Origin of the sequence: Paenibacillus sp. YN15 (assembly GCF_003285005.1) — a bacterium.
Taxonomy (GTDB): domain Bacteria; phylum Bacillota; class Bacilli; order Paenibacillales; family NBRC-103111; genus Paenibacillus_AR.
This window is the reverse complement of the sequence record NZ_QMFA01000054.1, coordinates 1-46,123: the sequence shown is the minus strand read 5'-3', so window position 1 is coordinate 46,123 and position 46,123 is coordinate 1. Positions and strand designations below refer to the sequence as shown.

The 46,123-nt window shown below is 55.6% G+C and carries 40 protein-coding genes; 13 read left to right on the top strand and 27 right to left on the bottom strand.

All coding sequences use genetic code 11. The annotated features are described in order from the left end of the window. Window positions 1–107 precede the first annotated feature (107 nt). Window positions 108–347 (top strand): RNA polymerase sigma factor, encoded by a 240-nt coding sequence (locus DQG13_RS27775; protein ID WP_181593036.1) that lies wholly within the window; start codon window positions 108–110, stop codon window positions 345–347. Beyond that, a complete protein-coding gene (locus DQG13_RS27770; RefSeq protein ID WP_113023450.1) occupies window positions 322–1,701 on the top strand; it encodes a DUF4179 domain-containing protein in 1,380 nt (459 codons plus the stop codon). The genes DQG13_RS27775 and DQG13_RS27770 overlap by 26 nt, the downstream gene beginning before the upstream one ends. A 151-nt stretch (window positions 1,702–1,852) precedes the next feature. On the opposite strand, the gene DQG13_RS27765 is transcribed toward DQG13_RS27770, so the two are convergent. Together DQG13_RS27765 and DQG13_RS27760 are read right to left on the bottom strand one after the other, a co-directional pair. Beyond that, window positions 1,853–2,599 (bottom strand): MerR family transcriptional regulator, encoded by a 747-nt coding sequence (locus DQG13_RS27765; protein WP_113023449.1) that lies wholly within the window; start codon window positions 2,597–2,599, stop codon window positions 1,853–1,855. Window positions 2,600–2,689: 90 nt separating this feature from the next. Then, a complete protein-coding gene (locus DQG13_RS27760) occupies window positions 2,690–3,784 on the bottom strand; it encodes a Fic family protein (RefSeq protein ID WP_113023448.1) in 1,095 nt (364 codons plus the stop codon). Between the two features lie 253 nt (window positions 3,785–4,037). Between DQG13_RS27760 and DQG13_RS27755 the strand changes: the two genes are divergently transcribed. Then, window positions 4,038–4,736, top strand: a complete 699-nt coding sequence (locus tag DQG13_RS27755) for a DsbA family oxidoreductase (RefSeq protein ID WP_113023447.1) — start codon at window positions 4,038–4,040, stop codon at window positions 4,734–4,736. 118 nt (window positions 4,737–4,854) lie between these two features. Here DQG13_RS27755 and DQG13_RS27750 read toward each other — a convergent pair whose 3' ends face one another. Beyond that, window positions 4,855–5,091 carry a helix-turn-helix domain-containing protein gene (locus DQG13_RS27750; protein ID WP_113023446.1) on the bottom strand — a complete coding sequence of 79 codons (237 nt, stop codon included), beginning with the start codon at window positions 5,089–5,091 and terminating at the stop codon, window positions 4,855–4,857. Between the two features lie 142 nt (window positions 5,092–5,233). Here DQG13_RS27750 and DQG13_RS27745 point away from each other — a divergent pair, with 142 nt between their 5' ends. Beyond that, window positions 5,234–5,548 (top strand): DUF6809 family protein, encoded by a 315-nt coding sequence (locus DQG13_RS27745; RefSeq protein ID WP_146767221.1) that lies wholly within the window; start codon window positions 5,234–5,236, stop codon window positions 5,546–5,548. Between the two features lie 20 nt (window positions 5,549–5,568). Here DQG13_RS27745 and DQG13_RS27740 read toward each other — a convergent pair whose 3' ends face one another. The 9 genes from DQG13_RS27740 to DQG13_RS27700 form a co-directional block, all read right to left on the bottom strand. Beyond that, window positions 5,569–6,747 (bottom strand): MFS transporter, encoded by a 1,179-nt coding sequence (locus tag DQG13_RS27740; protein ID WP_113023444.1) that lies wholly within the window; start codon window positions 6,745–6,747, stop codon window positions 5,569–5,571. A 668-nt stretch (window positions 6,748–7,415) separates the two neighbouring features. Next, window positions 7,416–7,889, bottom strand: coding sequence for a MarR family transcriptional regulator (locus DQG13_RS27735; RefSeq protein WP_113023443.1), 474 nt, complete (start codon window positions 7,887–7,889; stop codon window positions 7,416–7,418). A gap of 129 nt (window positions 7,890–8,018) precedes the next feature. Then, window positions 8,019–8,435 (bottom strand): GNAT family N-acetyltransferase, encoded by a 417-nt coding sequence (locus DQG13_RS27730; protein ID WP_113023442.1) that lies wholly within the window; start codon window positions 8,433–8,435, stop codon window positions 8,019–8,021. A 14-nt stretch (window positions 8,436–8,449) separates the two neighbouring features. Beyond that, complete coding sequence (pyrE, locus tag DQG13_RS27725) at window positions 8,450–9,010, bottom strand: orotate phosphoribosyltransferase (protein WP_113023441.1); 561 nt, start codon at window positions 9,008–9,010, stop codon at window positions 8,450–8,452. 221 nt (window positions 9,011–9,231) lie between these two features. After that, window positions 9,232–10,095 (bottom strand): transglutaminase family protein, encoded by an 864-nt coding sequence (locus DQG13_RS27720; protein WP_113023440.1) that lies wholly within the window; start codon window positions 10,093–10,095, stop codon window positions 9,232–9,234. After that, a complete protein-coding gene (locus DQG13_RS27715; protein WP_113023439.1) occupies window positions 10,092–11,048 on the bottom strand; it encodes an alpha-E domain-containing protein in 957 nt (318 codons plus the stop codon). The genes DQG13_RS27720 and DQG13_RS27715 overlap by 4 nt, the downstream gene beginning before the upstream one ends. An 84-nt stretch (window positions 11,049–11,132) precedes the next feature. Then, the gene (locus DQG13_RS27710; RefSeq protein WP_113023438.1) at window positions 11,133–12,599 is read right to left on the bottom strand and encodes a circularly permuted type 2 ATP-grasp protein; all 1,467 of its coding nucleotides are present in this window, start codon (window positions 12,597–12,599) and stop codon (window positions 11,133–11,135) included. A 545-nt stretch (window positions 12,600–13,144) separates the two neighbouring features. After that, window positions 13,145–13,381: a PepSY domain-containing protein gene (locus DQG13_RS27705; protein WP_113023437.1), complete on the bottom strand. Its 237-nt coding sequence runs from the start codon at window positions 13,379–13,381 to the stop codon at window positions 13,145–13,147. Window positions 13,382–13,979: 598 nt separating this feature from the next. After that, on the bottom strand, window positions 13,980–14,897 hold the full coding sequence (locus tag DQG13_RS27700) for a LysR family transcriptional regulator (RefSeq protein ID WP_113023436.1): 918 nt from the start codon (window positions 14,895–14,897) through the stop codon (window positions 13,980–13,982). A gap of 139 nt (window positions 14,898–15,036) precedes the next feature. On the opposite strand from DQG13_RS27700, the gene pyk reads away from it, so the two are divergent. Together pyk and DQG13_RS27690 are read left to right on the top strand one after the other, a co-directional pair. After that, entirely contained in the window at window positions 15,037–16,467 is a 1,431-nt protein-coding gene (gene pyk / locus DQG13_RS27695; RefSeq protein ID WP_113023435.1) for a pyruvate kinase, read from the top strand. 89 nt (window positions 16,468–16,556) lie between these two features. After that, entirely contained in the window at window positions 16,557–16,940 is a 384-nt protein-coding gene (locus DQG13_RS27690) for a hypothetical protein (protein ID WP_146767220.1), read from the top strand. 344 nt (window positions 16,941–17,284) lie between these two features. Here the strand turns inward: DQG13_RS27690 and DQG13_RS27685 are convergent, their stop codons facing one another. The 5 genes from DQG13_RS27685 to mutY form a co-directional block, all read right to left on the bottom strand. Continuing rightward, window positions 17,285–18,235, bottom strand: a complete 951-nt coding sequence (locus tag DQG13_RS27685; protein ID WP_113023433.1) for an ATP-binding cassette domain-containing protein — start codon at window positions 18,233–18,235, stop codon at window positions 17,285–17,287. Between the two features lie 120 nt (window positions 18,236–18,355). After that, window positions 18,356–19,054, bottom strand: a complete 699-nt coding sequence (locus DQG13_RS27680) for a GTP-binding protein (protein ID WP_113023432.1) — start codon at window positions 19,052–19,054, stop codon at window positions 18,356–18,358. Then, complete coding sequence (locus DQG13_RS27675; RefSeq protein WP_113023431.1) at window positions 19,051–20,067, bottom strand: ABC transporter substrate-binding protein; 1,017 nt, start codon at window positions 20,065–20,067, stop codon at window positions 19,051–19,053. Before DQG13_RS27675 ends, DQG13_RS27680 begins: the two co-directional genes overlap by 4 nt. A gap of 245 nt (window positions 20,068–20,312) precedes the next feature. Beyond that, a complete protein-coding gene (locus DQG13_RS27670) occupies window positions 20,313–21,065 on the bottom strand; it encodes a metallophosphoesterase family protein (protein WP_113023430.1) in 753 nt (250 codons plus the stop codon). Next, entirely contained in the window at window positions 21,062–22,597 is a 1,536-nt protein-coding gene (gene mutY, locus DQG13_RS27665) for an A/G-specific adenine glycosylase (RefSeq protein WP_397334025.1), read from the bottom strand. Before mutY ends, DQG13_RS27670 begins: the two co-directional genes overlap by 4 nt. Before the next feature lie 182 nt (window positions 22,598–22,779). On the opposite strand from mutY, the gene DQG13_RS27660 reads away from it, so the two are divergent. Beyond that, window positions 22,780–23,646, top strand: a complete 867-nt coding sequence (locus DQG13_RS27660; protein ID WP_113023428.1) for an AraC family transcriptional regulator — start codon at window positions 22,780–22,782, stop codon at window positions 23,644–23,646. 175 nt (window positions 23,647–23,821) lie between these two features. Here the strand turns inward: DQG13_RS27660 and DQG13_RS31040 are convergent, their stop codons facing one another. From DQG13_RS31040 to DQG13_RS31655, 6 genes are all read right to left on the bottom strand, one after another. Further along, window positions 23,822–26,878, bottom strand: coding sequence for an FAD-dependent oxidoreductase (locus DQG13_RS31040; protein ID WP_181593035.1), 3,057 nt, complete (start codon window positions 26,876–26,878; stop codon window positions 23,822–23,824). A 97-nt stretch (window positions 26,879–26,975) separates the two neighbouring features. Further along, the gene (acpS, locus tag DQG13_RS27650) at window positions 26,976–27,374 is read right to left on the bottom strand and encodes a holo-ACP synthase (RefSeq protein WP_113023427.1); all 399 of its coding nucleotides are present in this window, start codon (window positions 27,372–27,374) and stop codon (window positions 26,976–26,978) included. 258 nt (window positions 27,375–27,632) lie between these two features. Beyond that, the gene (locus DQG13_RS27645) at window positions 27,633–27,833 is read right to left on the bottom strand and encodes a hypothetical protein (protein WP_113023426.1); all 201 of its coding nucleotides are present in this window, start codon (window positions 27,831–27,833) and stop codon (window positions 27,633–27,635) included. 169 nt (window positions 27,834–28,002) lie between these two features. Continuing rightward, window positions 28,003–28,791, bottom strand: coding sequence for an adenine nucleotide alpha hydrolase family protein (locus DQG13_RS27640; protein WP_113023425.1), 789 nt, complete (start codon window positions 28,789–28,791; stop codon window positions 28,003–28,005). A 444-nt stretch (window positions 28,792–29,235) separates the two neighbouring features. Next, window positions 29,236–29,670: a BrxA/BrxB family bacilliredoxin gene (locus DQG13_RS27635; protein WP_113023424.1), complete on the bottom strand. Its 435-nt coding sequence runs from the start codon at window positions 29,668–29,670 to the stop codon at window positions 29,236–29,238. A gap of 123 nt (window positions 29,671–29,793) precedes the next feature. Next, window positions 29,794–29,919, bottom strand: coding sequence for a hypothetical protein (locus DQG13_RS31655; RefSeq protein WP_258525899.1), 126 nt, complete (start codon window positions 29,917–29,919; stop codon window positions 29,794–29,796). Window positions 29,920–30,120: 201 nt separating this feature from the next. Between DQG13_RS31655 and DQG13_RS27630 the strand changes: the two genes are divergently transcribed. Continuing rightward, window positions 30,121–31,392 carry a BaiN/RdsA family NAD(P)/FAD-dependent oxidoreductase gene (locus DQG13_RS27630; protein WP_113023423.1) on the top strand — a complete coding sequence of 424 codons (1,272 nt, stop codon included), beginning with the start codon at window positions 30,121–30,123 and terminating at the stop codon, window positions 31,390–31,392. Window positions 31,393–32,368: 976 nt separating this feature from the next. Here DQG13_RS27630 and DQG13_RS27625 read toward each other — a convergent pair. Continuing rightward, window positions 32,369–33,991: a response regulator transcription factor gene (locus DQG13_RS27625; protein WP_113023422.1), complete on the bottom strand. Its 1,623-nt coding sequence runs from the start codon at window positions 33,989–33,991 to the stop codon at window positions 32,369–32,371. Next, window positions 33,963–35,816: a cache domain-containing sensor histidine kinase gene (locus DQG13_RS27620; protein WP_113023421.1), complete on the bottom strand. Its 1,854-nt coding sequence runs from the start codon at window positions 35,814–35,816 to the stop codon at window positions 33,963–33,965. Before DQG13_RS27620 ends, DQG13_RS27625 begins: the two co-directional genes overlap by 29 nt. A 91-nt stretch (window positions 35,817–35,907) precedes the next feature. Between DQG13_RS27620 and DQG13_RS27615 the strand changes: the two genes are divergently transcribed. From DQG13_RS27615 to DQG13_RS27595, 5 genes are all read left to right on the top strand, one after another. Next, a complete protein-coding gene (locus DQG13_RS27615) occupies window positions 35,908–37,341 on the top strand; it encodes an ABC transporter substrate-binding protein (RefSeq protein ID WP_181593034.1) in 1,434 nt (477 codons plus the stop codon). Window positions 37,342–37,417: 76 nt separating this feature from the next. Beyond that, window positions 37,418–38,944, top strand: coding sequence for an ABC transporter substrate-binding protein (locus DQG13_RS27610; RefSeq protein ID WP_113023419.1), 1,527 nt, complete (start codon window positions 37,418–37,420; stop codon window positions 38,942–38,944). A gap of 94 nt (window positions 38,945–39,038) precedes the next feature. Beyond that, window positions 39,039–39,962, top strand: a complete 924-nt coding sequence (locus DQG13_RS27605; protein ID WP_258525898.1) for an ABC transporter permease — start codon at window positions 39,039–39,041, stop codon at window positions 39,960–39,962. 13 nt (window positions 39,963–39,975) lie between these two features. Then, window positions 39,976–40,932, top strand: coding sequence for a carbohydrate ABC transporter permease (locus DQG13_RS27600; RefSeq protein ID WP_258525897.1), 957 nt, complete (start codon window positions 39,976–39,978; stop codon window positions 40,930–40,932). 59 nt (window positions 40,933–40,991) lie between these two features. Next, the gene (locus DQG13_RS27595; protein WP_113023418.1) at window positions 40,992–43,919 is read left to right on the top strand and encodes an FAD-dependent oxidoreductase; all 2,928 of its coding nucleotides are present in this window, start codon (window positions 40,992–40,994) and stop codon (window positions 43,917–43,919) included. Between the two features lie 240 nt (window positions 43,920–44,159). Here DQG13_RS27595 and DQG13_RS27590 read toward each other — a convergent pair whose 3' ends face one another. Continuing rightward, window positions 44,160–44,915, bottom strand: coding sequence for a transposase (locus DQG13_RS27590; RefSeq protein ID WP_220094455.1), 756 nt, complete (start codon window positions 44,913–44,915; stop codon window positions 44,160–44,162). Further along, entirely contained in the window at window positions 44,869–45,408 is a 540-nt protein-coding gene (locus tag DQG13_RS27585; RefSeq protein WP_113023417.1) for a helix-turn-helix domain-containing protein, read from the bottom strand. Before DQG13_RS27585 ends, DQG13_RS27590 begins: the two co-directional genes overlap by 47 nt. Window positions 45,409–46,123: the final 715 nt, after the last annotated feature.

Below are 46,123 nucleotides of genomic sequence, written 5' to 3'. Positions count from 1 at the left end.
GTCGGGTATTTGGATATTTTTTCAAAGGATTTCAGCTCCTTTCGAGGAGACCTAAGTAGTAACGATTGTTTTCGCAATCCATGCCGGTTTTCCAAGCGGATCGGCCTATGGAGGGTCTGGCCTACAATGTGGAGCTGCAGGAGGCGCTGCGGCGGCTTGCCCCGAAGGAGCGACATATTATTTTGCTGCGAATTGTGGAGGAAAACAGGTTCGAGGAAATTGCAGAGCAGCTGGACATCAGCTATTCGGCTGTACGAAAGCGATATGAACGGGCCATCAAGAAGTTAAAACGCGACTTGGCCGATAAGGGGGCAAGGAAGGATGAACGAAGCTTCTCATGCTTATGAGCAGGAATTGAAGCAGCAATTTCAAGAAACCCAGCTGCCGCGCATTCAATTGCAGGTGCGGGTGCTGGAAGCACACGACGAGAGAACGACACAGAAAATAAACAAGCCCGTCTTCGGAAGAAGGCTGCTGGCGGCAAGCTGTTCCATCATTGCTGTCATCCTGCTTTTCGGCGCATTATCGTCATTCCCCGCTTCGGCTGAGAAATTGCGGAGGATTCCGATCATGGGCAGAATCTTCAAGGGAGATATCTTTTCCTTTGCCGGCGACAGCGGGATTGTCAGCAGTAAGAGCGGCGGGCTGTCTTCGCCCTACAACAAAATGGTAAGCGACAATGGCGTTGCCATCACCCTTCAGGATGTCATTTACGATGGCGCAAGGCTTTCTATTGGTTATGAAATCCATTCCGAACAGACGGAAAACATAATATTCCTAGGGAAGGTTTCCATCAAAATCAACGGTGTTTCCAAACCGGGAGCTGCCTTCAGCACAAAGCCCCATCGACTCAACGCCAATCAGGCTGTTGGCATCATGACACTGGATATTGACGAGCCGGGGGCGGAAGACAGCTTTGAGTTAGAGTTGAACATCGGCGAAGTGACGGGGCCTAAGGACGAGAACGGCAATTCAGCCAAGCAAAATCGGGTTGCAGGCGATTGGAGCTTCAAATTATCGGTTGCGAACAAAACGCTGAAGGATAGCCAACATCGAGCACTTGCAGATGGATATGGGGCAGAGTCCAGGGATGGACGATTCCAATTGACAGGCTATTTGTTAACGCCTGTAACAACCAAGCTGGAGTTTGAATTTGCCGGAGATACGGACTGGCTCCTCTTCCAGCTTAAGGATGAGCGCGGCATGATAATCAACTACCTGGATTCGCAGTGGACAATTGGCAAGGATGGTGTATCCAGAGGAACGGTCCGTTTCGCTCCCCTGGCCAGCGGTGCGAAAGAGGTTTATGTGACGCCATATAGGTTGCTTGCGCATAAGCAGGAAAGTCAAAAAGTAACCTCCCCGTTAACAAAGAACTTCCCTATCGTACTGTCTCAAGGAGAGGTCGGAGAGGTCATTGTCAACAATGTGGTATTCAAGAATGACCAAACCCTGATCTATTATGAAGTCAAGGGAAAGGCTCCCCATACGCAATCCGCCTCATTGTGGCTGGAGACCGCCGATGGCCAAATGATCATTACGGACAGCGGAGAGCGGACGCGAATAAGCGATACCTCTTATGCGTATATCCTGGAATATCCGCCTTTGGACCCTTCGCAGTCTTATGTGCTCGGCACAATGACTCAAACCGATATTAAACTGCTGGACGAGTTAACAATCAAGCTCGAGTTGGAGCCTTAATCCTCTTTTTTTTCGTGTAAAAAAGAGCCGCGGGCAACCAGGGACTTGATCTTTCACATGTCGCCCGGCGCCTGCGGCCCCAAACGGTAGGCATCCGATCATGATGCATCCGGCTATCGCTGGACTTACGTAACTTAATCGAGGGTCAATCTTATTCGGCAGCCGCACGGTCCGCAAATACGGCCATAGCGTCCCGCATGAACAGGGCCAGCCCCTCGCCGAACTTGTCGATGTTCTTGGTGAAGCGCTCGTCGTCCACATACATCTGGCCCAGATTCTTGAAGGCCTCGTAAGAGTAGCTGCCCATCCGGTTAAGGTACTCCCACCACAGCTTGATAGCCGCCTGGGCTTCCTCCGATTCGGGAGGCAGTTGGCGCAGATCGGCCAGCTTGAAGTAAATGTCGTTCATCTCCTGGCCCAGCTTCTCCTGCTCCTCTTTGGACATGGCCCCCAGTTGGGCGTTGGAGCGGTTAACCGCCTCGTCTCCCCAGCGCTGCCGCGCCTCCTTTTCATACAGATTGCCCTTGGTAAAATCAAAGCCTGCAAACTTTTCCTTATCGCTCATATGAATCTCTCCTTTATAATGTCGAATGGTTTGGTCGATCACCTCAATCATCCGGTCCAGCTGCCCGCGTCTGTCCACGAGCATCCGCCGCTGAAGCGCCAGCGCTTCGTTGCGGTCATAGTCCAGGTCGGTAATGATCTCCTTGATCTTCCCCAGGGAAAACCCCAGCTCCCGAAAAAACAGGATCTGCTGCAGAGTCTCCAGATTCGCGGCGGAGTAAATGCGGTATCCGGATTCCGTCACCTCCTCCGGCTTCAAAAGCCCGATCTCATCATAGTGGTGCAGCGTGCGCACACTGACCCCCGTCAGCTCGGCAACTTCCTTAACCTTCATCCTCTGCATCTCCCTTCACCACTTACTCTAAAGGATCACGTAACGTGAGAGTCAAGGGTTATTTGCGGACTATCCAAATCCTAATTATTGTTAACGAAGCTTATCCAGGAGATTGTAGTAATAATAAGTTTTTGACCTTTGTTTGCCATCAGAGAAAATAATTCTGTTTGATTCCAGAATAGATAAGTATCGCCTGCAAGTGGCTTCGGGCAGGTCTGCTACTGAGGAAATAGTATGAACCGTAAAAATGGGTTTTTGATAGAATGCATCGATCAACTTTTTAACACCGCTGCTGTTAATCAGACTTTGAGCCAAATCCAGATCGTGTTCATATAATTTGTTAACCTCATTAATCAAATAAATATTTTTATCTGCTTGAAGTATTATCGCTTCAAGAAAAAAACGGATCCATTGATTCCAGTCTCCGGTATATCGTGTATCATTAAGAAACCTGTAGTATTTATGTTTAACCCTCTCCAATGCCTCACTTAGGAAAAAGTTAGGATAGTCAATGATTCTTTTACTGTACAAGTATAAGGGTATCAATATACGACCGATTCTTCCGTTACCATCAAGGAACGGATGGATTGTTTCAAATTGCGCATGTATAATAGCAACTCGAATCAATTCATCAAGCTGATCTTGAGGATCATTAATGTAGACTTCAAGATTACTCATGTAGGTGTCCACGAGTTGAGGCTGTGGAGGGATATAGGTTGCCGTTTCCAACGAACATCCTTCCGGACCTATGAAATTCTGGATTTTCCTATACTCGCCAGGTGAGCGGTTGCTGCCGCGTACATCATTTGACATAAGTGTTACATGCATTGCTTTAAAGAGTCTCGTCGAAATAGGCAAAACAGCCAATCTATCCATTCCGTCACGTAACGCATGATAATAATTGAGCACTTCTTGAATATCTTTAGTATTTTTCCTACTCTTGGTTTCTACTTCAAGCACCTCATCAAGTGTTACTTGGGTTCCCTCAATTTTGGTTGATTGTACAGCTTCGTTTAACATGACAGGATTTAGCAGTAAATGGGAGGGCAACTTCGTGTTTTGCAATAAAACCTGATACTGAGCGATTTTTTTGTTAGCATCAATTAGCTCTCGTATAAACATCAACTGATTAATTCGTTCGTTTCCCAATGGTAAATCTCCGGGGGTAAATGGAGCTTTTGCCATATGTAGGCCTCACCTTCAAAAGAGATACTATATGTTATTTACATCATATCCTATTCGTGATTATAAATACAGGATAATTAATAATTAATAAACAAAAATCGAGGAAATTGATTTTATATTTCCCGCGAAGTATATTTGATATTGCCTCCTTTAATTGAAGTCAGATTGACATCAAACTTAAGTTGTAACTATAATAGTTACATCAATTTCATCTCAAAACAGCGGCAATGATAACCGAAAGGAGCCCCCCTCCATGAAAATTGAAGTTTGGTCGGATTTTGCCTGCCCCTTCTGCTATATAGGAAAACAACGTCTGGAGAGTGCTCTGGAGCAGTTTGCCCACCGGGATAACGTAAAGGTCGAGTTCAAAAGCTTCGAGTTGGACCCCCGCGCTCCCAAAATGGTGGAGCATGACGTGCGCCACATGCTGGCTGCCAAATACGGCATGACCCGCGAGAAGGCCATAGCCATGAACAAAAATCTCAGCGATCAGGCCAAGGAAGCCGGATTGACGTTCAATTTTGATACTATGAAATTGACCAACACCTTCGATGCTCATCGCTTGACGCACTACGCGGCGAAAGAGGGCAAACGAGAGGAAGTCATCAAGGAGCTATTTCAGGCGTACTTTACAGACTCCCGCCTTCTAGGAGATCATGATACACTGGCGGAGCTGGCGGAAAAGACCGGGCTGGACCGCAACGAAACCCTGAAGATGCTGGCTGGGAACGATTATTCCGCTGAAGTCCGCGCCGACGAAGAGGAAGCGCAGCAGTTGGGCGTCACCGGAGTGCCCTTCTTCGTCATCGACCGCAAATATGCCATTTCCGGGGCGCAATCCAGCGAAGTATTTCTCAAGACGCTGGAGACCATCTGGCAGGAAACCCAGCCGCTGCGCGTCATCGGCAATGATGCAGGTGTCTGTCAGGATGGGGCATGTTCGCTGGACTAAACAAGCTTATAAAATCAGAGCTGCCCGCTGAGGCAGCTTTTTCTTATGTCTTAATTTGTTTTGGGAATAAAAAAGCGCATATCTTATTTTCACAAGAATGCGCGTAAAATCTCTCATTTTAACTGGAGCTTGATGCAATCTCGTTCTCAACGAGCCTCACCAAATCAGAGGCCTTCATATTCAATGCACCAGCAAGAGAGAACAAGGAGCTTAAGGTTGGTTGATGAACACCACGCTCCAGCATAGATATATAAGTGCGGTCAAGGTTGCTTTGAAAGGCCAGACTTTCTTGGCTCAGCCTTTGCTTTTTGCGTAAGGTTCTCAAAACTTGCCCGAATACTTCTTCTGATTTCAAGGCAATACCTCTTTTTTAAAACTATTATCCCAATCTCTTAAAAGAAATATCCACGTAGTATACTCTACAAATCGCTGAATATATGATAAGATTTAGTTAGAAGGAAATAAGGTTACAAACAGATGAAAGGTCGGTGTACACTTTGCAAAATCTGTTGGACCAGTTGTATAGCGGCAAGTTGAATCCAAATGAAAATGCAGTATCCCGCGATCCGAAATATAGAGAAACAAGTCAAAAAATTAGTGCTGGTTTGGAATCGTGGAAACACAGCCATTCCGAGGAAGAATGTAAAGAGCTTGAGGAGATTCTGGAACTGTATAAACAAACCCATGAAATGGAGCTTTCTTCTACCTTCTCATACGGCTTCCGGCTTGGTGCCGGACTAATGGTAGAAATCCTCACCGGGAAGAGCGGGCTTGCCAATAAACTAAGCGCTTTTCCTGATGTCAATCCATGAAGCATATTTCGGGTTGATAATTAGAACAAAACAAGGATTGCCGCCGCGATAAGAAAAACTCCCATAATAGCTGGCGCGGCGTGGCCGAGGGTTACATAGATTTGGCCCCCAATGATAGGTCCGATTATTCTTGCCAGGGATTGAATCGATTGGCTCCCGCCCTGAATCCTCCCTTGTTCACTGGAATCCGCAGACTTGGAAACCATGCCGTTGAAGGACGGTCCGAAGATGGAATCCCCGAAACCGAATATGAACATCCCGATGATAAAAAAAGGATAGAATGAAAACAAAGCCGATGCTGCAATCAGGCTGTAGCCTATCATTTCCGATGCCATGCCAAGAATGGCTATTTGGGCATCACTCCGTTTTTTCAAAAGCTTAGGCATGATGAAGCCCTGTGAAATAATGTCTTGGATGCCCATAATCGAAAACATAAGTCCAATCACCGCGGGTTTCCAATTGAAGGTATCGATTGTAAATTGGGAGAAGACGGCCTGCAAGGAACCGTTGGGTATCCAAAGCAAAAATGCCGAGACAAGCAGCCTTTTCAAGTTCTTAATCGAAAGCACGTTTATTAGCTGGGTGAATGGATTCAGCCTTACAAGGGTAATCTTGTTCAGCCGGTTATTCTTGGCCAGGCTTTCGGGCATATACAGGATTCCATAGATGAAATTCACCAGGGTTATGATTGCTCCAAAATACATGGGGACGGAATAGCCGAACTTAGCAAGCAGCCCGCCCAGAGCAGGCCCAATGGCGGCGCCGGCACCTGCAACCGCACTCACCCAGCCAAAATATTTAGTCCGCTGTTCTTTGGGTGTAATGTCTGCAAAATAGGCGAAGACCGTGCTTATGCTCCCCCCGGTTATACCCTCAATAATGCGCCCGGCAAACAGCACCCAAAGCGCTCCCCCTATGCCGAAAACGAAGTACCCGATGGCGGACCCCAACAGGCACACCAAGAGCAACGGACGACGGCCATATCTGTCGCTCAAGGCTCCAAGTCCAGGGGCCGCAAAAAACACGCAGATGGCATAAACGGAGGTCAGCAGAGTGACCACTATAGCCTGATCTCCGGGATTGCTTATATATGGCTGCACCAGGAACGGGACAACAGGTGCGATAATGCTGAAGCCCAGTCCGCAAAGAAACACGGACATAAGACCGAATATAAACGCCTTTTTATCTAATTTCAACATGACACTCTCCCCTCATAATCCGAATTTAATTTCCTCGGAAACAATAATGATAATATCCCGGTTTTGTTTCCCTGTCAACAAAATTCCAACAACGAAAAAGCAGCCTGCTCTCAATAGAGCTAAGCTGCCTGCGGTTTCATTTTGCATAGTGTAACTACTCAACTACTCCCGTAACCCCCCTAACTGTCTCGAGCGCCGCTTGAAAACAGCAGATTGGGAGGTTTCCCAGGGTAAATAGCGTACCGTGTGTCCGTGAAATGTCCGTTATTACCAATTCTATCATGCGAAAATACAGCTATTTTGGGCCGGGAGTCCACTTTTTCGCTCCAATCATGCAAAAAGTGCAGTTATTTTCGTTTAAAACCGCCAAAAAGCTAAAATCCGCGTGAAATAGATGCACTTTTGCATGATGACCCTCCGTTTCAGCGGCTGACCCATGAAATAAATGTACTTTTACATTATGGACATTCCATATAATTCCATATCGTTCCATATTCCTGACATCCCACCACATCTACCATACATCAGAGATGTTGTCACTAAAAGCAGATAACAGCAATTTGGAATGGGGACGAAATGTGCCCGCGGCAGACAATACGGGCTCCTAAGTCCCTTTAAAGCACAATTTTTCCAAACAGATAGCTGAGTAGTTACTGCATAGTTAAAGTTTAATCCTGTTTCATATCCATACCCTGCTTCTTTATTTCCGCATCCAAATGCCTGCTGTACCTTTCCATAAAACGAAGCATACTGTCGAACTGTTCTTCGGTCACCTGCTCAAATACAGCCTTATCCCGTTCTTGAAATTCCTTGTGCAGCTCCTCATGGATCTTATAAACGGCTTTTCCTTCCTCCGTAAGCCTGAAGTAGATTTCCTTCTTGTTTTCCGGCTTCTGGTAGCTGTCGATAAGGCCTTTTTCCATGAGCTTCTTCGCTATTTTGCTTATAGCGCTTCTGGTCATATAAAAAGATTCCGCAAGCTTGGTCACGTTGGAATCCGCATGATTCCCAATATATTCAATGCAGTGGACCTCAGAAGGCTTATGCCCCTTCAGGCTGTCTTCCATCTTAATTTTATTCAGCCAAACCATCTTGTTAAAAACGTCCCTGAAGCCCATGATAACCTGATCTTCCTTGTTCATGGCCTGTCCTCCCGCCCGGTGGTGCATCAACACTATTATACTAGATGTTTCGTTTCCAATCTAATGCAGCAAACACAAATAGACCGCACCTGTTCAAAGGATACGGTCCAATTTGCGTTCATTCCCCTGTTAAACCCCGCTCGGTCTTCTCGCCATGGCCCGGCCCTCGTCCAGGACAAATCCGAACTGCCTGTACAGCTCATGGGCGTCCTTGGTGCCCAGTCGGCCCGTCAGTCCGCACAATTCCTCGGAGTCTACCACCGCCGCCACCAGCTTTTTGCCCAAGCCAGTGCCGCGGTAAGCCTCGTCGATGAACACATCCGCCAGCCAATACATAGTAGCCAGATCCGTGACCGCCCGGGCAAAACCAATCTGCCTGCCTTCATGGTACAGGCCGTAGCAGAGGGAGTTGCGGATGGAGGCTTCGATCACCTCCAACGGCCTTCCCGCCGCCCAGTAGCTCCGTTCCAAAAATCCGGCTACCGCCTCCACAGACAGCAGCATCTTGTCATCGCTGATTAAAAAACCATCAAATTCGATGTGCATGGCCAGCTTCCCCCCTAGACTTTCTTGGCATCTTCCGCCAATTGTCCGCCTGCTCCCGCCGCATTCAGCTCTTCCATCGTAAACAGGGCATGAAGCCGCAAGCCGTCCGCAGCAAGCTTTTCCCGCCCTTCCGGGTTCCGTTCAATGACACAGATTACGTCCTCCACCACTGCTCCTGCTTCCCGCAAATCCTTTGCGCTAAGGATCACTTGTCCGCCGGTAGTCACCACATCCTCGACGATCACAATCCCTTTGCCTGCCACATCCGCCCCTTCAGCCAGCTTGCAGGTTCCGTAAGCCTTGGCCTTCTTCCGCACAAAAGCGGCAGGCAAGCCGGAGGCCAGCGACAGAGCTGTAGCGACAGGTATGCCGCCCATCTCCAACCCCGCCAGCACCCGTGTGCCAGGTGGAATCAGAGCCTGCAGCTGCGCCGCGACCTCACGCAATACGGCGGGCTCCGCCTCGAACAGATACTTGTCGAAATACTCCTGTGAAATTTGCCCGGAACGCAAGGTGAAGCTTCCGGTTAAATGAGCGATTTCGTAGATGCGTTTAGCCAAAGCCGTCCTATCCATGCACATGTCTCCCGTCTCTTTGTATTGAACCCGGGTGCCGGATCATGGTGCTTTCTTTTCGAGCATTATAATGGATTTCCCCAGCCTTGCATAGATAATTCCACCGAAACGGTACTGGGCAAGTAGATTTGCGCCAGAACGCCAAAAAAGCCCGCCTTTCACCGTACAGATACGGTAGAGACAGACTTCTTTTTCCTCCAACGGCCGCAACCGCCAAAATGCTACTCCTCCTCCACCTTCCGCACGTCCACCTTGACTGTCAGGCGCTGGCTGCCGCTGCCCCGGTAAATGCCCTTTACCGGAACAATGTCCTTGTAGTCCCGGCCGTGGCCCAGCTTTACGTACCGCCAGCCCGTCTCCGCCTTGTTGGTGGGGTCGAAGCCCCTCCAGCCGCTTCCGGGGATCAGCACCTCCACCCAGGCGTGGGAGGCCTGCTCGAAGTCCGCGTTGTTCCCGGTGATGTCTCCCACGAAGTGGTAGCCGCTGACATACCGCGCCGGCACCCCATGGTACCGGCAAACCGCCAGCATCAAGTGGGCGTATTCCTGGCAGACCCCCCGCCGCAGCTCCAGGGTTTCATTCACGGTGGTGTGTACGTGGGTAGCGCCCGGATCATAGGTCAGATCCCCGTAAATCCGCCGGGTCAGCTCCTGCGCCCAAGCGTAAATCCCCTCTGTTCCGGGCCCGTAAGGCCGGGCATAAGCCTCCAGCTCCGGCGTAAAAGCCGTATAAACTGTCGGCAGCAAATACTCCACAAACCGGTCATAAAAAGCATCCGTCCGCATCAGCTCCAGCTCCGCCTCCGGATGCAGGGCAGGGTCCGGCCATACTGTCTCCTGGGTGCTGACCACAGACCGCACCCGGACAGTCAGCTCCCGGTGCGCCTTGTTGACGCTAAAGGCATGAACCCGGTTGCCGAAATAATCCTCATAGGTCAACAGGGCCGTAGGGGGCTCCACCGTCACCTCGTGGCTGTAACAGGATTGACGGCTGTTGGTGCGGGGAGTCAGACGCACCTCATTGACACTGTCCGTAGCCGCCTCCGCGTAGGAATAACGGGTCATGTGCTGAATTTCCAGCTTCATTGGGCTGCCGCCTCCATTCGAAAAAATGTTTCCGCCATGGTCCTCCCCAGGCTGCGGCAGCCCTCGGTCAGCTGCTCCAGAAGCAGCGCCGTCTCCGGCAAATCCAGATCGTCCCGGTCCAGGCAGCCCAGCTCCGCCTTCAGCCTGCCTGCCTTGCGCCGGGCCTTTTCATGCTGGGACAAGGCCATCTCCCCCTCGTACAGCCCGATTTCCACCAGATGCTCCTCCAGCTGCAGGAAGGAAAAATAAACAGAACGGGGAAAGCTTTCCCGGGTCAGCAGGAACTCGATAATCTGCGGAGCCGACAGCCCGTCGGCATAAACCCGGCGGAAGGCCTGGTAGCCGCTGACGGATTTCAGCACAGCCATGAGATACGGATAAGGGGCCGCCCGGTCCGCGCTGATGGCGCCCAGCACCGACTGGAGAATCCGCACCGTATTTTCCGCCCGCTCCAGAAAACGGCCGCATTCAATGAAATGCCATTCCTGCTCCCGCTGCATGACGGAATGCTCCACACCTTGAAACACCGCCACCTTTTCCTTTACCCGGCGAAAAAAGATATTGGGCCCTTCTTCGAGAATATCCGCCACCTGCACCTCCCCCAGCCACAGATAAAAGGAGTTGACCGCCTCCCAAAGCTCGCTGGGGACCTTTTCCCGGATGGTGCGCAAATTGCTTCTGGCCTGAGCCACACAGGAAAACAGGGAATTGCTGTAGCCCCGGTCCAGAGTGATGAAGGAAATTACATCCCGCTCCGTAAACTGCTCGAACTGCTGCAGGTAATCCCCTCTGGCTCCGAAGGCATCCACCAGACGGGACCACTTATGCTCCTCGTGGGCGAAGTCTCCCTCATGCTGAATATGGTAATGAACATCCACCAGACGGGCGTGATTCTCCGCTCTTTCCATATAGCGTCCAATCCAGAACAAAGCCTCCGCATTGCGGTTCAGCATGGCAATCTCCCGCCCTTCTTAGGATGATTGTTCTTCCTAATCGGATTAAGCTTCGTCAGCTTCTCGTCACTTTTGGGGGTCCGGCTACGCCATCACCCACGTATCCTTGCAGCCTCCTCCCTGGGAGGAATTCACCACCAGCGATCCCTCCGTCATGGCCACCCGGGTCAGCCCGCCGGGAATAACATGCACCCCCGCCGTTCCTCCGCCCATGAGGATGAACGCCCGCAAATCGATATGCCGCGGCGCAAGCTGCCCGCCAACCAGCACCGGAGCGCGGGAGAGACGGATGGTCGGCTGGGCAATGTACCGGCTCGGATCGGCCATAATCTTGGTACGGAACTCATCAATCTCCGCCTCCGATGCGGAGGGACCGATCAACATGCCGTAGCCGCCGGACAGGGAGGTTTCCTTGACCACCATTTCGTGGAGGCGGGACAGCACGTATTCCCGTTCCGACCGCCGGGACAGCACATAGGTAGGCACATTCCCGATAATCGGCTCTTCCTTCAAATAGTAGCGGATCATATCCGGCACATAGGCGTACATGGCCTTGTCGTCGGCAACCCCTGTGCCGGGAGCATTCACGATGGCCACATTGCCGGCCCGGTAGGCATTCATAATCCCCGCTACTCCCAGCATGGAATTGGGGTCAAAAGCCAGCGGGTCCAGATAATCGTCATCGATCCGCCGGTAAATCACATCCACCTGGGTCAGCCCGCCCAACCCGCGGATGTACACCTTGTGGTCCATGGCCACCAAATCCCGCCCCTCCACCAGATGAATGCCCATCTGCTGGGCCAGGAAGGTATGCTCGTAATAGGCGGAATTGTATTCGCCGGGTGTCAGGAGGGCAATAACAGGGTCTTTTTTGCGGGTGGGGCAAAGGCTGCGCAGCACCGTCAGAAACCGGTTCAGGCTATGCTCCACATCCCGGATGGAGGAGGATAGAGTTAATTCGGGGTACAGCTGGTTCATCATGGAGCGGCTTTTGAACAGGTACGAAAAACCGGAGGGGCACCGCAGATTATCCTCCAGCACATAATAGGCCCCATGCTCATCCCGGATGAGGTCAATACCCGAGGCTGTAATATAAACATCCTCCGGCACCCGCACATGCATCATCTCCGGCCGGAAATATTTGTTGGCCACCACCATCCGCCGGGGTACAATGCCGTCCTTCACAATCTGCTGCCCGTGGTACACGTCGTACACAAACCGGTTCAAGGCCGTAACCCGCTGCAAAAGCCCCTTCTCCAGCACATCCCATTCCGTCTTGGGAATCACCCGGGGAATCAGGTCAAAGGGTATAGTCCGTTCCAGAGGCTGGATCTGGGAGGGGGAGTAGAGGGTGAAGGTGATGCCCTCCTCCATCATCCGCCGGTTGAAGGCCGCCTGCTTGGCTCCCGCCTCCCCCGCCTTCAGGGCCGCAAACCGCTCATACACCTGGCTGTAATGGGAACGGACCTGCAGACCGTTTTCCGCAAACATTTCATCATAGAAACCTTCCAGCGCATAAGGCGCAATCGGCGAACGCTCCACAGCTCCCATAGCCCCAAGCCCCTCTCATGTTAAACGATCCCCCGAATGAAAATGCGCATTACCCTTGCCTCGACAAACCAACTCCCGAAGCAAAACATTACATATACATAACATATAAATCCGAAATCCAAAGATTTTATAAGAATTAGTTTAGTGTGCGCTTATTTTCGTGTCAAGTATATTTACATCATTTTTCTGAAAATTTGAAAATCCGGGCCAAAACTACTCCAGCTGCAGGTGCCCCGTCGCGGAATCATAGACAATATCCGGGCCAATGGTCACGGGATAAGGGCCGTTGCCTGAAAGAAGGGTCTGGACCGTTTTTTGGGGGGCGGGAAAATAGCTGTGCAAGGTTATGCCATTCCCCCGATAGGAAGTTGTCCAGCGGATGGGCTCCTATTTTCCCCGGGAACAGTCCGGAGACTTCTCCCGGCAGGATTTACAAACACCGCATCCAGAAGAAATCGCCCCCCTTCCCTTAACGTATGCAAGACGTCTTACAAGATGAACCGCAAGCTTGTTCGCCTCCGGCGACTCCAGCGTCTGCATGATGTTTACGTCGGGATGGGGGCTTTTATCCTATTCCACACGCAGGCCATTTTCGTTCCCAGCTTGCCGCTCCTTGCGTCCAGCGAGTACCACCACCTGTCCCCTGCGGAAAACAGCGCCTCCACTCGCCAGACATCCCGCTTTGCCCCTTCGATTTCAACGCCGCGCTGGAGCTCTGCGCTCCATTGGACAGGACCGTTTTTGCCGTGGAGCTGCTTGGCAATGGCAACGGCTTCCTCCATCGCCAACACTCTTCCGGCAGATGGGCTGTTTATTGCCGCGGATGCAGATGCTCCAGCGGGATGCAGGGATGCTTCCGGGACAGCGGATACGGGAGGCAACGAACCAATCGATGGAATTTCTGAACATGAGAAAAAGCTGACGGAAAAACGCAGCGGAACTGAGCGACTCTTATAGCGGCTTTTGCCACTTATTCCCGTCTGAACTCAGAAGCCCTTATTCCCCGCCGCAGCCTGATTTCCTCCCTATTTTCGCCGTACCGGGGATTTAACGGTTTCTTAGTTCCGTTAATTATCCAAACTCCCGCTTTCACCGCCATAAGGGTCGCTCTGTTCCGCAACAGAAGAAGGGCTTGTTTAGAAAATCCCAGTTTAACAAAGACGCAGGCTTGCACCGCTTGCAAACCAGGTCAGAGGATGATTCGCAGAGCGCGGCGCGACAAGATGAGAAAGGGCACCCCTCCACGGGTATGATGAGAAAAGCTCCCATCGGAGTTTTTCGAGGATGAGCGGCCGTGTTGCAGCGCTAAAATACGTGTGGTCACAATAAACGCCTTTCCGCATGGGGACGGAAGGCGTTGGCAAAAAAATCTATGACAGGTCACACTCCACCTCTGGGCCGTTTCTTCCAGCATTTTACTTCATCGCGAATCAGCCCCACAAAAGCCTCGGCCACAGGAGACAACAGCTCCTCCTTGCGGGTGCACACGGCAATGGGATTCATCAGTGTCAGCCCCCGCACAAACACCCGGGACACCTCCCGCCGCTCCACGTAGTCCCGCACCGCCATGGACGAGATAAAATTCGCCCCGTAGCCGGCAATAACCGCGCGCACCGCTTCGCTGACCCCGTTGAACTGCAAACCCACCTTGGGGGGATTCACATTCAGCGCCCGGCACAGGGAGAACAGCCGCTCCCGGGTGGAGCTTCCTTCTTCCCTTAATATAAAAGGAACCTTCATCATCTCGGCCAGGGTGATCTCCTTGCCTGCATAAGGGTGGCCGTTGGGAACAATAAACCACAGCTCGTCCTCCAAAAGCTGCTCCCAGGCAATCCCCGGCTGCTCCTCCCAGCCGCCGCCGTAAACCGCCACCTCCGCGTCGTAATGGAGCAGCTGCTCCACCGCCTCCCGGGAGTTTACGGTGGTCAGCACCACCTCCACCTGGGGATGCTCCTGCTTGTAGCGGGCCAGCCATTCCGGCAGCAGCAGATTGGCGGGCAGATAGGTAGCCACAATCCGCAGCACGCCGCTGAAGCCCGCTTTGTACTCGCGGATGCCCGACTCAATCTCCCGCTCCAGGGCAAACAGCCGTTTGGCGTAGTCGGCCACCAGCCTGCCCCCGTCCGTCAGCAGCACTCCCCGTCCCTTGGGAGCCAGCAGGGAGAAGCCCAGCTCCTTCTCCAGATTGCGCACCTGGGCAGTCACCGCCGGCTGGCTGATCAACAGATCCTCCGAGGCCCGGGTAACCCCGCCTTTTTCCGCAACGGTATAAAAAATCCTCAGGGCGTGCAGATTCATCACTCCACCTGCCTTCTACATCAAAATTGATGAAAAACGTAAAAATATATATTTTTCTTATGATTGCTTTTCCTATATTCTAAAAGAAAGAGAAAAGTTTCACAAGGGAATAAAACTGGACAAGGAGTGGAGAAAAATAATGCGCAAAACGAAAATTGTCTGTACCATCGGCCCCGCCAGCGAAAGCCCGGAGATGCTGCGCAAGCTGATCCGCGCCGGCATGAGCGTGGCCCGGCTGAATTTCGCCCACGGCGAGCCGGAGGAGCATACCGCCCGCATCCGCAATATCCGCGAGGCTGCAGCCGCCGAGAACGCCTATGTAGCGGTGCTCATCGATACCAAAGGCCCGGAAATCCGCATCGGCAAAATGGAAGAGGCCTTCGTGGAGCTGGTTCCCGGCGAAACCGTAACCCTCACCACTGAAGAAGTGCTTGGCACCAAGGACCGGATTCACGTTACCTATAAACAACTGCCCCAGGATGTGAAACCCGGCAGCATTATTCTCATTGACGACGGCCTGGTCCGTCTGGAGGTGGTCAAGGCCGAAGGCACCGAGATCATCTGTCTGATCCGTAACGGCGGCCGCCTGAAGCCCCGCAAGGGCGTCAACGTTCCCGGAGTCAAAACCAGCCTGCCCGGCGTTACCGAAAAGGACATCCGCCACATCAAGTTCGGCGTGGAGCAGAAGATCGATATTATCGCCCAATCCTTTGTGCGCAAGGCCGAGGACATTCTAGAGATCAAGCATATTCTGGACGAGCTGGGCGCAAACCACATCCAGGTAATCGCCAAAATCGAGAACGACGAGGGTGTGGAAAATCTGGACGCCATCATTTCCGTAGCCGACGGCATAATGGTAGCCCGCGGCGACCTGGGTGTAGATCTTCCCGTTGAGGATGTTCCCCTGGTGCAAAAGGATATGATCCGCCGCTGCAACCTGGCCGGCAAACCCGTTATCACCGCCACCCACATGCTGGAGTCCATGCAGCAGAACCCCCGTCCCACCCGCGCCGAAGCAGGCGACGTGGCCAATGCCGTGTTTGACGGCACCGATGCGGTGATGCTGTCCGGCGAATCCGCCGCAGGCAAGTATCCGCTGGAGTCCGTGGAAACCATGGCCCGCATCGCCGCCAAAGCGGAAACCGCTCTGGACAGCTACAGCTGGCTGACGCTGCAAGCCGCCCGCAAAACCCCGGACGTAACAGGCGCCATCGGCCAGGCCGTAGCCCAAGCCGCCCTGGAGCTGGGCGCAAAGGCCATTCTGGCCCTGACCGAAAGCGGCTTTACCGCCCGCATGATCGCCAAGTATAAGCCCAAGGCGCCGGTAATCGCCGTCTCCTCCAAATCCAGCGTGCTTCATTCGCTGGCCGTATCCTGGGGTGTTATCCCTGTGCTCCGCAAGGAGCTGGTAGCCAGCACCGACGAGGCCATCCTGGCCGCAGTGGAGCTGGCTAAGGCCGCCGGCCACCTGCAGGAGGGCGACCTGGTGGTGGTCACCGCAGGCGTTCCGGCAGGCGCCACCGGCACCACCAACCTGCTGCGCATCCACCACGTAGGCGACGCGCTGTAAGGCGAGGCAATAGGCAGGCTGCTGCGAGAGGCGGCCTGCCTTTTCGGCCGGACGGCAGACCGCGGCGGATGCAGCGGGTGGGGCCGGATATGGCGGATATGGCAGATACGGCAAGCACGGCAGATATACGGCGGGACACGGAAGATACGGAAGTACGGCAGATGGGGCGGGACACGGAAGATACGGAAGTACGGCAGATGGGGCGGGACACGGAAGATACGGCAAGCACGGCAGATATACGGCGGGACATGGAAGATACCGGAAGTACGGCAGATGGGGCGGGACACGGAAGATACCGGAAGTACGGCGGATGCAGCGAGCAAACGGCGCAAGACCGGATGATGCGGCTCGCTCCGGCGGACCAGGCATATGCCCGACAATGCCAGCTTGCTCCGGCAAGTGGTATACGCGGCCGCTCCAAGCCCGCCCCCACCCGCCATCCTCCCTCCGAAGGAGCCCCTTCCGGCATGTAAGCGGCAAACAATGTACGCTATTCTCGGATTACCTGCCTCCAGCGGCTATGTAAGCGCCATACAATGTCTGCTATCTGTGTTTTTCGCCCGGTTTTGAGCCGGTTTTGACCAAATAGCATACAAAACATGTCTGCTATTTGCCGGATTTCCCCCGGTCCAGATGGATTAGCATACATTTGTTGCCCGCTATCATTTTTATTTGCTCATCAGATACAACAGCAACCAACCAGCCAAAGCGGCAGGACGAGGCAATAGGCCCGTTCCGCCGCTTTTTTCCCGCACCGAGCAAACTGGACAGCCTCCTCCAAACAAATTCTCCATCCCCTCCATCTCGTGAACCCCGCCTACATCCCCGGGTGAAGCCGCTCCCCCGCCCGCAGCGCCTGACGGATGAGCGCCAGCCGACCGTCCGCTGCACGAAGCTCCTCCAACAGCGCCAGTTCCCCAGGCTCCGTCTTCAAGACGTCCCTTAAAGCACCGTTGCCCAACACCAGCCGATAATGCCCGGATAAGGCGAGGATCGGATCATGTGTGGCCATAATGACGATCTTTTGGCGGTCCACCAGAACCTCCAGAGCGAGGCGTTTGTCGATGCCCGCATTTTCAATCTCGTCGATAAGCACTATAGGCGAGTCGGAGAGAATGGCCGTATCGGCAATCATCAGCGCCCGGGATTGTCCGCCGCTCAGCGCCGTAAGCGGAGTATCCAGAGTGAAGGCCTCCCCTGCCAGCCGGTTAGCCTGCTCCAGCACCTGCTTGGCCAAGGTAAGGGCGCCGATTGCCGGACGGTTGCCAACTGAGGAGGAGTGTGCGACCTTCGTCCCCACGGACTCCACACTGCTTGCTGCACCGCCCCATTTGCCGTCCTCCGGCTCCGCCTGTCCAGAATCCCGGCCGATTGGCGAGTCCTTATCCGCTTGCACCGGACCCATGCCAGTTGACGAACTCGCTTCCGGCTCCCCCTGCTCCAGACAGGCCGCATGCATGGCGATAAATTCTCCCACCGTGGCGTCCAGCACAAAATTCATATTCTGCGAAAGCTGGGCGATCAGCTTGGTGCCGATGCCGAACCGTTCCGCCGGATCAGGCGGCTGACCGTTCAGGAGAATCTGCCGTCCGCTGGGGGTATCCCGCTGGGCCAGATACTCAATATCCGCCAGCAACCGGCTTTTGCCCGAACCGGTGGGACCGACTACGGCCGCAATGTCTCCCGGCACAAGATGGAGCAGGCAGTCTTCGGGCTGACCGTATTTATCACGGCCGCCGCAGATGGTAATGGATTGCACCTTTTCCACGGTAAGTCCGCCTCCTTGTTAGTTGTGTGGTATGGAAGCTGCATCATCAGCGCGGTGAGGTGCTCGGGAGCATCGGACAGGTATGTATCAGCACGCCTGACGCCTGCGCTCAAACACAATCTAACTCTCTTCCCCAGGCGTCCACAGCTTCCGCACATTGCCCATCTGGGCATCCTCACCGATCCTGGTTTCCCCAAGGCAATAGGAGCATACCGCCGCTGGCATGGAAAACCGCAGCTTCGAGCCGTCCAGCCCCTCCACCTCCGGCGCCGCCAAAAACACATCCCGCGCCCGCTCCTTCCCCTGCCCGGTAAGCCCGTTCATGGGGATAATCTCCGCCTTGGGATTGGCCTTCCGCACCCGATAACGGAACACCTCCCGCTCCGCCTGGGACACAATATCCCCCTTGGTGAGGATCACCGTATCCGCCAGCTTCAGCATGGGCCCGATTTTGGCCGGAGTATTGAGCCCGGAAAGATGGTCAATGACACAGACAGACTGAACCTGCCGGATATACGGCGAGCAGCGGTTGCACAGACCGGCGCTTTCCGTGATCAGCATATCCGCCCCCACCGAGCTTCCCCACTCCAGGCAGGAGGCGATATTGGTGACAAAATAATGGTCAGGGCACAGATTTCCGGACAGCCCTACCAGAACGGGAATCCCCTTTTCCTCGTACAGCCTATCGTCAAAGGTAGCCATACAGTCGAATTTGACCACTCCCGCTGTCCGCCCCGCTTCGCGCAGCGCCTCAATAATGCGAAGCAGCACAGAGGTTTTGCCGCTGGAGGGAGGGCCGGCCAACGTAATCAGCTTCATAGGCTCCGCCCCTTGCGGTAGCCTCTCATGAAGCGCTCCTCCGTGTCCAGCTTGACCGCCCCGATATTGTCATTCCATACCAGATCCCAGCCCATCCACATAAGCTTGGCATCAGGCGGCAGCTTGCTTTCCACCAACGGGTTCAACGCGGGGAACCAGGCATTTTCATACAAAGCCGAAACCCGCGGCCCGGTAAGATAATCCGTCAGCGGCTTGAGGCGCTCCCGCGACGCGGCTTTGGCCAGCAGGAACACCGGGCTTGCAATAGCTCCCTCCTCCGGCCAGACAATGGAGATTTTTTCCTTGCGGGGAATGGTTTTGGCGTAAAAATACGGCATAATGGACACCCCGGGCGCCTCGGGATTGCCGGTCCCCGCCAGTTTGGCCATTTGGGCGGGATGCAGCCCATCCTTGACAGACTCGCCGAACCGCTCCACCGCCTCCGGGCCAAACACATGGCGCAGGGTCAGCAGTGTGGTTTCGCAGAAATCCTTGTTGTTTTTGCCCCGCATATTCACCTTCCGGCTCCACTCCGGCTTAAGCAGCTCCCCCCAGGACCGGGGAACAGGCAAACCCTCCAAACGGGTCAGATCCGCCACCATCACCAGCGGGTTCACACAAATCACCGTATACCAGCCCTTCGGGTCCGCCAGCTCCGGATTGCCGAAGCGGGGATTGCCCCTCCAGCCCTCCGTCACATCCGCAAACACGCCGCGCTCCAGGAATTTCTCACGGAAATCCGAATGAAAAAAGCTGCTGATGCCCGGAGAGACGATCAGCTCAGGCAATTCATCCTCATGCCGGTAGGCTTTCACCTGCTCGTAGAAGCCTGTTTGGGTGGCGTTGCCCTCAAACACAATCTTTGACGTATCGAAGCCGGCCCATTCCCCCGCTTCCTCCCGCCTGGCGAAATCCTCCTCCACCGGCACCTTCAGCGGACAAGGCATCATAGCCAGCAGCGTCGGGACGAAGTCATACCCCACCCATCCCTTTTCTTGGATTTTTCCGTTCAATCACTCCACCTCCAGCGGACATTTAACCGTATCATACCATTCTTTTTCCAGCAGGGCCAAAGCACAATTCTGTGTCTATGTGAGGTTATATAACACATAAGCCCGAAAGACCGAAACAAAAAAACTGCACGCCTGGATAAACAGGGTGCAGCCGTTGAATTTATTCCACGCCAATGCTTTAAGCCAGACACTCCAGCCATTGATCCTTATCGAGGATAATGCGGGCCAACCGGGAGCGCCAATGGTCAGGGCCGTTTGCCTGCCCGGAGCGCGCTAATCATTGCTTCTGCAAAGGGATGGCCCGAGTCCTCAAAGGCGCCCACCGCCGCCTCCACGTCGTATGGCACCCGGCGGATGCCAAGAGAAAAGGCAGGAACGGCGGAGCCTGCGTAAGGCTCATCAACCTCCAGCAAGGCATAGGATGCTGCGGGGTTGCCGTCGAAGGGAAGACCCACGCTGCCGGTGTTGGCTACCACCTTGCCGCCGATGTGGCGGATGTAAGGCATATGGATATGCCCGTAAAGAGCGATGCCGGCCTCCGTCCCCTCGAACATGCGGGCCAGCACCTGCTCCTCTTCATCTGTCGGCAGCACCTGCTCCAGCAGATTGCGGGGATTGGCGTGGACCATGCGGAAGCGCAAGCCCTCCACCGGCTCCTCTTCATGGGAAAAGGGCAGGGTGGCCAGATACTCCAGCTCATCCGAAGTTAACCGGCTGCGGGTCCATTCCATTTCCTCCAAAAGCGCCGCTCTCTGCTCCTCCGTCTTGGCAAAGCCGGGCTGAATGGCATTGCAGCCCACCAACTCGTCAATATTTCCTTGGATCACAACAGTATTGAGCTGCCGGATTTTCCGGATGCATTCGGCAGGCTTGGGCCCTTTGAACACCAGATCCCCCAGCACGTAGATTTTGTCCGCCCGGACGGCTGCAATATCCATCAGCACCGCCTCCAGGGCATGGTAATTACCATGAATATCGGAGATAAACGCAAGCTTCATCGAGAAACGCCTCCATTTTCAAATGCTTCCCGGTACGTCTTCAGGATGCGCAAAAACACATTGGGGAATGCCAGCTGGTCCAGTTCATCCCAGCTCATCCAGCGGTAGCGGGGCGGCAGGCCGCCGCGGGAGGGGAGCGTATGCGGCGCGGGCACCAGAGCTCCGGCGGCAAAGTCCGGGCCGGCATCGGCGGCGGGATCTGCGGCGCTGCCAAAGCCGGCAGCAGCGGCATTATCCGCGACGATGCCGCTAGCGGCGGTATCGCCGTCAAGCTCCGGAGCATTGCCGGCAGCAGCAGCGGCGCCATCCGCGCCTGCACCGCCCGGCGCATCATTGCCGCCGACAGAGGCGGCGCTGTACACAGCGGCGCTCTCCGCTGCGCGGTTGGCCGCCGCTGCTGCGCCGACGCCGCCGAAACCCGGCGCCGGGCGGCAGCGGTAGACGGCCAGGTCCCACCGGATATGGCTGAACAGATGCTCCGCATCCATCAGCCATTCCACCGGCAGGACCGCCGCGCCGTCCTCCGCCGCCAGCGTCGCCGCCAGGAAGCCCATGGCCCGGCCATGGGCTTCCGCCGATGCCGCCGCCATGCCTCCGGCGGCGGAACCCCGCGGCCGGCGGGCTACGCCCCGGCCCCGGCCGCCCTGGCTTGCCGCAGCAGCGGCGATGCCCTCACGGGCATCACCGCCTTCGGCAAGCGCCAGCTCCGGGAGCTGCACATGAGGCAGCTCCCACATCCGCGCCAGCAGCCCGTCCGCAGGCCGCTGGCGAACCAGAATGCGCCCGGCGTTAACGCCCGCGCCCTCCACCAGGGCAACGGCGCGGCGCTCCGGCCGGGGCGGCTTGGCTTTCGCCTTCAGCGGCAGTTCCTCCGCCCGGCCCTCCAAACGGGCGGCGCAATGCTCCATCACCGGGCACGGCAGGCAATGGGGCGACTTGGGCGTGCAGATAGTAGCCCCCAGCTCCATCAGCGCCTGGTTGAACCCCCCCGCCTCTCCCGGCGGAATGAGGGAACGGGCCAATTTTTCAATCCCGATGCGGGTGGAGGGTTTGGCAATGTCCTCCTCCAGGAGAAAATACCGGGACAGCACCCGCATCACATTGCCGTCCACCGCAGGCTCCGGCAAGTTATAGGCAATGCTCAGGATCGCCCCGGCGGTGTACGGTCCGACCCCCTTCAGGCTGGCAATCCCCTCCGGTGTATCCGGCACAACCCCGCCAAAATGGTCCCGAACCTCCCGGGCAGCCGCCTGCAAATTCCGCGCCCTGGAATAGTAGCCAAGCCCCTCCCAGGCCTTCAGCACCTGCTCCTCCGGCGCATCCGCCAGCTTGTCCACCGTCGGGAACAGCTCCATAAACCGGTTAAAAAACGGAATCACCGTCTCCACCCGGGTCTGCTGCAGCATAATCTCGGACACCCAGATATGGTAAGGGTTCCGGCTTCTTCTCCAGGGCAGGTCCCGGTTCCCGGCTTTGTACCACGCAAGCAAAGGCAACGAGAACCGCTCCTGCGCCAATTCCTCATGCTGCATATTCATTGTGGTTCCTCCTTGTTTGCTTTACTGCCGGTCATTTCACAGAAGCTTATTGATTTTACCTCGCGGCAAAACTTATACTTTCTTTACATGCACTGCAGATATCCGCCATAACCTTGGCTTTACAGGATAGCGTCTCATGTTTTGCGGACAATTTCAACTCAAATCGGAGGCAGCCCATGCTAAATATCGGAGACCTGGCCGCCAGACTGAACCGGCTGGTCATCAATATCCTGCTCATCGGCCATCAAAAAGCCGCCCGCGACTGGAAGCGTCCCCTGGTGGTGATGAAATACCATTCCATCTGGCTGATTGTCAAAGGGAAAGGCACCTTCACCATCAACGGCACTCCTTATCCCGCCGAACCCGGAAAAATCTTCTTCCACCATCCCGGCATGCGCATCGAACGCTGTCATGAGCCGGACAATCCGCTGGAATATTATTTTTTGCGGTTCAATTATACGGAAGCCTATTGGGAAAAGGAAAAATGGATCGCCCGCCCGGCCGAGGAATGTCCCTTTCCCCTGGAGGGAGCCTACTCCGTCCATAATACGCCGCAGCTGATCCAACTGCTGGAGCAGTTGGACAGATTGTGGCAGCGCCGCGGCCACATGACCGCCATGCGCCGGGCCATCCATCTTCATGAATTCCTGCTGGCGCTGCTCCAGGATTTCCGGGCCCAGCAGCTTGCCGGAGATACCACCGTGGCCATCGACCATACCCAGGACTACATGATCAGCCATTATCAGGAGCAGCTGACCCTGGAGGGACTGGCCCAGATGGCGGGCCTAAGCGCTAGCCACTATTCCCGCCTGTTCAAAAAATCCGTCGGCTACAGCCCCATCGAATACCTGACCCACCTGCGCATTGACCGGGCCAAGGAGCTGCTGGCCCTCTCGGATTACCGGCTCAAGGCCATCGCCCAAAGCGTGGGTTATACCGACGAGTTTTATTTCAGCCGCATTTTCAAAAAAATCGAAGGCATCTCTCCCCGCGACTACGCCAAGCGCAACCGGCTGGCCCCGCTCAACCGGAAGGACGAATGAGGCGCCGCCACTTTATGAAAAAAACCGAATGGCCCGCCCTCCGGCGTCCATCCGGTTTTTTTGCCGTTTGCAGCAACCGCCTCTTTACCTCGTTCCCTCGCTATACCCAAACCGTAGCGGAACTCAGCGGCGCTTAATCGGCAAATTTCCGCTTCCAGGATAACCCCCCGCCGGCTCAATCCTGCTCCCACTTGAAGGCGCTGGTCGCCAACTCCCATTCCTTGGCCAGCTGAAGCTTCTGGTTCATCACTTCGTCCTCGCTCCAGTTCAGCAGCTCCGCCATAATCTCGATTACGTCAATGGCGATTTCCTCCGCCCGCTCCCGGTCAAAGTAAAGCAGCCCGGTGCGCCGGATCAGGAAGTCAGCCGCTTGCACGGCCATTTCCTCCTCCACGCAGTATTGGATCTCCGCCTTCAGCAGCTTATACTCCAGCGAATTGAAGTAGTCGTCCGTTTCCACCGCTTCTCCGGCCTCTGGTTCAGCCCGGTCATCCCGCCAGGAGGACTCCTCCTGCTGTACGCCGGAAGCCTCATTGGGCCCAGCAGCCGGATCAGCAGCCGGATCAGCAGCCGAATCATCGGCCAGATCGGCCCAGTCTCCCTGATCTTCGGCTTCCCAGCCCGCTTCGGCATCAGAGGGGTCCTCCCCGTCCGCAGCCGCTTCGGCCCCATCCCATCGGCTGTCCGCTTCAGCCTGATCCCATTCGCCCTGCTCCTGGAAGGCGCTCCTATCGGCATCCGTTTCCGCCCGCCGCCACTCGGCTTCCGCCCAAGGCGTCCCCCACCGTGCGCCTATCTCCGCCCCGGTCTCCGGTTCACCCCTCCTGGCCTCCGCTTCTTCAGACCAGCCCCGCTCATCGGCCGCCTCCGGTTCGCTCCACCGGCGGCCCCGGGTCTCTTCATCGTTCCAGCCGTTGTTCTGCCCGGGGAAAGCTTCTGCTCCATCATCGCCGTAAGAAACCTTCTCCCTGCGGCCGGATTCCTCTTCCCCAGGCGCTTCCCGCTTGCGCAGGCTAAGGCGCTCCGACGCTTCCCGGCCCTGAGGCTCGGCTGCGGCCCGCTCATAACCGCCGCTGTCCGCTGCCGTCCGTGACGGCTCCCCATGCCGCAGACTCCCGGTTAGCTCCTCCAGCTGGCGCCAGGCCTCCTCCACAGAGCCGGAAGCGGCTTTCTGACGGGGTGGTGCAGCAGGGGTTTCCCGCTCCCGCTCCACGAAAGCCTCCCCGCTCTCTGCGGCAGCTTCCGCTCCTGCAATGGCTCCTGCTCCTTCTGACGCTCCTGCTCCTCTGGCGGTTCCAGTTCCTGCTGCTCCCGCTTCCCCGGTTTCCTCTTCTCCGGTTTCAGCCTCTTCAGCCTCTGCGGCCCCGTCGGTCAATTCCAGCCCCGTCTCTTCGGCAAGACGTTTCCGCTGGTTCCATTCCCGAATCCAGCGGGCCCGCTCCTCCGCATTGGATGCGGCCGCCGCCTGCTGCTCCCGGCGGTTCCATTCCTCGATCCAGGCCGCCCGTTCCCCGGCGCTGATTTTGCCGTTTTCCGGGGTGGCAGGCTTGCGGCTCATGGATGAGGCGGATGAAGCGGATGACGAAGCGTTCCGCCCCGATGCTTCCGTCCTCGGGAGGCTGACAGTTCCCGTGTCGGACTGTTTCGGCCGCACCGGCTCCGCCGGCCGGCTTCTGTCCCCGGCCGCGGCAGCCCGCCCCCGCTCCTCTTCCCGCGCCGCCGGAGGCCGCTTCTCCCTGTCCGGCGCTACCTCGGGCGCGCCGCCTTCCGGCATCCTCCGGCCTCCGGCTCGTCTCGCCGCAGGAGGCTCGGGCTTCCAGGTGCGGAAGCCCGCGTCCAGCTCCGCCAGCCGCATATAGATTTTGGACATATTGGAGCCGTACCGGTCCAACAGCTCGTTCACCATTTTGGCGTTCAACCCGCGTTTGACACCATGCTCCAGCAGCTGCTCCCGCTGCTCCTCATAGGTTTCACAGCGCCCGCAATCTCCCCCGCTGATGATCTCCCTGTCCGTGGTGCACGGGGCAAAAGTCTGCCGGGACTCGGCGGCAATGCGGTCTGCAATGGCATCCACCGTTTTTTCCGCCATTTTGCGGAAGCCGGTCAGCTTGCCCCCGGCGATGGTGATCAGTCCCGAGGGGGATTCCCAGACTTCATCCTTCCGGGAAATATCCGATGGGCTTTTCCCCTCCTGATGGATCAGCGGACGCAGGCCCGCCCACATGGACTCCACATCATTGGCGGTCAGCTTTACCCTGGGAAATACCGCCGTCACCGCCTTCAGCAGATAGTCACGGTCGCTTTCCGTCACCCGAACATGGTTGGGATCGCCGTTAAACACGGTATCGGTGGTGCCGATGTAGGTTTTTTTGCCCCGGGGAATCACAAAAATCATCCGTCCGTCCGGCGCATCAAAATAGGCCGCCTGCTTCACCGGCAGCTTGCTCTGGCTCACAACCAGATGGATGCCCTTGGTCAGGAGCAGGGTTTTGCCCCGGATGGCATGATCCTTGGCCCGCACCAAATCCACCCAGGGACCAGCGGCATTAACCACCTTCTTGGCCCTGATCTCCACCTCCATGCCGCTCAGCCTGTCAACGGCCTTAACCCCGCAAACCTTGGATTTGTAATAGAGAAAATCCACCGCCTGCATATAGTTGATCGCCAATGCCCCATGACGGTTGGCTGTTTTCAGCACCTCCACGGTCAACCGGGCATCGTCGGAACGGTATTCGTAATATAGGCCGGCGCCCTTTAAGCCCTCTCCCTTGAGCAAAGGCTCCTGCTTGGCCGCCCTGCCCGCACGCAGCATCACCCGCCGCTCTTTTTTCAGCACACCCGCCAGACGGTCATAGACCGCAAGGCCGACAGAAGCGCTCCAATACCCGAAGGTGCCGCCTTTGTACAGCGGAAGCAGCATGGGGGCCGGGGTAAGCAGATGGGGGGCGCTTCCATAAAGCCATTCCCGCTCCCGTCCCACCTCCCGGACCAGCCGGATCTCGCCCTTTTTCAAATACCGGAGGCCGCCGTGAATCAGCTTGGTGGAGCGGCTGCTGGTTCCCGACGCAAAATCCCCCTGCTCAATCAGCACAGCTTTAAGCCCCCGTTTGGCTGCGTCCCATGCGATTCCCGCCCCGGTAATTCCCCCTCCGATAATCAGCAAATCGAAGGTGCCCGCCTCCAGATCATGGATAAGCCCCGGGCGGGAACTTGCGGATAATGCCCGATTCATGCTGCTTCTCCTCACTTTCTTTTGCCTGTATGCCTCGTCTGCCGGGCAGACGTGATTGTTCATTTGGTTTCCTGCTTCAGATGAAAAGGTACCTCAACTACATGCCATCGGCAGTCTCGGCCACCGCATACGCGGCCGCATAATCCCGGGTATGGGTGATGCTGAGATGGAGCTTAAGCGCACCGGGAGCATAACCCAGCCGCTCCAGCGCCCCTCGCGACAATACAACAGTCGGCCTGCCGCCCTGATCCGGCAAAACCTCCACATCCTGCAGCCCCACCGTTGCGCTAATGCCGGTGCCCAATGCCTTTACAACCGCTTCCTTGGCGGCGAAGCGCCCGGCGACAAACTCCGCGGCCCTGCTTTTCCGCTCCGATACAAGCCTCTGCTCCCCGGCGGTCAGCACCCGGCTGACAAACCGCTCTCCGGACGGGCCCTCCATAATTGATTGGACCCGGTCTATTTCCACCAAGTCCATGCCGATGCCCCTGATCAAACTGCCGCCTCCGTTCGCATTGCAAGAGTATGCCTGCCCTGTGGGCGTTTTCTTTATGTTTTTGAGAAAAACGGCATTATTTTACCAGTTTACATCATCCGCGGGCACTTACCAAGACCAGACGTGCAATTTTTACCCGTTAGGGACTGGGAAGCGAATTTTGGGTGTTTTTTGGGGAGCCGCGTTGCATTTTTTGCAAAAAAATCCGCCACCCCCGGTTTTAGCCGGATGCAGCGGACTTTTTTGTCGTGCAGAATCTTATTGCCATTCGTTGCCGTTGGCGCCGTTCTCGCGGTTCACAAAACCAAGCGCCACCCTGGCAACATTGGTCAGCGGATCTTCTTCATCCTCCACATGGTTGGCAGGATCATGCACAATCTCCCCCGCTTCCCCTTCGGTCAGATGGCGCGTATTGCCTATATACTTGGGCTCCAGTTCCCGGATTTCCTCTTTATCCATGGCAGGCTCCCTCCCTTCTAAGAAGGTAGCTTTCCCTAAAGCGGGAGGAAGGATGCGCGGAGCGGCAGCCGGATTCCGGGAGCAGGAGGCGCGGGGCTGCGGTCAGATTCCGTGAACAGATGCGCAAAACCGTAGTCGGCTTCCGGCAAAAAGATATGTGCAGCCGCAGTCAGATTCCCGGGGGCAGCGTACCCTTATGGTGGGCGCGCCGGTATTGCTCCTCCAGCTTTGTCTGAGTTCCGGCGGGAAGTGTGCCGCCCTCCAGATAAAGACTGTATTCCTCCAGGCTTACGCCTGCCCCGGGAAAACCCGTCCCGGCCTTCGGCCCGTTCTCCGCCGTCAGGGGAATTCCAAGATGTGCGGCCAATTGGCCCACCTGATTGCCGGAAAGGGAGGCCAACGGCCTGACATCGGTGCTCCTCGCCTCCTCCGCAAACAATCCTGCCGCTGCTTTGGAGGCGTGGTCTGCGCTTGCCACCAGCAGGTTCAGCTCGCCTGCCAGGGCCCCCTGCATGATGCTCCGGGTACGGGACTTCACCTGCTCCTTGCCGCCGCGGCTTAAATGCTGGTGGATGCCGATGGACTTCAGGCCAAATTCCGCCTCCAGGGAAATTTCGCCCACCGCATCCTCTATATTGGTTTCGATGATGTGCTGGAGGTCCAGCGCCTTGGCCAAGGCATAACAAGCCTCCAGCTCCGGCTCCTCGCCGTACGGCTGGAGCACGCCCACCGCCAGAAAGGTGCCGCCCGTTTCCTCCGTGAGAGAATCGGCGGCACGTTTGCACAAGGCCGCAGCAACCGCACTGTCCGCTTCGCAGGTGATGGCAATGAGCAGGCCGCGGGCTCCCGCTTGTGTGACATGGCGCTTCAGGAAATCCACCCGCCTTCCGATTTCCTGGTCCGGATCAATTGCCGGCCTCACCCCAAAACGGGCAATAATCTCCTCCTGCAGGCTCATAGTCCATCCACCCTTCCTTCGGTCATAATCCATAACCCGATTAGTTATCAAATTTCACATTACCACAATTCGCCGCCACTCAGGTCATATAACCTGACTCAAAAATCCGTCTGCTTCTAGTATAGACCTCCCGGTGAGGATTTCAAGAGCAGAATTGGCAGTTTGAAAGGAATTGAAGCCGGGCCGTTTGTTTGGACGCCAGCAGTAGCGGCGGCTGCCTTGCGGCTGGCGGAGGGGAGAGGGAAGATGTATCCGGACTCAGCTTCCGTTATTTTTCCCATTTTGCCGGTTTTGAGTTTTTCGCGGACCCGTTCAGCGCTCCATAACGGATTCTCTGTCTGCTCAGGTAGAAACCACGGTCCCCCCAGTACAGCAAAAATCCGCCCCGGAAAACCGGAACGGATAAACTCCTTGCCGCGTTCAGCCTCGGGTTTGGCCCGCTGCTTACCCGCAAAACTGGTCGAAGGCGTCCTTGAGGTCGGCGGCGATTTCGCCGGCGGTGCGGTCCTCGATCCGGTGCCGCTCTATCAGCTGAACCAGCTTGCCGTCCTTCAGGATGGCAATGGAGGGAGAAGACGGCGGATACGGCGCAAAATATTCCCGCGCCTTGGCTGTCGCCTCCTTATCCTGGCCGGCGAACACCGTGTACAGCCGGTCCGGCACCTTGCTGTGCTGCAAAGCCGCCGCCACCGCCGGACGGGCGTTGCCCGCGGCGCAGCCGCATACGGAATTGACCACCACCATGGCGGTTCCTTCGGCAATATCCAGCGCTTCCGTTACTTCCTCCGGGGTCCGCAGCTCCTTCACGCCCAGGCGTGTCAGCTCATCGCGCATGGGCTGCACCACATCGCGCATATACGCATCAAATGTCATCGACATGTACCTTTCACTCCTTAAGTTTAATTTTCTAATGAGAATTAATCTTAAGTAGTATTATCACATGCCGGACCTGTTCGCGCAACCGGATTGACCTATAACGGAACGCAGCCGGAGAAGAGCGTTTTATTCAGCCGGGGCGTTGGGCCCGTCAATGGCTTTATCCTCCGCCGTTTTGTTCCGGTTCGGCTTGAAGTTCTTCAGGGAATCCTTGGTTTTTTCCATTTTGGAGGTTCCTTTGTTGGCCATCATCGTCATCTCCTTCCGGTTGTCGGATAAGCGCTGTTGCCAGCTGCCAGCGTTAGTATGCGCGGGAGCCGAATGGACTATGACATGGAGCATGGTTTGTAGCGCAGGACTATCCCCAAACGCCGATCCCCACCGGCTTGACTTAGCGAGGCGGATTAGGCACCATAGGTTTATATGTCAAGTAGGATATTGGAGGCCTTTCCCATGCTATATGATGTAATCGTAATCGGCGGCGGCCCCTCCGGGCTGATGGCGGCCATTGCCGCCGCAAGCCGCGGAGCGCGGACCCTGCTGCTGGACAAGGGAGATAAGCTGGGCCGCAAGCTGGGCATCTCCGGCGGCGGGCGCTGCAATGTCACCAACGCCAAGGAGCTGGAGGAGCTGATCCGGCATATCCCCGGCAACGGGCGGTTTTTGTACAGCGCGCTGGCCGCCTTCGGCAACCGCGAGATCATGGCGTTTTTTGAGGAGATGGGCATCCCGCTGAAGGAAGAGGACAATGGCCGGATGTTCCCCGTGACGGATAAAGCAAAAACAGTGGTAAGCGCACTGGTAGACCGGGTAAGGGCGCTTCATGTGGATATCCGGGTCAACCAGCCGGTGGCGGAAGTACTTTTTGAGGAAAACAGGGCGGCAGGGGTCAAACTCCGCTCCGGCGAAACCATCGGGAGCAAAGCTGTCATTGTGGCCGTAGGCGGCAAGTCCGTTCCCCACACGGGCTCCACAGGGGATGGTTATGCCTGGGCGGAGGCGGCTGGGCACACCATCACCGAGCTATTTCCCACCGAGGTTCCCCTGGTCTCCCGGGACACCTTCATCCAGAGCAAGGAGCTGCAGGGGATTTCCCTCAGGGACATTGCCGTGTCGGTCTGGACCCCCAAGGGCAAAACGGCGGCGGTGCATCGGGGCGATGTGATTTTTACCCACTTCGGCCTGTCCGGTCCCGCCGCCCTAAGGTGCAGCCAATTCGTATATAAAGTAAAAAAGCAGTTTGACCTCTCCGCCGTGAAGCTCACTCTGGACCTGTTCCCGGAGGAATCCGCCGAGGCCTTGTACAATCGGATCAGCGGACTTGCCCAGGAGGAGCCCAAGAAGGCGCTGAAAAATGTGCTGAAACGGCTTCTCCCGGAGCGGATGATCCCGATTCTCCTGGCCAAATCGGGCTTGCGGGAGGAGATCACCGGCGACAATTTGCCCAAGCAGCCGGTCCAGGCCTTGGCCCAGGTATTGAAGGCTTTTCCGCTGCAGATTTCCGGAACCCTGTCCCTGGAGGAAGCCTTCGTCACCGGCGGCGGAGTGAACCTGAAGGAGGTCCATCCCGGGACCATGGAGTCCAAGCTGATGCCGGGGCTGTTCTTCTGCGGCGAGGTGCTGGACATCCACGGCTATACCGGGGGCTACAACATTACCGCAGCGTTCAGCACCGGACATGCCGCCGGCTGCGGCGCGGCCTCCCTGGTCAGGGGAAACGGTTGACGCAACGGAAAGCCGGTTTTTTGCCAAAGATGTCAAATAGAGATGCGGGATGCGATGATTACCTGGACGGACTAACATCGTAACTACTCAGCTATTGCCCATACACCCTAACTGTCTTGAGCGCCATCCTGCTGTAGATCCAGCATCTTCCAATGTTATCATGCAAAAGTGCTCAAAAGTGCAGTTATTTTGGGCCGTGAGCCCTCTTTTTCGCTCTCTTCTTGCAAAAGTGCACTTATTTTCGCTTGAAACCGCCCCAAAAGCTGAAATCCGCGTGATTTAACTGCACTTTTGCATGATACCCTCCGTTTCAGCGGCTGACCCGAGAAATAAGTGTACTTTTGCATTATGGGTATTATTCCATATTCCCCCACATTCCCAACATCCCGCCACCATCTACCATACATCGGAGATGTTGTCACTAAAAGCAGATAACAAGTAATTTGGAATTGAGAGCATAATGTGCCCGCGCCAGACAACAAGGACTCCTAAAATCCCTTTAAGATGCAGACCTCGGCTCCTCAGAGCAATTGCATTAGACTTTGTACGAAACACGCCTCTATGCGCTTCTAACGTGATTGCTCTGGTGGTTTTGTTCCTTCACGGTAGACATTTTGCGAATTTTGTCTTTCATATAGTGGACATCGGCAGAATAGCTCTTCCCTTCCCTACTTCGCTCACAAAACACAATATACGGAAAACAAACGCTATTCTACTACCATATATAGACATGTATCCCAGAGCAACCTTTGCAGCCGCGATGTCCACTTTCCAACGGACATTCGGGAAGGTTTTGTCCTTCTGACGCATACAAAACCTGGATACGAAAACCCGGCTTCCGCGCTCCCTCTGCCTTAGTCTAATGCGATTGCCCTGCGCGGCTCCTCCAGCAGAGGGAATTTGCCCCTCAAGCTGGGCCCGCCCTCCTAAAGGGCGGGTTTTGCCGCGGCTCGGCTGGAGGAGCCGAGCCCTCCCCCTACTCCGTCTGATACAGCGAGCGATACTTCTGCGGATGCAGCCCTGTATGCTTCTTGAACACGGTGCTGAAGTAGGTGGCGTTCTCGTAGCCCACCATTTCCGAGATGTCGAGAATCTTCAGATCCTTGTCCAGCAGAAGCTCCTTGGCCGCCTCCATCCGCACCTTGGTGAGATATTCCGTGACGCTCTCCCCTGTCTCCTTCTTGAACACCAGGCTGATATAGTTGGGGGACAGGAAGATTTCCTCTGAGATGCGGGCCACCGTCAGGTTCTCCATATATTTGGCGGCAATCAGATCCTTGATTTTCTTGATGGTGGCGCTGTTCTTGTTCTTGTGGCGCTTGGCCATATAAAGAGTCATCTGCTCCAGGAAATCCAGCACCAGCTCCGTCAGGTCCGCCGCATTGTCCTGGCGGTAGATGTCCTGGATCATGTTGGGAAGGGACAGACCGGTGGTCTCCACCTCCTCCCCCAGCTCCAGGAACGCCTTGGAGGCCAGCGTCACCAGCTCCACGCAGATGCTCTGCACGTAGCCTGCCGGAAGCGAGCGGTTGGAGCGCAGGGCCGACAGAATTTCCCCGGCCTTGTTCCGGACGGTTTCCGTATCCCCCAGCCGCATCATCTGGATTACCTTGGCCTGGCCGTCATACATGGAGCTGACATCCAGAGCCATCCGGGCGCTGCCGATGTCGCGGATATCCACCAAGGACCCTCTGCCGGTAAAAAATTTATACTCTACCGCGGAACGGGCCTCCTGGCAGGACAGATACAGCTCGGCCAAATCATTGACCCTGTTGCCGATGCCTGCGGACATGGGGATTTTCAGATAGGCGGCAATGGATTGGATCATCTCCTGGCAAATATCCGGTATCTTGCTGTCCTCCGTATCCGAGGAGGAAAAAAGCACCGCGTACTCATCCTCCTTCAACGTTACCGCCACGCCGTTTTTTCTACTTTTAAGAATATCATCCATAATATTCCTCACGGAAAACCCCAACAAATTGCGGTATTTCTCGCTGTACAGCTCCACCGCCTGCTCGTAGTCATCCATTTGGAGCAAGGCAATCTTCCAGGCCCCCGTTTCCTCCAGAGGAATATGGAAAAAAGCCAGCTTCCGGCTGATTTCCTCCCTGTTTTTAAAAATCCCCGTCAGCAGATCAGCCATGAATTTTTCCTTCAGAACAGGCATGGATTCCTTCAAATTCTGCTCCATCCGCTCCACCTGGAGCTTGCGCGCCCGCTCCGCTTCCATGGAGGCCACTACCTGGCTCACCGTTTCCGTCAGCTCGTCCAGCTTAATGGGCTTCAGCAAATACCCGTCCGCCTCCAGCTTCAAGGCTGTTTTCACGTAATGAAAATCCTGGATTCCGCTAATAATAATAATGCGGAGCAAGGGTGTGGCTTCCTTCAGCCGGGCGGATACCTCCAGCCCGTCGAACATGGGCATCCGGATGTCCGTAAGCAGAATATCCGGCTTGTGGGCGATGCACAGGTCATACGCCTCCTGGCCGTTGGCCGCAAGGGCAATCACCTCAATGCCCATGGCTGCCCAATCCACTACCTCCCGCAGACCCTCCCGCACATTCATCTCATCATCCGCGATAATCATCTTCCAGATCATGGCGCGCCTCCTCCATATTCATTATTGCCGGGAAGGATACAATCGCTGTGATTCCCTGCTCCGGATTAGCCGCGAACCGCAAGCCTGACTCTCTGCCAAAGGCTTGCCGGATACGCTGATGCACATTGTTCAGCCCGAAGGACTTGCCCCCGGCCTCCTCCGGACTGTCCAGCATGGCATTGAGCAGCTCCACATCCGCCCCGATGCCGTCATCCCGGACCTCAATCCGCACCCATCCCTCCGTGAGATAGGCCTTGATGCCAATGGTTCCGGGACCAAGCCGCTTCTCAATGCCGTGGATCAGGGAGTTTTCCACCAGCGGCTGCAGGATCAGCTTGATGGTATAACAGCCGGCTATTTCCGGTTCCGCTTCGATGGTATAGGACAGGCGCTCCTGGAAGCGGATATGCTGGATGGCCAGATAGCTCTTCACCTGATTCAGCTCGTCCTGCACCGAAATAATCGTATTCCCTTTGTTCAGGCTGTAGCGGAAAAAGTCCGACAAAGAGGTGACCATTTTGCTGATTTCCGGCACCTTATGGCGCAGGGCAATCCAATTGATGGAATCCAAGGTGTTGTACAAAAAATGCGGGTTGATCTGGGCCTGGAGCGCCTTGAGCTCCGCTTCCTTCTTTTTGACCTCGCTGACATAAAGCTTGTGGAACAGCTCCTTGATTTGCCGGATCATCTTATTGTACTGGTTCACCAGATGGGAAAACTCATCCTTGGGCTTATATTCCACCTCCACATCGAAATTGCCGCTTTTGGCATAGGACATGGAGCGGATCACCTGCAGGATGGGCCGGGTAATGCTGTTGGAGAGAATCACGGCAATGATCACCGCCAATGCCATGCACAAGCCCAATACGGCGTACATCACATTGCGGATGGCAAGCAGCTTGCCATTCAGATCGCTCATGGGCGAAACGCTGACCACCGTCCACCCGGTTCCCTTTATTTTGCGGAAGGTAACCAGAGAGGACTCCTTGTTCACATCCATTTCCGTAGAGTCCATAATCGTCTCCTCCGGCTTCGACATAATCTCGCGGATATAGGGGATATCCGAAAGATTGGAGGCCAGAAGCGACAGATCGGGGCTCGCCGCAACGGCGCCGGACTCGTCCAGAATAAAAATGGAGCTGTTGGCCGACGGCTTCAATTGGGACAAGATGCGGTTGAACTCCGTAATGTCGGCCTCCAGAGTCAGCAGCGCGGAATAAGGCAGAGCGATGTTGTTTATGCCGAACAGCCGTTTCCCCAGCTTCATGGTGTAGGCGGAATCCCGGGCAGCGGGTTGTTTGGTCAGCCCGATGACCATATAACGCGCCTTGGGCGGAAGCCGGGTATACCAGGGCTCTTGTTCAATGATGTTCAGAGCGGTCACATATTTGGAAAAATTGTATTGCAGGTATTCGGGTCGGTTAACCATATACAGCTTGGGAAGATACCGGCTGCCTCCATTATTCAGCACATAGCCGGAGACCAGCTTGTCCAAATCAGCCAGCTCATTGACAATGCCGATCTGGTTGGCCGGCCGCTCCGCCGACAGCTTCACCGTCATCTGGGCATTCATATAGATGGAATCCATCAGGGTGTTCATCTCTTCAAACTTCTGGAGAACCATACTCTCTACCATAACCAGATTCTGCTGCACGGAAATGCTGATATTTTCCTTAATCGTCTGATCGGAATTGACATAGATGGTTACGGAAATAATGGAGGTCGGCAAAATGACCAGCAGCAAAAAATAAAGCAGCAGCCTATTTTTGAGGCTGACGTGGTAGAATGGAACATATCGGGACATCATGCGGAATATGGCAGCCATAGTTCAGGCCCTCCCCGAGGATAAATGCCTACCGGCATCCTTTGACGCCGACAGACTTCCGCTTTCCATTATACGTGAAGGAGTTGTTATTTTGAAATCGGTTTTTTTCCGCCATCCTCTTCTCCCGCTGGCTCTGGCCTCAGCCCTTGCCTTGACGCCGGGCTGCAGCGGCTCCTCCGGCGACCGGCTACCGTCTGTTCACGAGACATCCCCGGGCAACGGAATAACCCCCACCGTGTTGAAGCTGGCTGTCCAGTCCAGCGTCCACTCCCAGCTTCTGGAGGAACTGATCCGGCAATACAATCTGGAGCATACAGACTACCAGGTGGAGCTGGTCAGCCTCCCCCGGGAGCGGTACGACGAGAATCTGAACATGCTCCTGACCTCCGGACAAAGCCCTGATATTTTCCAGGCATCCCCGGGCTGGCTCAGCACCTATGTCTACAAAAACTGGCTCATGGACTTGTCCAATGTGGCCGCCCCGTCCATTCTGGCGGAATATCCGGAGTGGGCCATCGATTATTCCCGGATTAACAATCACTTCTATTCCCTGCCCTCGGAGCTGATCACCCTCCGTCTGGTCTATAACAAGGATCTGTTCGCCAAAGCCGGGCTGGACCCGGACAGTCCGCCCGCCACCCTGGACAAGCTGAAGGAAACCGCCAACCTTATATCCGGCAGGAACACGGGCTACGGGATATACGGCTTCGCCCTGCCCGGCGGCGATATCGAAACCTACCGGCTGGCTATGGAAACCGCCAGTACCTCCAGCAGCCTGTATTATTTTGACTTTGCCAAGGGAAGCTATGATTTCACCATATACCGTTCCTGGTTCAATACCATGCTGGACCTGAAGAAATCCGGCGGGCTGTTTCCCGGCGAAACCACCTTGATGCGGGAGACGGCTCTGGCCCAGTTCCGCCAAGGCAGCATCGGCATGATGCATATGACCAACCGGGAATACCTGGAGCTGGCCCGCAACACAACCGCCGTTGGAACCGGCATTGCCATCCCTCCCCAGACTGTGCCCGGCAGCCAAACCGGGGCTCTGATGGTGTCCATCCAGCATCCTTTTGTAATCTCATCCGGCACGCCGTATGTCAAAGAAGCAGGCGAGCTGTGGAACTATCTGCATTCCATAGACTACCTGAGTAAAATGTACGAGCAGGGCGAGCTGATCCCCCTTCCCCAAAAAGCCAGACTGGAGGCCCAATCCACTCCCAACTGGCTGAAGGAATTTCTTCCCGGGGAGAAGGAATCCCCCTATCCCCGGGAGCCCAAGTTCATCGTATCCTGGACCTCGGGGGACACCATACGGATGAGCTCCTACTCGGATATTATGGCCGAGCGGGCTGGGCCCCTGGATAGCCTCAGCCAGCTGACCGCACAGCATAACCAATATTTAAGCGATATTGTGTACAAGAACTATATTAGTTTGGCGGACTATACCGAGGAGGATTTCGATCCGCTCCATCCCATGCGGCGGTACAGCCGGAACACATTAGATATTCAAAGCCCGCAGTAGATATCTTTATTCATTTCCCCGGCGGGCCATCCTATAATGAAACCGTAGCCAATCAATAAACATACGGAGGGGTATCATGAAACACAAAAAACTGGTTTCATCACTCTTGGCGCTGTCACTTCCCATGGGCGCGGTTTTAGCCGGATGCGGAAGCGATGACAGCAGCAATGCAAGCAATACTTCCAGTCCGGCCGCATCCGCTGGAGCGACGGCAGCCGCCACTGTTAATCCCGCTGATCTGAAGCCGGTGGAGCTAAGCTTTTACTATTCCGGCGGCTCCGAGCAGAAGGATCAGGCCGCAGTGGAAGCCAAGCTGAACGAGCTGCTGAAGCCCAAGATCAATGCCACTATCAAGCTTTATCCCGTGGATTACGGCAGCTGGGCGCAGAAGATCAATTTGATGGTAGCAGGCAACGAACCCTTCGACCTGATCTTCACTGCCGCCTCCGACGGCTTCAGCGCCAAGGCCGCAGCCGGGAACTTCCTGGAGTTGAACAGCCTCCTGGACAAGTACGGCCAGGATATCAAGAAGAGCATAGACCCGGTTATGCTGCAGGGCTCCCAGATCAACGGCAAGTATTTCGCCGTTCCGGTGCAGAAGGAAATTGCCGCCCATCAAGGCGTAGTGCTGCATAAGGGCATGGTGGACAAATACGGCTTCGATATCTCCAAGATTAAAACCCTGAAGGATCTGGAGCCGATGCTGCAGACCATCAAGGAGAAAGAGCCGGCCACTGTGGTTCCCTTCTGGGGAACAGGCAATATTCCGGTATTCGCCCCCTTCGAGTATATCGGCAACCGGAACGTGCCCGGAGCCATCGCCATCGGCAAGGACACCACAGTTTTCAACCAATGGGATACTCCTGAAATCAGGGAAATCTATGAATTGATGCGCTCCTGGAACCAAAAGGGCTTCTTCCAAAAAGACCCCACCACCCAGACGGACGCATCCGCCTATGTGAAGGCAGGAACGCTGTTTGCCCAATGGCAAAGCCTGAAGCCGGGCAAGGACAAGGAAATGAGCGCCAGCCGCAACTATGAATTTGTTCAGGTGGATATTACCACCCCGTACGTTGCCGCTACAGGTCCTGCCGGCGCCATGACCTCCATTTCCAGAACCTCCAAGAATCCGGAACGGGCCATGATGCTCCTGAATCTGCTGCACAGCGACAAGGAGATTCTAAACACGCTGGTTATGGGTATCGAGGGAACCCACTATACCAAGGTCAGCGACAATGTAGTCAAGAAAACCGATCAGGCTGCCAATTATGCCCCCGGCATCAACTGGAAGATCGGCAACCAGTTCCTGAACTATCTGTACGATAACGAGGACCCCCAAAAATGGGAGAAGTTCCAGGCGTACAACAAGAGCGCGCAGGTTTCCCCGCTGCTGGGCTTCACCTATGACGCCACCAATGTGAAAAACGAAGAATCGGCCATCGTCAATATTTACAAGGAATACAATGACGGGCTGGGAACCGGGGTATTGGACCCGGCCAAGGCGCTTCCGGAATATATTGAGAAGCTTAAGAAGGCGGGTATGGACAAGGTCATCGCCGAGAAGCAGAAGCAAGTGGATGAATTCCTCAAGAACAAAAAGTAATTAAAGCGTTTCGGCAGGCAGTCGGGGATGGGCGTATGCCAAGCTCATCCCTGCTGCCGCCTATAGAGACCTGTGGAGAAGGAGATGAAGCCATATGGCGCATGCCAGCCGTTTTTTTCGGAATTTGGCTAAATTCCGGGCGCTGTACCTCATGATGCTGCCCGCAACTGCTATTCTGATTTTCAACAACTACATTCCCATGTTCGGAGTCATTGTGGCCTTCAAGGATTACGCATACGCCAAGGGCATATTCGGCAGCCCCTGGAACGGCCTGGAGAACTTCCAATATCTCTTCAGCACCGGCGAAGCCATGAACGCCACCAAAAACACCATCCTGTACAACCTGTTTTTCATCGTCAGCGGAACACTTATCCCGATTACGCTGGCCATCGCGCTTAATGAAGTATTGAACCGGCGATTGGCGAAAATTTATCAAAGCAGCCTGCTGTTCCCCCATTTTCTTTCCTATGTTGTGGTCAGTTATCTGGTGTACGCTTTTTTCGGCGGTTCAGGATATGTAAATACCAATATTCTTCAGCCCCTGGGCATTGACCCCTTGTCCTGGTACAGCACGCCCAAGGCATGGATTTACATTCTGCCTATTGTTCACCTGTGGAAAGGCATCGGCTACTCCATGGTGGTTTATCTGGCCTCGCTGGTATCCATTGACCACGAATATTATGAGGCGGCCATTATCGACGGAGCAACCAAGTGGCAGCAGATTAAGAGCATCACCATTCCCTTGATGCTGCCGGTAATTACCATCCTGTTCATTCTCGACGTTGGCAAAATCTTCAATGCCGACTTCGGCCTGTTCTACCAAATTCCGCTGAACAGCGGTCCTCTTCAATCGACAACGAATGTAATCGATACCTTCGTATACCGTTCCTTCCTGCAGAACGGCAATGTGGGCATGTCGGCGGCCGCAGGGTTCTACCAATCCGTCATTGGCCTGATCCTGGTGCTGACTACCAACGCGATTGTACGCAAAATAAATTCGGAAAACGCATTATTCTAGGAGGTGCGACATCATGGCAAAAAGTATATCGGAAGCAGCGGCCGGAGCCGCACCGATGGTTCGCAAGAAAAAAAAGTTTTATGACGCCAGCGCCGTGTCGATGCCGGCCAACCTGGTTCTGAATCTGCTTTTCATCCTTCTGACCATCGCCTGTTTCTTCCCGTTCCTGCTGGTCATTTCCGTTTCCTTAACCGGGGAAAAGGAGATTCTGGAGTTCGGGTACAACCTGATTCCCCAAAAGTTTACCCTTTACTCCTATGAATATTTATTTAAGGATGCCGACAAAATTTTCCGCGGATACGGGATTTCCGCATTGGTGACTGTTTTGGGAACCACCCTAAGCCTGATATTTTCATCCATGTTCGCCTATCCCTTGTCCCGCCGGGATCTGCCGTACCGGAATTTTATGGCCTTCTTCGTCTTCTTCACCATGCTGTTCCACGGCGGCCTGGTGCCCTGGTATCTGCTCTACAGCGGGGCCGGTCTGAAGAACACCCTGTGGGCGCTGATTATTCCCTTGCTGATCTCTCCGTTCAACCTGATCATCATGCGGATTTTCTTCACCAATACCATACCTGCGGCGCTGATCGAATCGGCCAAGATTGACGGCGCCAGCGAGATGCGGATTTATCTGCGGATTATCCTGCCGCTCTCCCTTCCCGTGCTGGCTACCATCGGCTTGTTCCAAACCTTGCGCTACTGGAACGATTGGTACACGAGTATGATTTTTATCAGCAACAACAAGCTGGTGAGCTTGCAATATCTAATGTATAAGGTAATCACCGAGGTTCAATATTTGAACTCCGGCATGGTGGACGCTTCGGTAGTCGGCCAGGAGCTGGAGCGGATTCCTACAGAGACTGTGCGCATGGCCATGGCTATTGTCGGTATCGGACCAATTATTCTAGTGTATCCATTCCTGCAAAAATATTTCGTCAAGGGTCTTACCATTGGCGCCGTCAAGGGTTAAGAGAACATTCTATGGCTGCCTTCCCGGCAGCCATATTCTATTCATAGGGGGATGTAATCATGAAACCAATCGATCTTGTAATCACCGGAGCCAGCCTGGCAGGCTGCATGGCGGCCATTCAGGCAGCCCAACAGGGATTGAATGTTGTATTGACCGAGAAGCGGGAATACCCGGGGCGGGAAATCGCCGCCTATAACCATACCTTCATTGATCCGGCAGGGGAGGAGAAGCTCAATCTGGAGTGTCCCCAGTGGCTTTCCCGGCTTTTTGCCATGCGCAATGACCAGGAAATCCAGGCGCCGGACGGCCTGGTGCGGCAATGGCTGATTGACGAGCTGGAGGCGGCGGGGGTGACTGTATTGTACGGCGCTGTGCCCGTAGGGGTGAGCCGGAACAGAGCGGAAATCAGCGGCGTGGTTCTGGGCACCCCCTTGGGCGTTGTGCATCTGCCTGCAGGTCGGGTGGCGGACGCCACTGAACGGCATCAGCTATTCCGTCTTCTGGACGGACGGTCCTATGCCCACGGCGCAGTACAGGTGAATGCGGCATTGGATATGGAGCAGGCCAATCCTGCCGCTGCTGCGGATTTCGATTTTTCCCGTGCGGAGAAGGAACTGAAGCTGGTGCAGGGCAGCCTCCGCTTTCATCCGTCTGCACGCAAGGATACGGTTCTTGTGGAATTTGCCTTCCAGGAGGATAACGAGGGCAGCCTGTTCGACTCCCGCAGCAGATTGGAAACGAAACGCATATCCAAATCTTGGGAAATTTCTTCTTACCTGCGTAAACATGCTCCCGGCTTTGCCGAGGCCCATACCAGCCACCTGGCTTATGACGCCCTGATCGTCGGCGGCGATGAGGCCGGGGCGGCGGATCTGGAAGGGCTCCGCGCCTTGCCCTCCCTCCCCTGGGGCTTCAGCCTGGGCCATGTGGCCGATGCCTGGAAGCTGGCCGCGGAAATTGCCGATTGGGCCGCTGCCGCCCCCCGGACTGAGGCGGACGAAGCTCCGAAGGGTGGAGTGGATGAAACGCTGCTTCTGCGGGGCGGAATGCTCCCGTTCAACATCGGGGAACTGGCGGTCTACGAGGATGACGGCCTGCCTGTGGAGCTGTACCGGATTCCCGACCGTATGCTGGCTCCCTGCCTGCCTGTGGCCGCCGCTGCGGATGTATGCGTGATTGGCGTGGGCGCAGGCGGCGGCATGGCCATGCTGGCGGCGGCGGAAGCAGGCCGCAAGGTAGCAGCTTTGGAGGTTCACTCCCTGTTCGGCGGCACCCATACCGTAGGGCGGGTCATTGATTATTACGACGGCTACCGCCGCGGCATCAGCAGCAAGGCCGGGGAATTGTCCAACGCCTTCGCCCAGACCAAGCGGGAGCTGAAGGAGCAGGGCGGCGTTCCCTACGCCACTTTCCTGAACGACTGCGCCAGGAGTCATGAGGTGTCCGTCTTTTCCGGCACTATTGCCTGCGGGGCCCTGATGGAGGGCAACCGGGTGCAAGGGGTTATTGCCGCCAATGAAGACGGCCTGTTTGCAGTGCGGGCTGCAGTTACCATCGATACCACCGGCAATGCGGACATGATCGGCTTCGCCGGGGCGGACTATGAGATTGGCGACGAGGAAACCGGCATGGTGCAGAGCTACAGCCTGTGGGGCATGGAGCTGTATCCGGTTCCCAGCTACCTGATGAACCGCTACTACAATGACCGTGGGATTTGCTGGCCGGACCGCTATTCGGAGCGGCTGCGGGCCATCCGGGACGGGCATTACCGGAACTCCCCCCACCATATCTCGCCCATGGTTACTGTCCGCGAATCCAGGCGGGTGCTGGGGGAGCATTACTTAACCTTGCGCGACATTTTGGACAACAAAGTATATGACGATGTGATCGCTGTGGCCAATACCCGGGCGGACAGCCACGCCTTCACCTCCTCCCCGCTGGCGCGGCTGGGGGGATTGGGCGCCGGGCAGGAAATCCGGCTGCGGATTCCCTACGGCTGCTTTATTCCCCGCGGGGTAGAAGGCCTGCTGGTCGCCTCCAAGGCCATGTCCGGCGAGCGGGATGCCACCAGCTTCTGCCGGATGAATGCAGACATTAAGAATGCCGGCTACGCCATCGGCCTGGCTGCCTCCATGACGGCGGCCCGGGGCTGCGGCGTCCGGGAGATCGACCTGCCCGCCCTGCAGGAGAAGCTGCGGGAGCTGGAGATTCTCCCGGATTGGGCCTTCTCCGCTCCGGAGCCGCCGGATGCCGGGGAGCTGGCGGAGCAGACCGCCGACGGAGACGAGGCGGCCCTTCTGGCTCTGCTGCGCCGCCCGGCGGAGAAGGCGCTGCCGGCGCTGGAGGAGCTGTACCGCTCCGGCCGGCGCGGCTTCGTTCCCCATGGGCTGGCATGGTTCGGCTCCGAGCTGGGCGGCGAGGATATTGCCCGGCTGCTGGCGGAGGCCATTGCCGCCGGACGGCACCGCACCCTGCCCATGCAGAATATGTACAGCGGCCAGTTCCGCTGGGGCAAATATTTCGGCGATGACTTCACGCTTGTGAACAGGCTGGTTATGTTCGCCGGACGCTCCGGCCATGATGCTCCTGTGGAAGCGTTGGCCCGTCTGATCTCCGAAACGGAAGGCTACGGCCCCGAGCATCCGTGGATGTTCATCTACGATCAGGAGCGGGAGGATATGCCGCAGCTTCCCTTCTACACGCGGATGCTGGCTATTGCCGCTGCCGCTGCCGAGCGGGCGGACAGCCGGTTGGCGGCCGCCCTGGATATGCTGCTGTCCAGAGACGGCGTAACCGGCTATGCTCTGGAGCTGCACACCGTCGGCCACGCCGAATATATGATGGCACACGCGGAAATTTGCCTGGCCCGGGCCGCCGTCCGCTGCGGCAGCGCCAAGGGCCGGGAGGCGCTGTCCGCCTTCCTGCGCGACAAACACGTCTTCTTCCGGGAGACCGCCCGCCGGGAGCTGGCGGCAGACCGCAGCTGATGCTTCACTAGCCGCTCATGCTGCGGTTCCCGCCGCACCGAAGACCGATGACATTTCGGAGAAGACCCCTCAAACCGGCTGTGCCGATCCAACGATTACGCACAGCCGAGTTTTCCCTTGCAGAGCCAAAGGAACGAAACGGGGATACGAACCTGCCGCATCCGGCAGCGCTTCTTATGCCCTCCCGGCTATGGCCCGTATTTCCTAGTGCACAATGGCGTAACTAACGCACTATAGAAACTACATTTTCAAGAGTTTTCCTGCATAGGTCCAACGAAAGGGCTTGGCCAGATGCTCGTTGTAGTATGCAATAAAGGCTGCAATACGTTGTTGCAAATCTTCAACAGACACAAAGCTAGCGCGTTTATTCAGCAAACGGCGTGAGAGAATGCTAAACCAACATTCAATTTGGTTTAACCAAGAAGAGTGCTTAGGCGTGTAAATGACACGAATACGATGGGTAGGATCGGTGAGAAACGCAGCGCGGGATTCCATGGTTTTCAGAACACCGAACTTCCCCTTTTCGCCAAGTCCTTCTTCCGATATGCCGCACTCCGCAGCTACGAAACGGACAAGGGACTCGGACTTATGCGTGTTCAATTGATCCATAATGAACAGGTAAGAAGCAGAAGGATCCAGACGGACAACTTGTCGGATATGCTCCACGTAATCCGTTTCATTGCGTGTCGCTTGGATCATCGGAACGATCAACTTGCCTGTGACAACATCACGTGTAGCCGTAAGACTGGTTGTGCCATGCCGGATGTATTCCTGCTCGACGCGCTCCACTCGCCCTGGTTTCATCGGCTTCGTGACATGTGCGCGTTCTAACGCCTGAATACCCGTTTTTTCATCGGTGCATAGAACGTGGACCCCTTTGCCGGCGAGTTCCGATGCTTCCTTATAAGTGTCGCAAACCTGTTTCACTTGTTGTTTGTGCAGTTCGAGATCATCGATCTTCGGATTGAGCCATCCCTTGACTTGATGAGGCTTCAAATCCGCCTCGTTTTAAAAAACGCCCGACCTGACGCGTCGAAATGGAGGAAATGATGCCGCGGCTTACCGCTTCACGAGCAAGCAAACCGGGAGTCCAATGGCTAAATGGCAGGTTCAAGCTTTCGGGTGTTTGGCAGGCTAATGTCATGAGATGGGCGATTTCCTCGGCTGTAAATGTGGACGGTCTTCCAGCCCGTTGTTCATCGGTTAAAGCCGCTTCTATCTTGGATTTCAGCGCATGTGGACGATTGTTTTCTACTTGGTGAAGTTCCTCCGCAAAGGTAGACCAACGCTTTCTCCACCGTTTTACGGTATCGATACTAAGGCTTAGACGGCGAGCCATTTCACAATTGTTGACAGCTTGTTCAGCCAGTAAAATGATGTTCGCTCGTTCGATAAAATGCAGCGGCGTATGTGTTCCTTTTGCCATCTTTTCCAGTACATTTCGTTGCCGATCGCTTAATACGATTGTAATAGCTGTTTGTTTATTCATGACTTGGCCATCCTATCCTATGAATCTATTTGTATCTCAGTTTATCATAGATTCACAGTCATTGGATAATTCAGCCATTGTGCACTAGCCTCTGATCCAACGGGCGCATGCCGGAGCAGGGGCCGGGAGGGGAGGCTGCGGTGGAGCGCTGCTCATGTAAGCGTCAAACAATGTACGCTATTTCACTATATCGCTTGATAATTGCCAAATAGCGTACATAAAAGGGATGCTATTTGCCCATTTCAGGCGGATTCGAGGCTCATTTTCTCGTTTAGCGTACATTTTATGATCGCTATTTCGGGATTTTTCCATCCCTTTTCCAAATAGCATACATTTGCTGTTCGCTATCATTCAGGGGGATTCGTGCTCCACTGCCGAAGCCTTCGCTTCCTGCCTCACCTCATGATGATCGGCTGCTGGCCGATTTATCCGCAGGACATTTCCGCAGGGCTGCACCAGGGCGTGTATGCAAACCTGCTTAAGGGCATCTTTCACTTTCCTTTCGCCCCGAGCTATCGTTACTTTCGCTTGACGTCCCCCCGGTGAACTCACGCAAAAGTGCCTTGCCTGGAACGAAAATTCGGGCCTTAGCTGCTCCCCTCGGAGTCTGCATACGCCCTAGTACAACGTCTCGTAAATTCGTTCCCCATGGAAAAGGACCAAAAGGTCCTAAAACTCGTCGAGCACAAACGGGAATTGATCGACGAGTAAAGCG

What these genes read in the sequence shown, in the direction of transcription:
- DQG13_RS27775 (WP_181593036.1), top strand. Translation starts at nt 108, where the DNA reads ATGGAGGGTCTGGCCTACAATGTGGAGCTGCAGGAGGCGCTGCGGCGG.
- DQG13_RS27770 (WP_113023450.1), top strand. Translation starts at nt 322, where the DNA reads ATGAACGAAGCTTCTCATGCTTATGAGCAGGAATTGAAGCAGCAATTT.
- DQG13_RS27765 (WP_113023449.1), bottom strand. Translation starts at nt 2,599, where the DNA reads ATGAAGGTTAAGGAAGTTGCCGAGCTGACGGGGGTCAGTGTGCGCACG.
- DQG13_RS27760 (WP_113023448.1), bottom strand. Translation starts at nt 3,784, where the DNA reads ATGGCAAAAGCTCCATTTACCCCCGGAGATTTACCATTGGGAAACGAA.
- DQG13_RS27755 (WP_113023447.1), top strand. Translation starts at nt 4,038, where the DNA reads ATGAAAATTGAAGTTTGGTCGGATTTTGCCTGCCCCTTCTGCTATATA.
- DQG13_RS27740 (WP_113023444.1), bottom strand. Translation starts at nt 6,747, where the DNA reads ATGTTGAAATTAGATAAAAAGGCGTTTATATTCGGTCTTATGTCCGTG.
- DQG13_RS27735 (WP_113023443.1), bottom strand. Translation starts at nt 7,889, where the DNA reads ATGAACAAGGAAGATCAGGTTATCATGGGCTTCAGGGACGTTTTTAAC.
- DQG13_RS27730 (WP_113023442.1), bottom strand. Translation starts at nt 8,435, where the DNA reads ATGCACATCGAATTTGATGGTTTTTTAATCAGCGATGACAAGATGCTG.
- pyrE (WP_113023441.1), bottom strand. Translation starts at nt 9,010, where the DNA reads ATGGATAGGACGGCTTTGGCTAAACGCATCTACGAAATCGCTCATTTA.
- DQG13_RS27720 (WP_113023440.1), bottom strand. Translation starts at nt 10,095, where the DNA reads ATGAAGCTGGAAATTCAGCACATGACCCGTTATTCCTACGCGGAGGCG.
- DQG13_RS27715 (WP_113023439.1), bottom strand. Translation starts at nt 11,048, where the DNA reads ATGCTGAACCGCAATGCGGAGGCTTTGTTCTGGATTGGACGCTATATG.
- DQG13_RS27710 (WP_113023438.1), bottom strand. Translation starts at nt 12,599, where the DNA reads ATGGGAGCTGTGGAGCGTTCGCCGATTGCGCCTTATGCGCTGGAAGGT.
- DQG13_RS27705 (WP_113023437.1), bottom strand. Translation starts at nt 13,381, where the DNA reads ATGGAGGAAGCCGTTGCCATTGCCAAGCAGCTCCACGGCAAAAACGGT.
- DQG13_RS27700 (WP_113023436.1), bottom strand. Translation starts at nt 14,897, where the DNA reads ATGAATCTGCACGCCCTGAGGATTTTTTATACCGTTGCGGAAAAAGGC.
- pyk (WP_113023435.1), top strand. Translation starts at nt 15,037, where the DNA reads ATGCGCAAAACGAAAATTGTCTGTACCATCGGCCCCGCCAGCGAAAGC.
- DQG13_RS27690 (WP_146767220.1), top strand. Translation starts at nt 16,557, where the DNA reads ATGGCGGATATGGCAGATACGGCAAGCACGGCAGATATACGGCGGGAC.
- DQG13_RS27680 (WP_113023432.1), bottom strand. Translation starts at nt 19,054, where the DNA reads ATGAAGCTGATTACGTTGGCCGGCCCTCCCTCCAGCGGCAAAACCTCT.
- DQG13_RS27670 (WP_113023430.1), bottom strand. Translation starts at nt 21,065, where the DNA reads ATGAAGCTTGCGTTTATCTCCGATATTCATGGTAATTACCATGCCCTG.
- mutY (WP_397334025.1), bottom strand. Translation starts at nt 22,597, where the DNA reads ATGCAGCATGAGGAATTGGCGCAGGAGCGGTTCTCGTTGCCTTTGCTT.
- DQG13_RS27660 (WP_113023428.1), top strand. Translation starts at nt 22,780, where the DNA reads ATGCTAAATATCGGAGACCTGGCCGCCAGACTGAACCGGCTGGTCATC.
- DQG13_RS31040 (WP_181593035.1), bottom strand. Translation starts at nt 26,878, where the DNA reads ATGAATCGGGCATTATCCGCAAGTTCCCGCCCGGGGCTTATCCATGAT.
- DQG13_RS27645 (WP_113023426.1), bottom strand. Translation starts at nt 27,833, where the DNA reads ATGGATAAAGAGGAAATCCGGGAACTGGAGCCCAAGTATATAGGCAAT.
- DQG13_RS27640 (WP_113023425.1), bottom strand. Translation starts at nt 28,791, where the DNA reads ATGAGCCTGCAGGAGGAGATTATTGCCCGTTTTGGGGTGAGGCCGGCA.
- DQG13_RS27635 (WP_113023424.1), bottom strand. Translation starts at nt 29,670, where the DNA reads ATGTCGATGACATTTGATGCGTATATGCGCGATGTGGTGCAGCCCATG.
- DQG13_RS31655 (WP_258525899.1), bottom strand. Translation starts at nt 29,919, where the DNA reads ATGATGGCCAACAAAGGAACCTCCAAAATGGAAAAAACCAAGGATTCC.
- DQG13_RS27630 (WP_113023423.1), top strand. Translation starts at nt 30,121, where the DNA reads ATGCTATATGATGTAATCGTAATCGGCGGCGGCCCCTCCGGGCTGATG.
- DQG13_RS27625 (WP_113023422.1), bottom strand. Translation starts at nt 33,991, where the DNA reads ATGATCTGGAAGATGATTATCGCGGATGATGAGATGAATGTGCGGGAG.
- DQG13_RS27620 (WP_113023421.1), bottom strand. Translation starts at nt 35,816, where the DNA reads ATGGCTGCCATATTCCGCATGATGTCCCGATATGTTCCATTCTACCAC.
- DQG13_RS27610 (WP_113023419.1), top strand. Translation starts at nt 37,418, where the DNA reads ATGAAACACAAAAAACTGGTTTCATCACTCTTGGCGCTGTCACTTCCC.
- DQG13_RS27605 (WP_258525898.1), top strand. Translation starts at nt 39,039, where the DNA reads ATGGCGCATGCCAGCCGTTTTTTTCGGAATTTGGCTAAATTCCGGGCG.
- DQG13_RS27600 (WP_258525897.1), top strand. Translation starts at nt 39,976, where the DNA reads ATGGCAAAAAGTATATCGGAAGCAGCGGCCGGAGCCGCACCGATGGTT.
- DQG13_RS27595 (WP_113023418.1), top strand. Translation starts at nt 40,992, where the DNA reads ATGAAACCAATCGATCTTGTAATCACCGGAGCCAGCCTGGCAGGCTGC.
- DQG13_RS27585 (WP_113023417.1), bottom strand. Translation starts at nt 45,408, where the DNA reads ATGAATAAACAAACAGCTATTACAATCGTATTAAGCGATCGGCAACGA.